General features: G+C 70.4%; 53 protein-coding genes and 3 tRNA genes (2 of these 56 running past the window's edge). 44 read left to right on the top strand and 12 right to left on the bottom strand.

What is annotated here, in order from left to right:
- From NNL39_RS03735 to NNL39_RS03715, 5 genes are all read left to right on the top strand, one after another.
- Positions 1-99, top strand: partial view of an ABC transporter permease subunit gene (locus tag NNL39_RS03735; RefSeq protein WP_255160359.1) — the end only. It extends 1,512 nt beyond the left edge of the window; the window shows 99 of its 1,611 coding nt (coding positions 1,513-1,611); the start codon falls outside the window, past its left edge; the stop codon is at positions 97-99.
- A 1-nt stretch (position 100) separates the two neighbouring features.
- Positions 101-1,006 carry a sugar ABC transporter permease gene (locus tag NNL39_RS03730; protein ID WP_255160358.1) on the top strand — a complete coding sequence of 302 codons (906 nt, stop codon included), beginning with the start codon at positions 101-103 and terminating at the stop codon, positions 1,004-1,006.
- Positions 1,003-2,853, top strand: coding sequence for a glycoside hydrolase family 13 protein (locus NNL39_RS03725; RefSeq protein WP_255160357.1), 1,851 nt, complete (start codon positions 1,003-1,005; stop codon positions 2,851-2,853). The genes NNL39_RS03730 and NNL39_RS03725 overlap by 4 nt, the downstream gene beginning before the upstream one ends.
- A gap of 46 nt (positions 2,854-2,899) precedes the next feature.
- A tRNA-Thr gene (locus tag NNL39_RS03720) sits at positions 2,900-2,971 on the top strand.
- Positions 2,972-3,016: 45 nt separating this feature from the next.
- Positions 3,017-3,090 (top strand) — tRNA-Met (locus tag NNL39_RS03715).
- Positions 3,091-3,119: 29 nt separating this feature from the next.
- On the opposite strand, the gene NNL39_RS03710 is transcribed toward NNL39_RS03715, so the two are convergent.
- Positions 3,120-3,719, bottom strand: coding sequence for a hypothetical protein (locus NNL39_RS03710; protein ID WP_255160356.1), 600 nt, complete (start codon positions 3,717-3,719; stop codon positions 3,120-3,122).
- A 399-nt stretch (positions 3,720-4,118) separates the two neighbouring features.
- On the opposite strand from NNL39_RS03710, the gene NNL39_RS03705 reads away from it, so the two are divergent.
- Genes NNL39_RS03705 through NNL39_RS03690 form a run of 4 tightly spaced genes read left to right on the top strand, consistent with a single transcriptional unit; the run spans position 4,119 to position 7,065 of the window.
- Entirely contained in the window at positions 4,119-5,054 is a 936-nt protein-coding gene (locus NNL39_RS03705; RefSeq protein WP_255160355.1) for an aminoglycoside phosphotransferase family protein, read from the top strand.
- Between the two features lie 39 nt (positions 5,055-5,093).
- A complete protein-coding gene (locus NNL39_RS03700; protein WP_255160354.1) occupies positions 5,094-5,543 on the top strand; it encodes a MaoC family dehydratase N-terminal domain-containing protein in 450 nt (149 codons plus the stop codon).
- A complete protein-coding gene (locus NNL39_RS03695; RefSeq protein WP_255160353.1) occupies positions 5,540-5,956 on the top strand; it encodes a MaoC/PaaZ C-terminal domain-containing protein in 417 nt (138 codons plus the stop codon). The genes NNL39_RS03700 and NNL39_RS03695 overlap by 4 nt, the downstream gene beginning before the upstream one ends.
- Positions 5,956-7,065, top strand: a complete 1,110-nt coding sequence (locus NNL39_RS03690; protein WP_255160352.1) for a UDP-N-acetylmuramate dehydrogenase — start codon at positions 5,956-5,958, stop codon at positions 7,063-7,065. The genes NNL39_RS03695 and NNL39_RS03690 overlap by 1 nt, the downstream gene beginning before the upstream one ends.
- 21 nt (positions 7,066-7,086) lie before the next feature.
- Here the strand turns inward: NNL39_RS03690 and NNL39_RS03685 are convergent, their stop codons facing one another.
- The 4 genes from NNL39_RS03685 to NNL39_RS03670 are packed head-to-tail and all read right to left on the bottom strand — an operon-like array spanning position 7,087 to position 10,640.
- A complete protein-coding gene (locus tag NNL39_RS03685; RefSeq protein WP_322972924.1) occupies positions 7,087-7,725 on the bottom strand; it encodes a response regulator transcription factor in 639 nt (212 codons plus the stop codon).
- On the bottom strand, positions 7,722-8,867 hold the full coding sequence (locus NNL39_RS03680; RefSeq protein WP_255160879.1) for a sensor histidine kinase: 1,146 nt from the start codon (positions 8,865-8,867) through the stop codon (positions 7,722-7,724). Before NNL39_RS03680 ends, NNL39_RS03685 begins: the two co-directional genes overlap by 4 nt.
- 22 nt (positions 8,868-8,889) lie before the next feature.
- A complete protein-coding gene (locus NNL39_RS03675; RefSeq protein ID WP_255160351.1) occupies positions 8,890-9,744 on the bottom strand; it encodes an ABC transporter permease in 855 nt (284 codons plus the stop codon).
- Positions 9,741-10,640, bottom strand: a complete 900-nt coding sequence (locus NNL39_RS03670; protein WP_255160350.1) for an ABC transporter ATP-binding protein — start codon at positions 10,638-10,640, stop codon at positions 9,741-9,743. Before NNL39_RS03670 ends, NNL39_RS03675 begins: the two co-directional genes overlap by 4 nt.
- 172 nt (positions 10,641-10,812) lie before the next feature.
- Between NNL39_RS03670 and NNL39_RS03665 the strand changes: the two genes are divergently transcribed.
- A complete protein-coding gene (locus NNL39_RS03665; RefSeq protein ID WP_255160349.1) occupies positions 10,813-11,154 on the top strand; it encodes a histone-like nucleoid-structuring protein Lsr2 in 342 nt (113 codons plus the stop codon).
- Here the strand turns inward: NNL39_RS03665 and NNL39_RS03660 are convergent.
- Positions 11,151-11,780: a LysE/ArgO family amino acid transporter gene (locus NNL39_RS03660; protein WP_255160348.1), complete on the bottom strand. Its 630-nt coding sequence runs from the start codon at positions 11,778-11,780 to the stop codon at positions 11,151-11,153. The two genes, NNL39_RS03665 and NNL39_RS03660, sit on opposite strands and share 4 nt — an antisense overlap.
- Before the next feature lie 2 nt (positions 11,781-11,782).
- Positions 11,783-12,991 (bottom strand): pyridoxal phosphate-dependent aminotransferase, encoded by a 1,209-nt coding sequence (locus NNL39_RS03655; protein ID WP_255160347.1) that lies wholly within the window; start codon positions 12,989-12,991, stop codon positions 11,783-11,785.
- A 163-nt stretch (positions 12,992-13,154) separates the two neighbouring features.
- Between NNL39_RS03655 and NNL39_RS03650 the strand changes: the two genes are divergently transcribed.
- The 5 genes from NNL39_RS03650 (at position 13,155) to rplA (ending at position 15,930) form a co-directional block, all read left to right on the top strand.
- Positions 13,155-13,227, top strand: a tRNA-Trp gene (locus NNL39_RS03650).
- A gap of 114 nt (positions 13,228-13,341) precedes the next feature.
- Positions 13,342-13,626: a preprotein translocase subunit SecE gene (gene secE, locus NNL39_RS03645; protein WP_255160346.1), complete on the top strand. Its 285-nt coding sequence runs from the start codon at positions 13,342-13,344 to the stop codon at positions 13,624-13,626.
- Between the two features lie 42 nt (positions 13,627-13,668).
- A complete protein-coding gene (gene nusG / locus NNL39_RS03640) occupies positions 13,669-14,613 on the top strand; it encodes a transcription termination/antitermination protein NusG (RefSeq protein ID WP_255160345.1) in 945 nt (314 codons plus the stop codon).
- 101 nt (positions 14,614-14,714) lie between these two features.
- Entirely contained in the window at positions 14,715-15,146 is a 432-nt protein-coding gene (rplK, locus tag NNL39_RS03635) for a 50S ribosomal protein L11 (RefSeq protein WP_153982273.1), read from the top strand.
- A gap of 94 nt (positions 15,147-15,240) precedes the next feature.
- Positions 15,241-15,930, top strand: a complete 690-nt coding sequence (gene rplA, locus NNL39_RS03630) for a 50S ribosomal protein L1 (RefSeq protein ID WP_255160344.1) — start codon at positions 15,241-15,243, stop codon at positions 15,928-15,930.
- Between the two features lie 310 nt (positions 15,931-16,240).
- Here the strand turns inward: rplA and NNL39_RS03625 are convergent, their stop codons facing one another.
- Positions 16,241-17,206 (bottom strand): NADP-dependent oxidoreductase, encoded by a 966-nt coding sequence (locus NNL39_RS03625; protein ID WP_407665147.1) that lies wholly within the window; start codon positions 17,204-17,206, stop codon positions 16,241-16,243.
- A gap of 146 nt (positions 17,207-17,352) precedes the next feature.
- On the opposite strand from NNL39_RS03625, the gene NNL39_RS03620 reads away from it, so the two are divergent.
- The 11 genes from NNL39_RS03620 (at position 17,353) to rplL (ending at position 27,641) form a co-directional block, all read left to right on the top strand.
- Positions 17,353-18,072 (top strand): Pr6Pr family membrane protein, encoded by a 720-nt coding sequence (locus NNL39_RS03620; RefSeq protein ID WP_255160343.1) that lies wholly within the window; start codon positions 17,353-17,355, stop codon positions 18,070-18,072.
- A gap of 10 nt (positions 18,073-18,082) precedes the next feature.
- A complete protein-coding gene (locus tag NNL39_RS03615) occupies positions 18,083-18,760 on the top strand; it encodes a DUF998 domain-containing protein (RefSeq protein ID WP_255160342.1) in 678 nt (225 codons plus the stop codon).
- A 100-nt stretch (positions 18,761-18,860) separates the two neighbouring features.
- The gene (locus NNL39_RS03610; protein WP_255160341.1) at positions 18,861-19,607 is read left to right on the top strand and encodes a sugar phosphate isomerase/epimerase family protein; all 747 of its coding nucleotides are present in this window, start codon (positions 18,861-18,863) and stop codon (positions 19,605-19,607) included.
- Positions 19,604-20,716 (top strand): Gfo/Idh/MocA family protein, encoded by a 1,113-nt coding sequence (locus tag NNL39_RS03605; RefSeq protein ID WP_255160340.1) that lies wholly within the window; start codon positions 19,604-19,606, stop codon positions 20,714-20,716. The genes NNL39_RS03610 and NNL39_RS03605 overlap by 4 nt, the downstream gene beginning before the upstream one ends.
- A 9-nt stretch (positions 20,717-20,725) precedes the next feature.
- The gene (locus NNL39_RS03600; RefSeq protein WP_255160339.1) at positions 20,726-21,808 is read left to right on the top strand and encodes a Gfo/Idh/MocA family protein; all 1,083 of its coding nucleotides are present in this window, start codon (positions 20,726-20,728) and stop codon (positions 21,806-21,808) included.
- A 35-nt stretch (positions 21,809-21,843) separates the two neighbouring features.
- Positions 21,844-22,854: a sugar phosphate isomerase/epimerase family protein gene (locus tag NNL39_RS03595; RefSeq protein ID WP_255160338.1), complete on the top strand. Its 1,011-nt coding sequence runs from the start codon at positions 21,844-21,846 to the stop codon at positions 22,852-22,854.
- Positions 22,855-23,343: 489 nt separating this feature from the next.
- Positions 23,344-24,084: a response regulator transcription factor gene (locus NNL39_RS03590; RefSeq protein ID WP_255160337.1), complete on the top strand. Its 741-nt coding sequence runs from the start codon at positions 23,344-23,346 to the stop codon at positions 24,082-24,084.
- On the top strand, positions 24,084-25,526 hold the full coding sequence (locus NNL39_RS03585) for a sensor histidine kinase (RefSeq protein ID WP_255160336.1): 1,443 nt from the start codon (positions 24,084-24,086) through the stop codon (positions 25,524-25,526). The genes NNL39_RS03590 and NNL39_RS03585 overlap by 1 nt, the downstream gene beginning before the upstream one ends.
- 9 nt (positions 25,527-25,535) lie before the next feature.
- On the top strand, positions 25,536-26,381 hold the full coding sequence (locus tag NNL39_RS03580; RefSeq protein ID WP_255160335.1) for an NAD-dependent epimerase/dehydratase family protein: 846 nt from the start codon (positions 25,536-25,538) through the stop codon (positions 26,379-26,381).
- Between the two features lie 309 nt (positions 26,382-26,690).
- Positions 26,691-27,206: a 50S ribosomal protein L10 gene (gene rplJ, locus NNL39_RS03575; RefSeq protein ID WP_255160334.1), complete on the top strand. Its 516-nt coding sequence runs from the start codon at positions 26,691-26,693 to the stop codon at positions 27,204-27,206.
- Positions 27,207-27,254: 48 nt separating this feature from the next.
- Positions 27,255-27,641 carry a 50S ribosomal protein L7/L12 gene (gene rplL / locus NNL39_RS03570; protein WP_255160333.1) on the top strand — a complete coding sequence of 129 codons (387 nt, stop codon included), beginning with the start codon at positions 27,255-27,257 and terminating at the stop codon, positions 27,639-27,641.
- Positions 27,642-27,735: 94 nt separating this feature from the next.
- Here rplL and NNL39_RS03565 read toward each other — a convergent pair whose 3' ends face one another.
- Positions 27,736-28,758: a LacI family DNA-binding transcriptional regulator gene (locus NNL39_RS03565; RefSeq protein WP_255160332.1), complete on the bottom strand. Its 1,023-nt coding sequence runs from the start codon at positions 28,756-28,758 to the stop codon at positions 27,736-27,738.
- 377 nt (positions 28,759-29,135) lie between these two features.
- Here NNL39_RS03565 and NNL39_RS03560 point away from each other — a divergent pair, with 377 nt between their 5' ends.
- The 4 genes from NNL39_RS03560 to NNL39_RS03545 all read left to right on the top strand — a co-directional run bounded on the left by NNL39_RS03560 (position 29,136) and on the right by NNL39_RS03545 (position 34,493).
- Positions 29,136-30,488: an ABC transporter substrate-binding protein gene (locus NNL39_RS03560; RefSeq protein WP_255160331.1), complete on the top strand. Its 1,353-nt coding sequence runs from the start codon at positions 29,136-29,138 to the stop codon at positions 30,486-30,488.
- A 114-nt stretch (positions 30,489-30,602) separates the two neighbouring features.
- A complete protein-coding gene (locus NNL39_RS03555; protein WP_255160330.1) occupies positions 30,603-31,595 on the top strand; it encodes a carbohydrate ABC transporter permease in 993 nt (330 codons plus the stop codon).
- Positions 31,592-32,539, top strand: coding sequence for a carbohydrate ABC transporter permease (locus NNL39_RS03550; protein WP_255160329.1), 948 nt, complete (start codon positions 31,592-31,594; stop codon positions 32,537-32,539). Before NNL39_RS03555 ends, NNL39_RS03550 begins: the two co-directional genes overlap by 4 nt.
- A gap of 52 nt (positions 32,540-32,591) precedes the next feature.
- Positions 32,592-34,493, top strand: coding sequence for an ABC transporter ATP-binding protein (locus NNL39_RS03545; protein ID WP_407665161.1), 1,902 nt, complete (start codon positions 32,592-32,594; stop codon positions 34,491-34,493).
- On the opposite strand, the gene NNL39_RS03540 is transcribed toward NNL39_RS03545, so the two are convergent.
- Both NNL39_RS03540 and NNL39_RS03535 read right to left on the bottom strand, forming a co-directional pair.
- On the bottom strand, positions 34,460-35,128 hold the full coding sequence (locus NNL39_RS03540; RefSeq protein WP_255160327.1) for a DUF305 domain-containing protein: 669 nt from the start codon (positions 35,126-35,128) through the stop codon (positions 34,460-34,462). The two genes, NNL39_RS03545 and NNL39_RS03540, sit on opposite strands and share 34 nt — an antisense overlap.
- Before the next feature lie 2 nt (positions 35,129-35,130).
- A complete protein-coding gene (locus tag NNL39_RS03535; RefSeq protein WP_255160326.1) occupies positions 35,131-35,799 on the bottom strand; it encodes a DUF3105 domain-containing protein in 669 nt (222 codons plus the stop codon).
- A gap of 192 nt (positions 35,800-35,991) precedes the next feature.
- On the opposite strand from NNL39_RS03535, the gene NNL39_RS03530 reads away from it, so the two are divergent.
- From NNL39_RS03530 to NNL39_RS03515, 4 genes are all read left to right on the top strand, one after another.
- Entirely contained in the window at positions 35,992-38,181 is a 2,190-nt protein-coding gene (locus NNL39_RS03530; protein ID WP_255160325.1) for an adenylate/guanylate cyclase domain-containing protein, read from the top strand.
- Positions 38,178-39,614 (top strand): mechanosensitive ion channel domain-containing protein, encoded by a 1,437-nt coding sequence (locus tag NNL39_RS03525; protein WP_255160324.1) that lies wholly within the window; start codon positions 38,178-38,180, stop codon positions 39,612-39,614. Before NNL39_RS03530 ends, NNL39_RS03525 begins: the two co-directional genes overlap by 4 nt.
- A gap of 72 nt (positions 39,615-39,686) precedes the next feature.
- The gene (locus NNL39_RS03520; RefSeq protein ID WP_255160323.1) at positions 39,687-41,081 is read left to right on the top strand and encodes a cystathionine beta-synthase; all 1,395 of its coding nucleotides are present in this window, start codon (positions 39,687-39,689) and stop codon (positions 41,079-41,081) included.
- Positions 41,078-42,262 (top strand): cystathionine gamma-synthase, encoded by a 1,185-nt coding sequence (locus tag NNL39_RS03515; RefSeq protein WP_255160322.1) that lies wholly within the window; start codon positions 41,078-41,080, stop codon positions 42,260-42,262. Before NNL39_RS03520 ends, NNL39_RS03515 begins: the two co-directional genes overlap by 4 nt.
- 16 nt (positions 42,263-42,278) lie before the next feature.
- Here NNL39_RS03515 and NNL39_RS03510 read toward each other — a convergent pair whose 3' ends face one another.
- Positions 42,279-43,391 (bottom strand): baeRF11 domain-containing protein, encoded by a 1,113-nt coding sequence (locus NNL39_RS03510; RefSeq protein WP_255160321.1) that lies wholly within the window; start codon positions 43,389-43,391, stop codon positions 42,279-42,281.
- A 148-nt stretch (positions 43,392-43,539) separates the two neighbouring features.
- Here NNL39_RS03510 and NNL39_RS03505 point away from each other — a divergent pair, with 148 nt between their 5' ends.
- From NNL39_RS03505 to NNL39_RS03460, 10 genes are all read left to right on the top strand, one after another.
- Positions 43,540-44,574: a LacI family DNA-binding transcriptional regulator gene (locus tag NNL39_RS03505; RefSeq protein ID WP_255160320.1), complete on the top strand. Its 1,035-nt coding sequence runs from the start codon at positions 43,540-43,542 to the stop codon at positions 44,572-44,574.
- 356 nt (positions 44,575-44,930) lie between these two features.
- On the top strand, positions 44,931-45,641 hold the full coding sequence (locus tag NNL39_RS03500) for an L-ribulose-5-phosphate 4-epimerase (protein WP_255160319.1): 711 nt from the start codon (positions 44,931-44,933) through the stop codon (positions 45,639-45,641).
- The gene (locus NNL39_RS03495) at positions 45,638-47,254 is read left to right on the top strand and encodes a xylulokinase (protein WP_255160318.1); all 1,617 of its coding nucleotides are present in this window, start codon (positions 45,638-45,640) and stop codon (positions 47,252-47,254) included. Before NNL39_RS03500 ends, NNL39_RS03495 begins: the two co-directional genes overlap by 4 nt.
- The gene (araA, locus tag NNL39_RS03490; protein ID WP_255160317.1) at positions 47,251-48,771 is read left to right on the top strand and encodes an L-arabinose isomerase; all 1,521 of its coding nucleotides are present in this window, start codon (positions 47,251-47,253) and stop codon (positions 48,769-48,771) included. Before NNL39_RS03495 ends, araA begins: the two co-directional genes overlap by 4 nt.
- Positions 48,772-48,923: 152 nt before the next feature.
- A complete protein-coding gene (gene chvE, locus NNL39_RS03485) occupies positions 48,924-49,997 on the top strand; it encodes a multiple monosaccharide ABC transporter substrate-binding protein (protein WP_255160877.1) in 1,074 nt (357 codons plus the stop codon).
- A 109-nt stretch (positions 49,998-50,106) separates the two neighbouring features.
- Positions 50,107-51,636 carry a multiple monosaccharide ABC transporter ATP-binding protein gene (gene mmsA, locus NNL39_RS03480; RefSeq protein ID WP_255160316.1) on the top strand — a complete coding sequence of 510 codons (1,530 nt, stop codon included), beginning with the start codon at positions 50,107-50,109 and terminating at the stop codon, positions 51,634-51,636.
- Complete coding sequence (gene mmsB / locus NNL39_RS03475) at positions 51,636-52,862, top strand: multiple monosaccharide ABC transporter permease (RefSeq protein ID WP_255160315.1); 1,227 nt, start codon at positions 51,636-51,638, stop codon at positions 52,860-52,862. Before mmsA ends, mmsB begins: the two co-directional genes overlap by 1 nt.
- Before the next feature lie 169 nt (positions 52,863-53,031).
- A complete protein-coding gene (locus NNL39_RS03470) occupies positions 53,032-54,261 on the top strand; it encodes a multidrug effflux MFS transporter (protein ID WP_255160314.1) in 1,230 nt (409 codons plus the stop codon).
- Between the two features lie 90 nt (positions 54,262-54,351).
- The gene (locus NNL39_RS03465; RefSeq protein WP_255160313.1) at positions 54,352-55,629 is read left to right on the top strand and encodes a saccharopine dehydrogenase family protein; all 1,278 of its coding nucleotides are present in this window, start codon (positions 54,352-54,354) and stop codon (positions 55,627-55,629) included.
- 9 nt (positions 55,630-55,638) lie between these two features.
- Positions 55,639-56,465 carry the 5' end (the start) of a helicase HerA-like domain-containing protein gene (locus NNL39_RS03460; RefSeq protein ID WP_255160312.1) on the top strand. It continues 928 nt past the right edge of the window, so only the first 827 of its 1,755 coding nucleotides appear in the window; the start codon lies at positions 55,639-55,641; its stop codon lies off the right edge, out of view.

Here is a 56,465-nt window from a genome sequence, read left to right as displayed (position 1 = left end):
GGCCTCGCGAGCGCCTTCGCCATCCTCATCTTCTTCATCGTCGCGACGGTCTCGATCATCAGCTTCCGTCAGACCAAGGTTCTCGAGGAGCTGAACTGACATGACGAGCGTCGACACCACCCCCACCCGCGTCATTCCGGAGCGCCGGCGCCGCGGACTCTGGTTCTGGTTCCGCGACACCGGCTGGCGCCACCTCATCGGCGTCGTCATGCTCGTGTTCGCGGCCTTCCCGCTGCTCTACGTGCTCTCGGCCTCGCTCAACCCGACGGGCACGCTCGTCGGGTCGAACACCCTGTTCCGCACGATCGACTTCGGCAACTACGTCGAGCTGTTCCAGCTGCCGCAGCAGCCGTACGCCGCGTGGTTCCTCAACACCATGGTCATCGGCCTGGTCGCCGCCGCGGGCACGGTGTTCCTCGGAGCGCTCGCGGCCTACGCGTTCTCGCGCATGCGCTTCCGCGGCCGGCGCGTCGGGCTGCTCACGCTGCTGCTCGTGCAGATGTTCCCGCAGATCCTCGGCGTCGTCGCGATCTTCCTGCTGCTCTCGGGCATCGGCGAGGTCTTCCCGCAGATCGGCATCGGCACCCAGGCGGGCCTCGTGCTCGTCTACCTCGGCGGCGCGCTCGGCGTGAACACCTATCTCATGTACGGCTTCTTCAACACGGTCCCCGTGTCGATCGACGAGGCCGCCAAGATCGATGGCGCGAGCCACGCGCGCATCTTCTTCACGATCATCCTGCGTCTCGTCGCGCCCATCCTCGCCGTCGTCGGCCTGCTGTCGTTCATCGCGACCTCGAGCGAGTTCGTCATCGCCTCGATCGTGCTCACCGACCCGCAGACCCAGACGCTGGCGGTGGGGCTCTACCAGTTCGTCGCGCAAGAGACGTCCTCGAACTGGACGCTCTTCTCGGCCGGCGCGGTGCTCGCCGCCATCCCGGTCATGGCACTGTTCCTGTACCTGCAGAAGTACATCATCGGCGGGCTCACGGCCGGCTCGGTCAAGTGACGCTCGGCCGACTCGCGGCCGAGCCGCACCACGACGGCTCGGCGCTCTACGTCTCGACCGCGCATCCCGAGCTCGGGCAGTCGGTGCAGGTCCGGCTCCGCATCCCCGTCGAGTACGGAGCGGTGTCGGCCGTGCGCACGCGGTCGAACCCCGACCACGAGCCGCGCTTCGCCGAGGCGCGGCGGCTCGGCCCGGCCGCCGCCGACTCCCCGACGGGCGTCGAGTGGTGGCAGGCCGAGGTGCTCGTGCAGAACCCCGTGCACGGCTACCGGTTCCTGATCGAGCGGGCTGATGGCCGCGTCGACTGGCTCAGCAACGGCGGGCTCAGCGACATCGAGACGCGCGACGACGACGACTTCCGGCTCATCACCTACCCGCCCGCCCCCGCCTGGGGTGCCGAGGCGGTCATGTACCAGGTGTTCCCCGACCGGTTCGCGCGATCGGCCGCCGCCGACGCGCGGCCGCTGCCCGAGTGGGCCGAACCGGCGGAGTGGGACGACGAGCCCATCTTCCGGGGTCCGTCGACGCCACGGCAGTTCTACGGCGGCGACCTCGACGGCATCGTCGAGCACCTCGATCACCTCGAGCGGCTCGGCGTCACGCTGCTCTACCTGACCCCCGTGTTCCCGGGCCGCTCGAACCATCGCTATGACGCGCACACCTTCGACGAGGTCGACCCGCTGCTCGGCGGCGACGCCGCGCTCGCGCGGCTCACGGCGGCGGCGCACGAGCGCGGAATCCGCGTCATGGGCGACCTCACGAGCAATCATTCGGGGGATGCCCACGAGTGGTTCCGCGCGAGCCACGGTCAGCCCGGCACTCCCGAGAGCGACTTCTACTACTGGCTCGACGACGAGCAGCGCGACTACGAGTCGTGGCTCGGTGTGGCGAGCCTGCCCAAGCTCAACTGGAACTCGCCCGAACTGCGCCGCCGGTTCATCGAGGGCCCCGAGTCGGTCGTCGCCCGTTGGCTGCGGCCGCCCTACGCGCTCGACGGGTGGCGCATCGACGTCGCCAACATGACCGGGCGCTTCGGCGAAGACGACCTCAACGAGGCGGTGCGGCGCACCATCCGGCAGACCATGATCGACGTCAACCCCGACACCCTGCTGCTCGCCGAGTACACGAACGACGCCGCGAAAGACCTCAGCGGAGACGGCTGGCACGGTGCCATGACCTACGCAAGCTTCACGCGCCCCGTCTGGGCATGGCTCAGCGAGCCCGGCCCCGTCGACTGGTTCTTCGGAATCCCGTACCCCGCTATGCCGCAGTACACGGCCGAGCAGGTCTATCACGCCCACCGCCGGTTCACGGCGGCGATGCCGTGGCGCACGCGCATCCACACCATGAACGCGCTCGATACGCATGACACCGCCCGGTTCGCGGGCCGCGCGCGACCCGGAACGGTGCCCGTCGCTGCGGGCCTCTCGATGACCCTGCCCGGCATTCCCGTCATCTTCGCCGGCGACGAGCTCGGCGCCACCGGGGAGAACGGCGAGCACTCGCGCACGACCATGCCGTGGCACCGCCTCGACGAGCACGCCGAGCGCATCGAGCTCTACGCGCAGCTCGTTCGACTGCGTCGCGAGCACCCAGCGCTCAGCCACGGCGGCCTGCGGTGGCTGCACGTCGACGCCGAGAGCCTCGTCTTCGTGCGCGAGTCGCAGCAGGAGTCGGTGCTCGTGCTCGCCGCGCGCGGCGACGTCGACGTGCGGCTCGCGGAGAGCGCGATCAGCGGACCCGCGCAGCGCCTGCTGGGGTCGGCGACGCTCGAGGGAGCGCGCATCCGATCGACCGGAACGGCCTTCACGGCCTGGTCGCTGCCGGGAGTAGCGCCGCCCGTCTAAGTGCTAATCTTCTCTGGTGCCAATCGCCGTTCGCGGCATCGGCAGCGCCCCGATAGCTCAGTGGTAGAGCACTTCCATGGTAAGGAAGGGGTCGTCAGTTCAATCCTGACTCGGGGCTCCGGTTCATCCGTACCGGCCTCGCGGTCGCACGGAGTACCTGCCCGGCGGGGTAGCTCAGGTGGTTAGAGCACACGGCTCATAATCGTGGTGTCGCGGGTTCGAGTCCCGCCCTCGCTACCGTTTCGTCCCGCCCTCGCTACCGTTCCTCAGTACCCGGTGCGCTCGTCGATCAGGCGCTGCAGGTCGTCCTTGACGCCCGCGATCGCCTCGCGCTGCTCCTCCTCGGTCAGCAGCACGGGCTCGCCTCGGGGGATCAGGCGCGCCTGCATGAGCTCGCCGATGGTGTCGTCGCGCGCCCGCAGGGCGAGGTCGCGCACGACGGTCTCGTCGTCGCGCGCCGCTTCGAGCAACTCGACGACGCCCCGCAGGGTACGGCTGCGGGCGGCGAGCCGCGCGGCCTCGTCGCGCTTGCGCCGCACCCGCGCGAGGTCGCGCTTCGAGCGGGCCCCGCGCGACTCGCGCGCAGTCGGCGCCGCCTGCGCGCTGTCGTCCGAGAGCCGCGCGGCGGTCTCGCGCAGCTCGGCCGCGAGGGCATCGATCGCGTGCCGGGCGAGGGCTGCCGACTCCGCTTCGTCCCACGCCGCCCCGTCGCGCAGAATGCGCAGAATGACGCCGTTCTTCACCGAGAGCCGCAGCGCCGAAAGGGCGACCAGATAGCCCTCCTCGATCTGGTGCGCGAGATCGCGCGGCCCGGCCGGCGGCAACGGCACCGCGGTGGCGGATGCTGAGGCGGGCCAGAAGCGCATGACGACCTTCGCGAGCTCGTGAGGGGGAGAACTCCAGGGTACGGGCCGTGCCTGCGCGCACGCCGGAGAGGGCGCGGCGGGCATCCCGAGAAAAAGGGGCGCGACACGCCGAAAACACAACATGTAGGGGAATGACACGCGTGTGATTCCCGTTATATAGTGAGACCCCTAGCCGCCGGGGGCGGAGAATTCAGCAGAAGGAGGTCCATCATGGACAACGACAACGAGACCATCGGCGGCTACGCCGTGCCCGTCGACCCGATGGACATGCTGCAGTGCGAGAGCTGCCAGTAGCCCGCTGACACCACGAACCACCGAGACCCCGGAACGCCGACGACGGCGGACCGGGGTTTCGCATAGGCCCGGAGAGGCCTGTTCCACCGGCCGGAGGAGGACACCGTGAGCATCACCGTCGATGCGCGCTCGTCCGATGCCCGCGCCCGCCTCGCGAGCGACGCCGAAGTGCTCGATCGTGTGCACCGCACGCTCGGCCCCGTCGACGTCGTCGCCGAGCACTGGGGCGCCCACAAGCTCTCGCGCGTGCTGCACGTCGTCACGCGCGGCGGCGAGCAGGCGGTCGTCAAATGGCATCGGGATGCGGCACCCCACCACCGCGAGACCGAAGCCCTGCAGCAGTACGCCGTGGCGCTCGGCGGCGATGCGCCGCGCATCGTGCTGAGCGACCCGTCGCTGCGCCTCGTCACCCTCTCGCGGCTGCTCGGAGAGCCCGCAGCCGGAACCGCTCACGAGCGCGACCCCGACATCCACATGCGCGCGGGCGATCTCGTCCGGCGGCTGCACGATGCCGAGCCGCCCCGCAAGCACGACCGGTTCGGTCGGCACATCGCCGCCGAGTTCGAGCGCTGGAGCAGGGCCGCTGATGCGCTGTGGGGCGACGGCCTCGACGGGCGTGACGAGCGGGCCGAGCGGCTCGCCGCCGAGCGGCACCTCGCCCGCCAGCACGTCGCCGCGGCGCTCGACCTCGGTGAGCTGGATCACGTGCCGGCGCACCGGCGACTGACACCCCAGCACTGGATCATCGACCCCGGCGGCCACGTGCGCTTCATCGACTTCGCGCACCTCGAGTTCGAACCGCGCATCGTCGACCTGCTGTGGCTCGAGTACGGCCCGTGGCGTGACGAGCCCTGGTTGCGGGCCGCGTTCCTGCACGGCTACGGTCGCACGCCGACCGAGCGCGACGAGCTCGCGCTGCGCGCCGTCGCGGCGACGCGCGGCCTCGAGCTGCTCGTGCGCGGCGAGGCCCGCGGGCACACCGCCGAGCGTGCGCTGGGCCGCGCGATGCTCGACCGCCTGCTCGGCGCGACGCTCTTCTAGACCGGACCGCGGCATCCGCCTCGCGCCTAGACTGGGCGCGTGCCCGTGAATCCTGAGCTGACCGAGCGCGACTTCGCGCCGACCGCGCCCTACCTCGTGGGGCGCGAGAAGGTGCGCGAGTTCGCCCGCGCCGTCTTCGCGACCGCGCCGATGCACCACGACCCCGAGGCGGCCCGCGCCGCCGGCTTCGCCGACGTCGTGGCGCCGCCGACCTTCCCGATCGTCATCGCCGAGGCGACGCTGCAGCAGCTGCTCGCCGAGCCCGACGCCGGCATCGACTTCAGCCGCGTCGTGCACGGCGACCAGCGCTTCAGCTACTCGCGCCCGATCGTCGCGGGTGACGAGCTCACCGCGACGCTGCGAGTGACGAGCATCAAGTCGCTCGGCGGCAACAGCATGGTCACGAGCGAGTCGGCGATGACCGACGCGAGCGGCGCCCACGTCGTCACGAGCATCTCGACGCTCGTCATCAGAGGAGACGAGTCATGAGCCTGCTCGACGGCCTCGAGGTCGGCCAGGTCGTGTCCGAGCGCTCCTTCCCGCTCACGCGCGACAGTCTCGTGCGCTACGCCGGGGCGAGCGGCGACTTCAACCCCATCCACTACCGCGACGACGTCGCCGCCGCCGTCGGGCTGCCGGGCGTGCTCGCCCACGGCATGCTGACGATGGGCTTCGCCGTGCAACCGGTCGTCGATTGGCTGGATGCCCGCGGCTGGGTCAGCGATTACCAGGTGCGCTTCACGCGCCCCGTCGTGGTCGACCCGCAGCTCGGCGCGGTCGTGACGGTCGCGGCCACGGTCGGGGCTGTGGATGACGCCGGGGCCCGCATCGACCTCACGGCGACGGTCGGCGAGCAGACGGTGCTCGGCAAGGCGCAGGTGCGCGTCACCCCGCTCTCCTGATGACCGTGCGGCTCGCCGAGCTCACCACGCTGCGCGTCGGCGGCCCTGCCGAGCGCCTCGTGGAGGCGACGACGAGCGACGAGCTCGTCGCGGCGGTGCTCGACGCCGAGGGCTCGGGCGAGCCCTGGCTCGTGCTGGGCGGGGGCTCGAACGTGCTCGTCGGCGACGACGGTGTCGAGGGAGTCGTCGTGCGCGTCGCGACGCGCGGCATCGAGCGACGGCCGGATGCTCCCGGCTCCGCTCGCCCGGTGCGCCTGCGGGTGCAGGCGGGTGAGCCCTGGGATTCCCTCGTGGCGCACACCGTCGAGAACGGGTGGGGCGGCATCGAGGCGCTCAGCGGCATCCCGGGGTCGACGGGGGCCGCTCCCATCCAGAACATCGGGGCCTACGGGCAGGAGATCGCCGAGAGCATCGTGAGCGTCGAGGTGCTCGACGTCGACAGCGGCGAGCGGCGCACGGTGCCGGCGCCCGCGCTCGCGCTCGGCTACCGCACGAGCGCGATCAAGCAGGGCTGGCGGGCGGTCGTGCTCAGTGTCGACCTCGCGCTCGAGCGGCGCGATGGCGCGCTCGGTCGCCCCGTCGCCTATGCGCAACTGGCCGACGCGCTCGGGGTCGACGTCGGGCAGCGCGCTCCGCTCGCGGGCGTGCGTTCCGCCGTGCTCGCCTTGCGCGCGAGCAAGGGCATGGTGCTCGACGACGCCGACCCGCACTCGGTGAGCGCCGGCTCGTTCTTCACGAACCCGATCGTGACCGAGTCGTTCGCCCTCGGCCTGCCGCCCGACGCGCCGCGCTGGCCGCAGCAGCCCGAGCCGACCGCGCTCGCCGTGCCGCTCGGCGCCGAGCCGGCTCCGCCGCCCGCGCCCGTCGAGGGTTCGGTCAAGCTCAGTGCGGCGTGGCTCATCGAGCACGCCGGCATCGCCCGCGGCTTCGCCCTGCCGGGCTCGGGCGCATCCGTCTCGAAGAAGCACACGCTCGCCCTCACGAACGCGAGCGGGCGCGCGACGGCGGCCGAAGTGGCCGAGCTCGCGCGCTACATCCAGACGCGGGTCATGAGCGAGTTCGGTGTCGTGCTGCACCCCGAGCCCGTCTTCGTGGGCATCGCGCTCTAGCGCGTGGCGGCAGTGCCGCGCTCAGAGCAGCCCGCGCTCCATGGCGAGGGTGACGGCGCGCGTGCGGTCGTTCACCCCGAGCTTCTCGAAGGCCCGCAGCAGGTGCGTCTTGACGGTCGCCTCCCCCACGAACAGCCGTGCCCCGATCTCGCGGTTCGAGAGGCCTTCGGCGACGAGGCGCAGCACCTCGGTCTCGCGCGGCGTCAGCACGGGCGGCGCGGGCTCGCGCACGCGCGCGACGAGCTGCGCAGCGATCGCGGGCGACAGCGCCACTTCGCCCGCGGCGACCGAGCGCACTCCCGCGATGAGCTCCTCCGCCGGCGCCGCCTTCACGAGATAGCCGCTCGCTCCCGCTTCGATGGCCGAGAGGATGCTCGCGTCCGACTCGTAGGTCGTCAGCACGAGCACGCGCACGTCGTCGGTGCGTTCGCGGATGCGGGCCGTCGCCGCGTCGCCCGTCAGGCCGGGCATCCGCACGTCCATGACCACCACGTCGGGCCGCAGCGCGAGCGCGAGCTGCACGGCCTGCTCGCCGTCGGCGGCCTCGCCGATCACCTCGATGCCGTGCTCGCCCGCGAGCAGGGCGACGATGCCGGCCCGTACGACGGCATGATCGTCGGCGACGAGCACGCGGATCACCGGGTCGGGCCCGGCGCTCATCCGGTCACCGCCGGGTTCGGGATGCTCGCCGGCAGCTCGGCGACGATCACGGTGCCCGCCCCGTGCGCGCTCGTGACCCCCAGGGTGCCGCCGACGAGCGCGAGCCGCTCGGTCATGCCGCTCAGGCCGAAGCCGGCCGCCGCCACTCCGGGGTCGAAGCCGATGCCGTCGTCGGAGACCCTCAGCCGCACCCCGCCGTCGCCTGCGGGCTCGACGGCGATCGTGATGCGCGTCGCCCGCGCGTGCTTGCGCGCGTTGCCCAGGGCCTCCTGCGCGCAGCGCAGCACCACGACGTCCGCGTCGCGCGAGAGCGCGAGGCCGGGCGCGACGGCGCACGACACCTGCACGCCGGTCTCGCGCTCGAAGCGCTCGGCGAGGCGGTGCAAGGCGCTGTCGAGCCCGAGACCGTCGGGGTCGAGCGCGGCGCCCGCCACGACGAGTGCGCGCGTCTCGCCGAGCGCCGCCCGGGCGCCCTCTTCGATCATGGCGAGCGTCGCGTCGGGGGCTGCCGCCTCGCGCCGCGCGCGCTGCGCGAGCATGACGAGCCCGGTCAGGTCTTGCGCAATGGTGTCGTGCAGTTCGCGCGCGAGCCGCTCGCGCTCGGCCACCGCGCCGGCCTCGCGGTTGAGGGCGGCGATCTGCTGCTGCGCGCCCTGCAGCTCGGCCAAGAGACGGCCGCGCTCCTCGCCGAGCTCGCTCATGCGGCTGATCCAGAACCCCATCGCCAGGCTGAAGCCCAGCGAGAGCACCACCGTGAACAGGGTCTGCACGAGGTTGTCGACCCCGACGCCGAGCGTGATGAGAAAGCCGACGCCGATGGCGAGCGCGATCGCGATGTTGACGACGACCGCTCGCCGGATGGTCGCGCTGTAGACCCAGGCGATCGGGTAGGCGATGACCTGGATGATCGCGAGCGTCGGGTAGGCCGCGACGACGATGCCCGAGCTGAGCACGACGAGCACCACGAACGCCGTCGCGCGGGGCGACTCGGGCCCGCGCCGCCCGAGCGCGATCCACGCCACGACGAGCAGCGCGAGGCCGGCGAGGCCCGTCGCGATGCGCCAGGGCGAGTCGGTCAGGGCGAGCAGCACGACCGCGAGCAGGCCGGCCGTGCCGAGCACGGCCGCATCCCACCATCGCATGAACGCCACCGTACCTGTCGGCTCAGCTGTCCTTGCGGATCCAGCGGAACGTCAGTCGCGTCACGATGAGTCCGACGACGAGCCAGATGCCCAGCGCGAGCGCGATGCCGGGCAGATCCCACGACTCGTTCGTCTCGAGCACCACGAGCTCGTCGGGCAGGAAGACGCTGCGCATGCCCTGCGCCATCCACTTGAGGGGGAACACCGCGGCGACGTTCTGCAGCCACTCGGGAAGGTCGCTGAAGCGCAGGTAGACGCCGGAGATGAACTGCAGCACGAGGGTGATCGGGATCACGACAGCCGTCGCGCTCTTGCCCGAGCGCGGCACGGCGCTCAGAGCGATGCCGAGGATCGCCGAGGTGATGACGCCGAGTGCGAAGACCCAGGCGAAGGTCCACCATTTGCTCGCATCGTCGGGCAGCGGCACCTGGAAGACCGTGAATCCGAGCGCGAGCAGCACGATCGCCTGCAGCAGGCCCGTCACGAACGACTGGCCGAGCTTGCCGATGAAGTAGCTCACGACGGGCAGGGGCGAGCCCGCGAGGCGCTTGAGCGTGCCATCGCTCTTCTCCATCGCGATGTCGATCGCGAGGTTCTGCAGGCCGCTCAGCAGCACGCCCGCGGCGAGCATGGCGGGCAGGAAGAACCACGCGGCCGTGATGTCGTCGCCGTCGGCCGTCTGGCCGAAGCTCGTTTCGCTGAACGACACCGAGAAGATCGTGAGCATCACGACGGGGAAGAGGAAGGTGAAGAACACCGTGTCGCCCTGCCGGAAGTAGGCGCGCACCTCGTAGCCGATGCGCAGGGCCCCGAGGCGCACCGCGCGCGCGGCGCTGTTCTCGGTGAGTCCCGGGCGGGGGGTCGTCGTCGTGCTCATCGTGCCGTCTCCGTCTCGTTCAGGGCGTCGGCGGCGATCCCCGCCGCGTGCTCGTGGCCGACGAGGTCGAGATAGACGTCTTCGAGGCTCGGCCGAATCACCTCGAGCCCCTCGGGCTCGCCGCCCAAGCGCGCCACCAGCGCGGTCACGACGGCGGCGGGGGAGTCGGTGCGCTGCTCACGGCGCTCGCCGCCCTCGACCCAGCGCACGAGCGGCACGCGCGACTCGCGACCGCCGATCTCGTCGATGGGGGCGAGGTCGACCATGCGGCCTCCCGCGATGATGCCCGCGCGGTCGCCGAGCTGGGCGGCCTCGTCGAGGTAGTGGGTGGTGAGCAGGATGCTCGTGCCCTCGCGCTGCAAGGTGCGGATGAGCTGCCAGAAGCTGCGACGCGCCTCGGGGTCGAAGCCCGTCGTCGGCTCGTCGAGGAAGAGCAGCTCGGGCGCTCCGATGATGCCCACCGCGACGTCGACGCGGCGGCGCTGCCCGCCCGAGAGCTTGCGGATCAGCACGCCCGCCTTGCTCTCGAGCCCCACGGCGGCGATGACCTCGTCGACATCGCGCGGGTTCGGGTAGAGCGCCGCGAAGTGCCGCAGCTGCTCGCCCACCGTCACATTGCCGCTCTCGCCGCTCGACTGCAGCACGATGCCGATGCGGGCCTTCCAGTCGAGGCCGCCGCGGCCGGGGTCGACCCCGAGCACGCGCACGTCGCCGCTCGTGCGGTCGCGATACCCCTCGAGAATCTCGATGGTCGTCGACTTGCCGGCGCCGTTGGGGCCGAGCAGGGCGAAGGTCTCGCCGCGATGGATGTCGAACGAGATGCCGTCGACCGCGGTCAGCTCGCCATAGGTCTTGCGCAGCTCGTGCACCTCGATGGCGGTGTCGGTGGAGTTCATGCCCCCAGCATCCCCCGTGGGCGCGCCGCAGGGAACGCCCGCTCGGCGGATTCCCGGGTCAACCGAACGGTGGACGCCGAAATGCATTTGCGGGAATTCGATAAACGGCATCGAATTCCGATAATGTTGCCGCGCGCATTTCTGCGTGCTTTATCGATCGAGGGGGACCACCGTGAAGCGCATCACCACCGAGCTCGTCGACGATCTCGACAGCACCGTCATCGGCCCGGGCGAGGGCGGCACCATCACGTTCGCGCTCGACGGCGCGAGCTACGAGATCGACCTCGGTCGCGCCAACCAGCAGGCGCTGCGGGATGCGCTGGCCCCGTTCATCGCGAAGGCCCGTTCGACCGGCCGCCGCGCGTCGGCCGCACCGCGCTCGCGCGGCGCATCCTCGGGCTCGGGCGACACCGCCGCCGTGCGCGCCTGGGCGCAGCGCAACGGATACGCGGTCGGCGACCGCGGCCGCATCCCCGCCGAGGTGCGCGCCGCCTACACGGCCGCCCAGAACTAGCGCGGCCAGACCAGCGACACCGCGATCGCGACCATCACGATCGCGATGCCGGCGTCGAGCCAGCGCCACGCGCGCGGGCTCGACAACCATCGGCCGAGATAGCGCGCGCCGAACCCGAGCGCGGTGAACCACAGCACGCTGCCGAGCATCGCCCCGGCCCCGAACAGCCACCGCTGCTCGTTCCACGTGCTCGCGATCGACCCCAGCAGGAACACGGTGTCGAGGTACACGTGCGGGTTGAGCCAGGTGAGCGCGAGCGCCGTGAGCACCACCCCGCGCAGACGGGGGCGGGATGCGGGCGCCTGCTCGTCACCCGCGGGCTGCGCTCCCACCGTGAGCGCGCCGCTCGGGCGCCACGCGCGGCGCGCGGCGAGCATCCCGTACCCGACGAGAAAGACCGCGCCGGCCCAGCGGACGACATCGACGAGCCACGGCACCACGGTGAGCACGGCGCCGAGCCCCGCAATGCCGGCGGCGATCAGCACGGCGTCGGAGACCGCGCACACGATCACGACGGCGAGCACGTGCTCGCGGCGGATTCCCTGCCGCAGCACGAAGACGTTCTGGGCGCCGATGGCGATGATGAGCGAGAGGCCGAGCCCGAGCCCGGCGAGCGCTGCGGCCATCGCTACCGGGTGCCGAAGAGCGCCTGCAGGCGCTGGATGCCCTCGAGCAGGTCGGCGTCGCCGAGCGCGTAGCTGAAGCGCAGGTAGCCGCTGGGTCCGAACGCCTCGCCAGGCACCGCCGCGACCTCGGCGTGCTCGAGCACGAGGTCGGCGAGCTCGAGCGAGGTCGTGGGAGTCGAGCCCTTCCACTCGCGGTTCAGCAGCGCCGTGACGTCGGGGTAGACGTAGAACGCGCCGGTCGGGGTCGGCGTGACCATGCCGGGGATGCGGTTGAGCTCGGCGACGGCAACGCGACGCCGCCGGTCGAAGGCCTCGCGCATCGTCACGACGGCATCCTGCGGACCGGTGAGCGCAGCGATCGCGGCGCGCTGCGAGATGTTGGCGACGTTGCTCGACAGGTGCGACTGCAGGTTCGAGGCCGCGGCGATGACGTCGGCGGGGCCGACCATCCAGCCCACGCGCCACCCGGTCATGGCGTAGGTCTTCGCGACGCCGTTGACGAGGATGCTCTGCTCGGCGAGCTCGGGCACGGCCTCGACGATCGAGACCGCGCGCACGCCGTCGTAGGTGAGGGCCTGGTAGATCTCGTCGCTGATGACCCAGATGCCGTGCTGCAGCGCCCACTCGCCGATGGCGCGGGTCTGCTCGGGGCTGTAGACCGAGCCGGTGGGGTTCGAGGGGCTCACGAAGAGCAGCACCTTGGTGCGCGGCGTGCGCGCCGCCTCCAGCTGCTCGACCGTCACGAGGTAGTCCTGATCGGCGCCCGCGAAGACCTCGACCGGAACGCCGCCCGCGAGGCGCACGACCTCGGGATAGGTGGTCCAGTACGGGGCCGGCAGCAGCACCTCGTCGCCCTCGTCGACGATCGTCGCGAAGGCCTGGAACACCGCCTGCTTGCCGCCGTTGGTGATGATGACGCGGCCCGCGCTCGTCTCGAGCCCCGAGTCGCGCTTCGTCTTCTCGGCCACCGCCTCACGCAGCTCGGGCAGGCCCGCCGCGGGGGTGTAGCGGTGGTTCTTCGGGTCGCGGGCGGCGACGACCGCGGCCTCGACGATGTGCTCGGGGGTGGGGAAGTCGGGCTCGCCCGCGGCGTAGCTGATGACGGGTCGCCCGGCGGCCTTGAGGGCCTTGGCCTTGGCGTCGACCTTGAGGGTCGCGGATTCGCTGATGGCGGCGATGCGGCGGGCGATGCGGGAGGAGTCGGCGGTCACGGCCCCGATTCTACGGGGGCACAGCATCCCTCGCGCCGGATGCTCGTGCCGCTCGTCGGCGCGGGGCCCGGGTTGGCGCTCCCCGCGTCGTCGCCTACACTGGGTCGAGGTAGTTGATCTCTGCCATGCTTTCGCGTGCCCGAAGATCAGCCATCCACCGCAGAGGGCGGTGGCTCAATTGGTAGAGCAGCGGTCTCCAAAACCGCAGGTTGCAGGTTCGAGTCCTGTCCGCCCTGCAGAGTCGTCGGCCCGGGGGTTCCGAACGGAGCCCCCGGGAACGACGATGACATGTGCCTGACGGCACGCCCCACCACAGTCATGACGACGATGAGTCGTGAGGAGAGCATCACGTGAGCAATGTGATCGATGAGCCCGGCGAGGACATCGTCGCGAACGCCAAGAAGGAGCGCGCCGAGAAGCGTGGTCCGTTCGGGCGCTTCGCGCTGTTCATCCGCCAGGTGCTCAACGAGCTCAGCAAGGTGGTCACCCCCACGCGGCGCGAGCTCATCACCTACACGATCGTCGTGCTCGTCTTCGTGATCATCATGATGGCGATCGTCTCGGGCCTCGACATCGTGTTCCTGTGGCTCGTGCGGTTCGTCTTCGGTGACGGATCGGCCGCGGTCGGCCTGTAGCCGCCGCACCATCCCACCGACGTACTGAGAGAAAGAGAAACCGTGACCGAGAAGCTCCCCAGCGACCTCGACTACTCGACCGCCGCTGAGCAGTCGTCGGAGGAGGATGAGGCGCAAGAGGGCAACACCCTCGCCGCCGACCTGCACTCGGTCGACGCCGTCGAGCACTCGGCGATGCACCTCGTCGACGAGAGCGACGAGCCCGACCTCGACGGCCTGCTCGACGCGCTCGAGGCCGCCGCCGACCCCGAGGCCGACGCGGTCGTCGACGACGCGCTCGACATCGACTCCGCCGACGAGGCCGAGGCCGCCGCCGAGGCGACGCACGACGAGGCCGACGAGCCCGAGACCGACGCGGAGCCCGCCGAGGTCGACCCGTACGACGAGTTCAAGCTCGAGCTGCGCATGAAGCCGGGCAAGTGGTACGTCGTGCACTCGTACGCGGGCTTCGAGAAGCGCGTCAAGCAGAACATCGAGAACCGCAAGATCTCGATGAACATGGAGGAGAGCATCTACGAGGTGCAGGTTCCCATGGAGGACGTCGTCGAGATCAAGAACGGCCAGCGCAAGCTCGTCACGCGCGTGCGCATCCCCAGCTACGTGCTCGTGCGCATGGATCTCAACGAGGACAGCTGGTCGGTCGTGCGGCACACCCCCGGTGTGACGGGCTTCGTGGGCAACGCCCACAACCCGACGCCGCTGCGGTTCGATGAGGCGTTCCAGATGCTCAAGTCGACCGTGCAGATCGCCGAGGCCCCGGCCAAGGCGGGCGGCACCAAGGGTGGCGGGCTCGCGGCTCGTGTCATCCCGGCCGAGATCGACTTCGAGGTCGGCGAGACGATCACCATCAAGGAGGGCTCGTTCGCCGGGCTCCCCGGCACGATCAACGAGATCAAGCCCGAGAGCGGCAAGCTCACGGTGCTCGTCTCGCTGTTCGAGCGCGAGACTCCGGTCGAGCTGTCGTTCGACCAGGTCACCAAGCTCTGAGCTGACACGAACACCCACCACCGACCACCGCGGCGCGCACAGGGCGCGCAGGCGGGAGCGCAGCATCCACTCGGATGCTGCTCGACACGAAGGAAGAGAACATGGCACCGAAGAAGAAGGTCACGGGTCTGATCAAGCTGCAGATCCAGGCCGGCGCCGCCAACCCCGCCCCGCCCATCGGCCCGGCGCTCGGTCAGCACGGCGTCAACATCATGGAGTTCTGCAAGGCCTACAACGCCGCGACCGAGTCGCAGCGCGGCAACGTCATCCCGGTCGAGATCACCGTGTACGAGGACCGTTCGTTCACGTTCATCCTCAAGACGCCGCCGGCCGCCGAGCTCATCAAGAAGGCCGCGGGCGTGCAGAAGGGGTCGTCGACCCCGCACACCGTCAAGGTGGCCAAGCTCACCAAGGAGCAGGTGCGCCAGATCGCCGAGCAGAAGCAGGTCGACCTCAACGCCAACGACATCGAGGCGGCCGAGAAGATCATCGCCGGCACTGCTCGCAGCATGGGCATCACCGTCGAGCAGTAGCTCGACTCGCCACTTTCACACCAGCAGGACCTTCACCTCAGCGGGAGAGCCAGCCAGGCTCGTCAACCGCGAACTCACCTCTAGGAGACACAACATGGCACAGAAGTCGAAGGCCTACCGGGCCGCGGCCGAGAAGATCGAAGACGGCAAGTTCTACTCGACGGCCGAGGCCGTCGCCGTCGCTCGACAGACCGGCTCGAAGAACACCAACTCCACCGTCGAGGTCGCGCTCAAGCTCGGCGTCGACCCCCGCAAGGCCGACCAGATGGTGCGCGGCACCGTCAACCTGCCGCACGGCACGGGCAAGACCGCTCGCGTCATCGTGTTCGCGACCGGCCCTGCGGCCGAGGCCGCGATCGCGGCCGGCGCCGACGAGGTCGGCGGCGTCGAGCTCATCGAGAAGGTCGCCGGCGGCTACACCGCCTTCGACTCGGCGGTCTCGACCCCCGAGCTCATGGGCCAGGTCGGTCGACTCGGCAAGGTGCTCGGCCCCCGCGGCCTCATGCCCAACCCGAAGACGGGCACCGTCACCCCCGATGTGGCCAAGGCCGTCACCGACATCAAGGGCGGCAAGATCGAGTTCCGCGTCGACAAGCACGCCAACGTGCACTTCATCATCGGCAAGACCGCGTTCACCGAAGAGCAGCTGCACGAGAACCTGAAGGCGGCGCTCGACGAGGTCATGCGCCTCAAGCCGTCGAGCTCGAAGGGGCGCTACCTGCAGAAGGGCTCGCTCTCGACGACCTTCGGTCCGGGAATCCCGCTCGACGTCAACGCCGTTTAGCGTTTTCTGTCGCGCCGCCGCTCCTGCGGCGCGACGCACGAACGGCCCCGCTTCGGCGGGGCCGTTCGTGGTTTCGGCTCGGCCCGAGCTGCGTCTCGCCGCGCGCCTGTTCACAACTCAGGCTCAGCACGCGGACGTGCGCGATTCGCGCGGCAGATCCGGCGGTACCGCCTCAGGTGCGAACACGGGCGGGCAGAACAAGGGGATGCTCGAGAGCGGTGTGCCCGTGCGCGAGGCCCGACGGGCTTCCTCGTCGACGAGGCGGTCGACGACGCCGCCGTGCACGAGCGCCCGCTGGCCGGGGCGGGCGTCAGGGCCGGGATACCTCGATCGCGATCTTGCCGCGCGTGCGGCCCGACTCGACCAGGCGGTGCGCCTCGGCGAGCTCGTCGAGCGGCAGGACGCGGTCGACGTGCACGCGGAGATCGCCGGCCTCGATCATGCGGGTGATGACGGCGAGGGTCGCGCCGTTCGGCGAGACCTTGTAGTCGGTCGCGCGCACGCCCGCGGCGGCGGCGTCGTCGAGCATGCCCGGCCAACTGCCGGTGGGCGCGTTGACGAGCAGCCCGCCCGGCCGCAGCGCGGCGAGCGAGCGCGTGCCGGTGTCGTCGTGCACGTTGCCGATGAGGTCGATCACGACATCGTGGTCGTGCACCTCGTGCTCGAACCGCGTGGTCGTGTAGTCGACGACGCGGGCGGCCCCGAGCTCGCGCACGAACGACACGTTGGCCGTCGAGCATGTGGCGGTGACGCTCGCGCCGAAGTACGCCGCCAACTGCACCACGAAGTGCCCGACGCCGCCGGCGCCGGCGTGGATGAGCATCCGCTGCCCCTCATGGGCGCGCGCGACGTCGACGACCATGCCCCACGCGGTCAGTGCCGCGAGCGGCACCGCCGCGGCCTCGGTCATCGAGAGCGTCGTGGGTTTCGGCGTGAGGAAGAGCTCGGGCACCGCCGCGTACTCGGCGTTTCCGCCATCGAGCCGCGGCACGATCGTCATGCCGTAGACCTCGCGGCCGGGCGCGAGCGCGTGCGACTGGTAGGCCGACTCGACGACCGTGCCGGCGATGTCGTAGCCGAGCACGGCGGGGTACTGCCGGATGGCGCCCGCCGCCCCGCGGCCCGCCCGCGTCTTGACGTCGATCGGGTTGACGCTCGTGGCGTGCACGCGCACGAGCACCTCCGCCCCCGCTCGCACCGGCACGGGCAGCTCGGCCGCCTCGAGCACCTCGGTGCCGCCGATCGCGGTCATGACCATCGCGCGCATCATCGTCATCGCTTCTCGCCCTCCCCCTGCTACGCCCAGTGAACACGATGTGCGTCTCGCCCGTGTTAACTCCCTGTCACAACCCGGAGACGAGTGGCGCGTTCGGCACGTAGCATGAGCGCAGACCCCGCTCCCGCTGGTGAAAGGCCCGTCGCGTGACCGCTCTCTTCCTCGTGCTGCGCATCGTCGCGGCGCTGGCCATCGGGGCCGCCGTCGTCGGCCAGATCGTGACCTCGCTGCTGTTCTGGCAGCGGGAGGGGCTCACCGACATCCCCTTCCGCCTCACCAACTTCTTCAGCTTCTTCACGATCGAATCGAACATCCTCGCCACGGTGGTGCTCGTCATGGCCATCGGCCTGACGCTGCTGAAGGCGAGCCCCCGCTGGTTCAGCGTGCTGCGCGCCGTCGCGACGACCTTCATGGTGACGACGGGCATCGTCTACAACCTGCTCCTGCGCAACATCGAGCTGCCGCAGGGCGCCACACTCGACTGGTCGAACGAGATCCTGCACCTGTGGGGGCCGCTGTACCTGCTGCTCGATTGGCTGTTCGCGCCCGGCCGCCACGTCCTCGCCTGGAAGCACATCGGCACCATCGTGTCCTTCCCGATCGTCTGGGCGATCTACACGCTCGTGCGCGGCCCGCTCACGTACGACGTGGTCACCGATGGCCCGTGGTACCCGTACCCCTTCCTGAACCCGGAGACCTCGGCGAACGGCTACCTCTCCGTGGCCTTCTACGTCATCCTCATCGCGGCCGTGATCGGCCTCGTCGGCGCGGGCGTCATCCGCATCTCGCGCCTGCGCCGCGGCCCCGGCGCCGCGCACGCGATCCACGACGAGCCGGCGGCCGCGCGCGCCGCCGCGACCGCCTGACCGCCTCGCCGTGGTCGACAGCCCTCAGCGGCATCGGGATGCCGCGCTCGCCGTCATCGGCGCCCTGCTCGTGGCGGCCGCCCTCGTGCTCATCTGGCTGGCCCGCGTGTCGGTGCCCCGCGAGCTCTACGTGAGCGAGCTCGGAGCGCTCGGCGAGCCGACGGCCGAGCAGTTCCGCCTCGCCCTGCTGCTGCTCGTGGCGGGCGGGATGCTCGTGGCCTGGTCGATGCGCGACCTGCGCAGCCGCCCGCCGCTGCTGCGGCGCGGCACGCCGGCGCTCACGCTCGCCCTCGCCTGCTCGTCGTTCCTCGTCGCCGCGCAGGTGCCGTGCACGCAGGCGTGCCCGCTGCCGGTGGGCGACACGTTCACGGTGCAGGATCTCGTACACACCCTCGCGGCCGTCGTCGCGTTCGGGGCGGCGTGCTGGGCGATGCTGCAGGTGGCCTTCGCCCCCGGCCACCGAGCGCTCAGCGGGCTGACGCTGCTCATGGCGGTCGCGGTCGGCGTGGTCGCGGCGACGGGCGGCCTGCTCTCGCTCGCCCGCTGGAACGCGGTGTTCGGCAGCCGTCTCGAGCTCGTAGCGACGACGATCGGCATCGGATGGCTCGTGGTCTTCGGCATCGTGCGGGCCGCCCGGCTGGTGACCCGGCCGTCGATCGTGAGCCTCGCGAGCCCCGACGCCGCTTAGGTCATACCTTTGTTGTCGGTTGCCCGCCGTCGACCGTAGAGTGGAGCACGGTCGCGCCCGTCGGCGCATCGGCCCGCCACCATCGTCGAGGAGTTCCGCCGTGCCCCGTCCCCCCGTCTCCGTGCAGCTCTACACGGTGCGCGATGCGCTCGCCGCCGACCCCGGCGCCACCCTGCAGCGGCTCGCGGACCTCGGGTTCCGCTGCGTCGAGCCCTTCGGTCTCACGGATGCCGCCGAGACGCTGCGGCCGGCGCTCGCCGCGGCGGGGCTCACCGCGCCCACCTCGCACGCGACCCTGCTCGGCGGCGTGCACGAGGCCGCCATCGCCGCCGCGGCGCGCGTCGGCGTCACGACCCTCATCGACCCCTACGTGCCCGAGGAGCGCTGGACGACGCGCGACGACGTCGCCGCGCTCGCAGCCGAGCTCACCGCCGTCGCCCGGATCGCCGCCGACCACGGCCTGCAGGTGGGCTACCACAACCACTGGTGGGAGCTCGAGCGCCGCATCGACGGCACCCCGGCCCTCGAGGTGTTCGCCAACGCGCTCGGCGACGAGGTCGTGCTCGAGCTCGACACCTACTGGAGCGCGGTCGGCGGCGTCGACCCCGTCGCGCTGCTCGGTCGACTCGGTGAGCGCGTCGTCGCGCTGCACATCAAGGACGGCCCCGTGAACCGCGAGATCGAGCAGCAGCTGCCCGCGGGCTCGGGCGCGATGCCCGTCGCCGAGATCCTCGCCGCGGCGCCGACCGCCCGCCCCGTCATCGAGTTCGACGCCTACGCGGGCGACCTGTTCGAGGGCATCGCCGCGAGCCTCGCGGCAGTGCGCGCACGGGGGGTCGAGGCGTGACCGGCCCCGTGGGCGTCGGCGTCATCGGCGCGGGCGTCATCAGCCAGCAGTACCTCGAGAACCTCACGCGCGCGGCCGACGTGCGCGTGCTCATGGTCGCCGACCTCGACACCGATCGCGCCGCGGCCCGGGCCGCCGAGTACGGGGTGCCCTCGAGCGGCTCGGTCGCCGAACTGCTCGCGCGCGACGACATCGAGATCGTCGTCAACCTCACGATCCCCGCCGCGCACGTGCCGGTCGCGCTCGACGCCCTTGCGACGGGCAAGCACGTCTGGAGCGAGAAGCCCTTCGCGCTCGACCTCGCGAGCGGCCAGGCGCTGCTCGACGAAGCCCACCGCGCGGGCCTGCGCGTCGCGTGCGCGCCCGACACCGTGCTCGGTGCGGGCATCCAGACCGGGCGCCGGCTCATCGAGTCCGGGGCGATCGGCACGCCGCTCACGGCGCTCACGCTCTTCCAGGTCTCGGGCCCCGAGGCGTGGCACCCGAGCCCCGACTTCCTCTACGCCCGCGGCGGCGGGCCGCTGTTCGACATGGGCCCGTACTACCTCTCGACGCTCGTGCAGCTCATGGGCCCGGCGGCGCAGGTCGTCGCGCGGGGCTCGCAAGCGCGCGCATCCCGCATCATCGCCTCGGGGCCCCGCGCTGGCGAGTCGTTCCCCGTCGAGGTGCCGACGCACGTGGCCGCCCTCATCGACTTCGAGAACGGCACGACGGCGCAGAGCACGTTCTCGTTCCAGTCGAGCCGTCCGCGCGTCGGCATCGTCGAGATCGCCGGCACCGAGGGCACGCTGAGCCTGCCCGACCCGAACATGTTCGAGGGCGAGCTGCGCATCTGGCGGGATGGCATGTTCGAGGAGGCGGACGCCGAGGTCGTGCCCGCGAGCGGGTCGACCTTCTCGCGCGGCGCCGGCGTCGTCGAGCTCGCCCGCGCCATCCGCGCCGGCCGGCCCGAGCGCGCCTCGGGCGAGTTCGCCTTCCACGTGCTCGACCTCATGGTGTCGATCCAGCACTCGGCCGAGACCGACGGCGCCGCCGTCGGCATCGCGAGCACCGTGACGATCCCCCCGGCGCTGCCGGAGGACTGGGACCCGACCGCCGCGACCCTCTAGGAGCCCCGCATGAGCCCCGCATCCCTCGGCGTCGCCCTCATCGGCGGCGGCTTCATGGCCGACGTGCACAGCCGCGCCGCGCGCGCGGCGGGGGCCCGCATCGTGGGCGTCACGAGCTCGACGCCCGAACGATCGCGCGCGGCGGCCGAGCGCATCGGCGCCGAGTCCGCGTTCGATGACGTGGATGCCCTGCTCGCCGACGACCGCGTGCAGGTCGTGCACGTCGTCACCCCGAACGCCACCCACCACGAGCTGACCGTGCGCGTGCTCGCCGCGAGCAAGCACGTCGTGACGGAGAAGCCGCTCGCGACGACCGTCGCCGACGCCGTCGACCTCGAGCAGCGGGCCGCGGCCGCGGGGGTCGCCGCGACCGTGCCGTTCGTCTACCGGTTCCACCCCATGGTGCGCGAGGCGCGGACGCGCGTCGCCGCCGGGCAGGTCGGGCGGCTGTTCAGCGTGCAGGGGGCGTACCTGCAGGACTGGCTGCTCGCGGCGGGCGACGACAACTGGCGCGTGTCGTCCGAGGCGGGGGGCGCCTCACGGGCCTTCGCCGACATCGGCTCGCACCTGTGCGATCTGCTCGAGTTCGTCACGGGCGAGCGGCTCGCGCGCCTGCAGGCCATCACGAGCACCGTCTACCCCGAGCGCGCGTCCACGGGCCCGGTCGCGACGGAGGACCTCGCGGGCGTGCTCGCGCAGACCGGCGGTGGCGCCGTCGTGAGCCTCCTCGTCTCGCAAGTGGCGCCGGGCCGCAAGAACGGGCTCGTGCTCGAGGTGCACGGCGCGACCGAGTCGCTGCGCTTCGCGCAGGAGCGTCCGGAGGAGCTGTGGATCGGTCGCCGCGCGGGCAGCGAGCTGCACCTGCGCAGCACCGACGAGCTGCACCCCGACGCCGCGCGTCTCTCGGTGCTGCCCCCGGGCCACCCGCTCGGCTACCAGGACGCCTTCACGGCGTTCGCCGCCGACACCTACGCCGCCGTGCGCGGTGCCGCGCCCGAGGGCCTGCCGGTCTTCGCCGACGGCGTGCGCGCGGCGCGCATCACGGATGCCGTGCTCGCCTCGGCGCGCACCGGCGACTGGATCGACCTCTAGACCCCCTGCCCGAAGCCCCGAAGAAGGAGCCACTCGTGTCCACGCATCCCGTCACCCTGTTCACCGGCCAGTGGGCCGACCTCACGCTCGAGGAGGTCGCGACGCTCGCCGAGCAGTGGGGCTACGACGGCCTCGAGATCGCGGCCTCGGGTGAGCACCTCGACGTGCAGCGCGCGGTCGAGGACGACGACTACCTGCAGGGCCGCCTCGACATCCTCGCGCGCCACAACCTGCGGGTCTACGCCATCTCGCACCACCTCGCGGGGCAGGCGGTGTGCGACGACCCGATCGACTTCCGGCACCAGGCGATCCTGTCGAGCCGCGTGTGGGGCGACGGCGAGCCCGAGGGGGTGCGGCAGCGGGCGGCCACCGAGCTGCAGTACGCGGCGCGCGCGGCCCGTCGTCTCGGCGTCGATACCGTCGTGGGCTTCACGGGCTCGAGCATCTGGCCGTACGTCGCGATGTTCCCGCCCGTGCCGGCGAGCGTCATCGAGGGCGGCTTCGAGGACTTCGCCCGCCGCTGGAACCCCATTCTCGACGTCTTCGACAGCGAGGGCGTGCGCTTCGCGCACGAGGTGCACCCCGGCGAGATCGCCTACGACTACTGGACGAGCGTGCGCACGCTCGAGGCGATCGACCACCGCGAGGCCTTCGGCTTCAACTGGGATCCGAGCCACATGATGTGGCAGAACATCGACCCCGTCGGCTTCATCGTCGACTTCGCCGACCGCATCTACCACGTCGACTGCAAGGACACGCGGCTGCGCCCGCACAACGGCCGGGCGGGCGTCATGGGATCGCACCTGCCGTGGGGCGACCCGAAGCGCGGCTGGGACTTCGTCTCGACCGGGCACGGCGACGTGCCGTGGGAGGACTCGTTCCGCGCGCTCAAGGCGATCGGCTACACGGGGCCCATCTCCATCGAGTGGGAGGACGCCGGCATGAGCCGACTGCACGGCGCCGCGGAGGCCGTGCAGTTCGTGCGCTCGCTGCTGTGGGAACTGCCCGAGCAGTCGTTCGACGCCGCCTTCTCGAACCAGGACTGAGGCGCGGCCCCGCGCGATCGGGGTACAAAAGTGAACGAACTGGTCCCCCCTTCTGGGGACCGGCTTGCCCCCCAACGGGGGACTGTGAAGCGTGTTCGTTAAGCGCACACTGGGATGCGAGGGATCACCTGAGTCCCTTGCAGGGAGGACTCGCCGCACCCGAGGCGGTGAGACCCCCTGCACCCCCGATCACGATCGCGAGGACCCGATGATCACCCTTCCGCTCATCATGATCGTGTCGCTCGTCGCCTTCTTCGGCCTCATCGTCGGCATCGCCGGCTCGGGTCGTCGCAGCCGAGGCGCCCACCGAGCCTGACACCACCGATCCTGAGCGCATCGCGCTCACTGAAGAGAGCCCCGGCCCGCATCCCCTCGCCGCCGGGGCTCTCGTCTGCCCGCCGGCACTCGTCACCCGGCACCCGGCACCCGGCACTCGCCACCCTAGGATCCTCCAAGCAGGCTCATAGAATCCTGCGCCTTACTGGAGGCATGGCTGACGACGAGCTTCCCGAGTCCCCCCGCCTCACCCGCCCCGACGGCTCGCCCGTGCGGGCCCTCGTGGTCGACGACGAGCCCTCGCTCGCCGACCTCGTGTCGATGGCCCTGAAGTACGAGGGGTGGGATGTGCGCACCGCGCTCACCGGCCAGCAGGCCCTGCAGCACGGCCGCGAGTTCAAGCCCGACATCGTCGTGCTCGACATCATGCTGCCCGACCTCGATGGTCTGGAGGTGCTGCGACGCCTGCGCGCCGACGGCGCGGATGTTCCCGTGCTCTTCCTCACCGCGAAAGACTCGGTCGACGACCGCGTGGTCGGCCTCACCGCGGGCGGCGACGACTACGTCACCAAGCCGTTCAGCCTCGAAGAGCTCGTCGCCCGACTGCGCGGGCTCATCCGGCGCAGCACGCTCGTCGTGAGCGAGCGCGCCGACCCCGAGATCCGCGTGGGCGACCTCGTGCTCAACGAGGAGAGCTACGAGGTGCGGCGCGGCGACACCGAGATCGAGCTCACGGCGACCGAGTTCGAGCTGCTGCGCTACCTCATGCGCAACCCCAAGCGCGTGCTGAGCAAGGCGCAGATTCTCGACCGCGTCTGGAGCTACGACTTCGGCGGGCGCTCGAGCATCGTCGAGATCTACATCTCGTACCTGCGCAAGAAGATCGACACGCTCGGCCCCGCCATGATCCACACCGTGCGCGGCGTCGGCTACATGATCAAGCCGGTCACCTGATGCACGGAGGATGGTCGCTACGCAAGCGGCTCGTGGCGGGCATCCTCGTGCTGCTCATGATGGCGACCCTCGCGATCGGCGTGCTGAGCGTGTACTTCCTGCGGGCCAACCTCGTCGCGCAACTCGACGACGAGCTGCGCATCATCGCGCAGCGCATCGAGAGCGTCGCCGCCCCCGGGCGCGGACCCGCGCAGAGCTTCGAGGGCCCCGGCCTGCCGACGGGCTCGCTCATCGGCGTCGTGCAGTCCGACGGCTCGGCCGTCGCCGCCTACCTCGATGACAACGCGACCGTGCGCGAGCTCAGCAGCGTGCAGCTGCGCGTGCTCGCGGCGCGGGCGCTCGGCGAGCCCGTGACCCTTCGGCTGCCGGGCGGGCTCGGCGAGTTCCGCGTGCTCGCGACGACCGCCGACCGCGACACCGTGCTCATCGTCGGCCTCTCGACGCGCGAGGTCACGGCCACCATCGCTCGCCTCGCCGCGGTCATCGCCGCCGTGCTCGCCGGCATCCTCGTCGTCGCGGCCGTGCTCGGTCGCGAGGTCGTGCGCCTCGGGCTGCGCCCGCTCACGCGCGTGCGCGAGGCCGCGACCGCGGTCACGACCCTGCCGCTCGACCGCGGCACCGTCGCCCTCGCCGACCGGCTGCCCGTGCTCGACACCGATCCGACCACCGAGGTCGGCCAGCTCGGCGCAGCCTTCACGCGCATGCTCGAGCACGTGCAGAACGCCTTCGACGCCCGCCAGGCGAGCGAGCAGAAGGTGCGCCAGTTCGTCGCCGATGCCAGCCACGAACTGCGCACGCCCCTCGCCGCCATCCGCGGGTACAGCGAGCTCACGCGCCGCAGCGGCCACCAGCTGCCCGACGACATCCGCCACGCGCTCTCGCGCATCGAGTCGGAGTCGGTGCGCATGTCGGCGCTCGTCGACGACCTGCTGCTGCTCGCGCGCCTCGACGAGGGCCGCGAGCTGCGCCGAGACCCCGTCGACCTCTCGGCCGTCATGACCGACGCCGTCGCCGATGCGCAGGCCACCTCGCGCGCCCACGACTGGGTCGTGCGCGTGCCGCGCGCGCCCGTCATCGTCGAGGGCGACCAGCACCGGCTGCACCAGGTCATCGCCAACCTGCTCGCCAATGCGCGCGTGCACACCCCCGAGGGCACGCGCGTCACGGCGGCGCTCGGCACCCTCGAGGGCCGCGCCATCGTCACCGTCACCGACACGGGTCCCGGCATTCCCGCCGAAGTGCAGCCCGTGCTGTTCGAGCGCTTCGCGCGCGCCGACACCTCGCGCTCGCGCGCCACCGGCTCGACGGGTCTCGGGCTCGCGATCGTCGCCGCGGTCGTGCAGGCGCACGGCGGCGAGGTCGCCGCCTCGTCGCGCCCGGGCGAGACCGTCTTCCGGGTCAGCCTGCCGCTCGTGAGAACGCCGGTGGTCGCGAGCGCCTAGGCTCGCACCATGCGCATCGCCGTCACCGGTTCGGCCGGCAAGCTCGGGCAGGCCGTCGTCTCGCACCTGGTCGAGACCGGGCACTCCGTGACCGGGCTCGACGCCGTCGGCGCCCCCGGTGAGGGCTTCGTGCGCGTCGATCTCGCCGACAGTGGGCAGGTGCTGGATGCCCTCGCCGGGGTCGAGGAGCGCTACGACGGCCTCGACGCCGTCGTGCACCTGGCGGCGAGCCCGGCCCCGGGCATCCGGCCCGACACGGTGCTGCTGCAGGACAACCTGGCGATGACGATCGCGGTCTTCCAGGCCGCCCGCCGGGCTGGCATCACGCGCATCGTGCACGCCTCGAGCGAGACCCTGCTCGGCCTGCCGCTCACGGAGGCGCCGCCGGCCGCACCGATCGACGAGGCTCAGCCGACGCGCCCCAACTTCATGTACGCGATCGGCAAGCACCTCGAGGAGGAGCTCGGCCGCAAGCTCTGCCGCCTCGACGCCGACCTGTCGATCACGGGGCTGCGCTTCAGCAACGTCATGGCGCCCGACGACTACGCCGAGTTCGACAGCTGGCAGGACGACCCCGCGGTGCGGCGGTGGAACCTGTGGGGCTACATCGACCGCCGCGACGGTGCGCACGCCGTCGAGCGCGCGCTGGCCGTGCGCGGGCCGGGCTACGAGACCTACATCATCGCCGCCGCCGACACCGTCATGCGGCGCGACTCCGCCGAGCTCATGGCCGCCGAGTTCCCGCGGGTGCCGCTCACCCGCCCCCTCGCCGGGCGCGAGACGCTGCTGTCGATCGACGCCGCGCGCCGCGACCTCGGCTACGCGCCGCGGCACTCCTGGCTCGACGGGCGGTAGCGCGCGGCCGCGGTTTTGCGGCGGGCGGTCGGCGTGACGTATGCTGGCCTCTTGCCATAGACCGCCGGTTGTCACCGTGGCTGCACGCAGACCCTGTTTGCGTGCGGAATACGAGGACCGAAGGCTCGCACGCTCCTGACGGAGCGGACGAGGGCCCGCGCAGGTGTACTGAACTGAAACCGCTCGCTCCTCGATCTCGAGGGTGAGCGAAGAGGCTCGTGCGCATGCGCATGGGCCTTTCGTCATGTGTGCCGGGTTTCCGCCCCGCGGCGGTCGTGGCAAGACCAACGACAAACATTGAGGAGCACCATGGCGAACAAGGAAGCAACGGTCGCCGAGCTGAAGGAACTGTTCTCCAGCTCGACCGCCGTCCTGCTCACCGAGTACCGCGGTCTCACGGTGGCGCAGCTCAAGACGCTGCGTGGCAACATCCGTGCTGACGCGTCGTACGCCGTGGTGAAGAACACGCTGACCAAGATCGCGGCCAACGAGGCAGGCATCGACTCGCTCGATGACATGCTCGCCGGCCCGTCTGCTCTCGCCTTCGTGCACGGTGACCCCGTGACCGTGGCGAAGGCGCTGCGTGACTTCGCCAAGGCGAACCCCAACCTCGTGGTGAAGGGCGGCTACTTCGACGGTCGCCCGCTCGACGCCTCCGAGGTCATGAAGCTCGCCGAGCTCGAGAGCCGTGAGGTGGTGCTGGCCAAGCTGGCCGGCGCCGTCAAGGCTTCGCTGTTCGGTGCCGCGTACATGTTCAACGCGCCGCTGGCGCAGGCCGCTCGCGCCGTTGACGCGCTGCGGCAGAAGCAGGAGTCCGGCAGCTGATTCTCAGCCGACCGGTTCACGACACGACACAACCCAGAAGGAGAAATCATGGCCAAGCTCACGACTGACGAGCTCATCGAGGCGTTCAAGGAGCTTTCGCTCATCGAGCTCAGCGAGTTCGTCAAGAAGTTCGAAGAGGTCTTCGAGGTCACCGCCGCCGCGCCCGTCGCGGTCGCCGCTGCCCCCGCCGCTGGTGGCGCCGCCGCCGAAGAGGTCGAGGAGAAGTCGTCGTTCGACGTCGTTCTCGAGGCCGCTGGCGACAAGAAGATCCAGGTCATCAAGGAGGTCCGCGCGCTCACGAGCCTCGGCCTCGGCGAGGCGAAGGCCGTCGTCGACGGCGCCCCCGGCGTCGTGCTCGAGGGCGTCAACAAGGAGACGGCCGACAAGGCCAAGGCCCAGCTCGAAGAGGCCGGCGCCACCGTCACCCTCAAGTAGTCACCCGCACTGCACCGAGAGCCCCGCCCGTCGTTCGACGGTGCGGGGCTCTCGTGCGTTCGGGCCGCTCGCGCCAGAGGGGCCAGCGCTGCGATCAGGAGGCGGGAACGCGCTGCGCCGCGGTGCTCGTGCGCACCGTGAGCGCGGTCGGCAGCAGCAGGTGCTCGTCGGGCGGCGCGGCCTCGGCGTGCTCGAGCTGGCTCAGCAGCAGTTCCACCGCGCGCGCACCCTGAGCGCCGGGCTGCTGCGCGAGCGTCGTCAGGCCGAACATCTCGGCCAGCGGGTGGCCGTCGACGCCGATGATCGAGAGCTCGCCCGGGATGCTGATGCCGAGCTGGCGCGCCGCGACCGTGATGCCGATGGCGATCTCGTCGCAGCCCGCGAAGATCGCGGTCGGCCGCGTGCGCGGGTCCCCGAGCACGGCGAGCCCGACGGCGTAGCCGCCCTCGATCGAGAAGTCGGCGTCGCGAAAGTCGTCGTCGACCGTGATGCCCGCATCCCGCAGCGCCTGGGCGAAGCCCGTGTAGCGCTGGGAGTGGACGCGGAAGTCCATCTGCTCGTTCTGATCGCCGCCGACGTGCATGATGCGGCGGTGCCCGAGGCTGATGAGGTGCTCGGTCGCGAGCCGTGCCGTCTCGACGTCGTCGATCGAGAGCGAGGGGATGCCATCGATGCGCCCGCCGATGCCGACGAGCGGCTTGCCGAGGGCCTGCAGCATCTGCACTTCGTGCGGGCTCAGGTCGATCGCGACCGAGATGACGGCGTCGACGCGCTTGCGCACGAGGAAGTAGTCGAACACCCGGCGGCGCAGGTCGCGGTCGGTGCTGAGCCGGTAGAGCGTGAGGTCGTAGCCGGCGCGGATGAGCGACGACTCGATGCCCTCGAGCACCTCGGCGAAGTACCAGCGGTTGATGTACGGGATGACGACGCCGACGTTGCGCGTGCGCCCCGTGACGAGGCTCGCGGCGGTGGAGGAGACGACGTAGCCAAGCTCGGCAGCGGCATCCTCGACCCGCCGGCGGGTGTCGTCGGAGACGTAGCCGCGACCGCTCAGCGCACGCGAGGCCGTCGATTTCGAGACGCCGGCAATGCGGGCGACATCGGCGAGGATGCTCATGGCCTCGTGCCCTCCATTGGACGGTGGCGTGTGGATGCGGAGCGCTCGCCGCGCTGCCGTGGGCAGTCGTCGGGGCGCACCGTGGCGTCAGTGTAGCCCGAATCGACCGAGTGTGGAACCGATGCCACGTGGGAGCGGTCTCACGGCGAGTCGTTCTCGGGTTCGCACCTGAGCGGCCCCGGGGAGTTCCGCAACAGATCGATAACGGCACGACGATTGCGGGTTGCGGCGCGCGCACGCGTGACGTACGGTGACACCTGGAACCGGTTCCCGATGGAGTGTCCAACGGCCCTTCTGACGCCGACTTCCACCTCTTGCACCACCACAACTACGCGCGTCGATCGGCGCGCTGACCGACCTCAATGAGGAGGAAACACATGAGTTCCACTCTCCGACGCAGGTTCATTGCGCCTGCTGCGGCCATCGGAGCCCTGAGCCTCGTGCTCGCCGGCTGCGCTGCCGCCGAGACCGACCCGGGCGCTGGCGGCGACGCCGACTGCGCGGCCTACGAGGCCTACGGCACCTTCGAGGGCGAGAGCGTCGAGCTCTACGCGACCATCATCGACACCGAGGCTGACGCCCTGGTCGAGAGCATGGCCGACTTCGAGGCCTGCACGGGCATCACGGTCGAGTACAACGGCACGCAGGAGGCGGAGACGCAGATCAACGTGCGTGCCGCCGCCGGTGACGCCCCCGACCTGATGATCATCCCGCAGCCCGGTCTGCTGCAGCGCCTCATCGCCGACGGCTACGTCGTCGCCGCGCCGGAGGCCGTCGAGGCCAACGTCGACGAGTTCTGGAGCGAGTCGTGGAAGGGCTACGGCACGGTCGATGGCGAGTTCTACGCCGCGCCGCTGCTCGCGAGCGTCAAGGGCTACATCTGGTACTCGCCGGCCGACTTCGAGGAGAACGGCTACGAGATCCCGACGACCTACCAGGGCCTGCTCGACCTCTCGGAGCAGATGACCGAGCGCAACGACGGACCCTACCGTCCGTGGTGCGTCGGCTTCGGCTCGGGCGACGCGACCGGCTGGGTCGGCACCGACTGGGTCGAGGACCTCGTCCTCCGCACCGCGGGCCCCGAGGCCTACGACCAGTGGGTCGCCGGTGAGCTGAAGTTCGACTCGCCCGAGATCACCGAGGCGTTCGACCTCGTCGGCGAGGTGCTGCTGAACGACCAGTTCGTCAACGGCGGCTTCGGCGGCGTGCAGTCGATCGTGACCACCACCTTCCAGGATGGCGGCCTCTCGATCCTCGACGGCACCTGCTCGCTGCACCACCAGGCGTCGTTCTACGAGGCGCAGTGGGGCGAGGGCGTGACGGTTGCTCCTGACGGCGACGTCTGGGCCTTCATCACCCCGCCGATCGCCGAGGGCGACCCCAACGCCGTCACCGGTGGTGGCGAGTTCGTGGCCGCGTTCAACGACAACGAGGCGACCGCTGCTCTCCAGGCGTACCTCTCCAGCGACACCTTCGCCAACGAGCGCGTCTCGCGCGGCGGTGTCATCTCGGCGAACAAGGGTCTCGACCCGTCGCTCGCCGGTTCCGACCTCGCCCGCCAGTCGGTCGAGATCCTGCAGGGCGACGACACGATCTTCCGTTTCGACGCCTCTGACCTGATGCCCGCCGCCGTCGGAACCAGCTCGTTCTGGACCGGCATGGTCGACTGGGTCAACGGCACGCCGACGTCGGATGTCCTCAAGGCCATCGACGCGACGTTCCCGCAGTAATCAGCATCAGCTGACCGCATGACGACCGGCCCATCGGACTCCAGAGTCCGGTGGGCCGGTCTGTCGGGTAACGTGGCCCACATCCACGCCAAACCAATGGAGGTTTGATAGGGCATGAGTGATTTCTGGTCTGATCTCATCGCGAAGTTCGGGGTCATGGTCTTGGGCCTGGCGGTCTTCGCCGCGGTCGTCGGCCTCATCCTGTTCCTCGCCGATCGCGCACCCAAGCGCGGCCGCGACTACTGGCAGCTCGCCGCCTTCGTCGGGCCCTCGATCGTGCTCCTCGCGGTCGGCCTGGTCTACCCCGCGATCCGCACCACGGTCCTCGCCTTCTTCAGCCGGCAGACGGCCAACGGTTCTGAGTTCGTCGGGTTCGGCAACTTCGTCTGGATGTTCACGCAGCCCGAGATCGTCGTCGTGCTCGTCAACACGCTCATCTGGGTGGCGCTCGTGCCGACCCTCTCGACGATCTTCGGTCTCGCCTACGCGGTCTTCATCGACAAGTCGCATGGTGAGAAGGTGCTCAAGTCGCTGGTCTTCATGCCGATGGCCATCTCGTTCGTCGGTGCCGGCATCATCTGGCGCTTCATGTACGAGTACCGCGAGGTCGGCTTCAGCGAGCAGATCGGTCTGCTCAACCAGATCCTCGTCTGGCTCGGGCAAGACCCGCAGCCCTTCCTCGTGAACTCACCGTGGAACACCTTCTTCCTCATCGTCGTGATGGTCTGGATCCAGACCGGTTTCGCCATGGTGCTGCTCTCGGCGGCCATCAAGGGCGTGCCCGTCGAGATCATCGAGGCGGCCCGCCTCGACGGGGCGAACGCGTGGCAGTCGTTCTGGAACGTCACGGTGCCGGGCATCCGCGGCACGCTCGTGGTGGTCATCACGACCATCTCGATCGCCACCCTCAAGGTGTTCGACATCGTGCGCGCCATGACCGGCGGCAACTTCGACACCTCGGTCGTCGCCAACGAGATGTACACGCAGGCCTTCAACCGCGGCGAGACCGGGTACGGCTCGGCGCTCGCCGTCGTGCTGTTCTTCATGGTCCTGCCGATCGTCGTCTACAACGTGCGCGTGATGCGCAAGCAGAAGGAGATCCGATGAGCACCGACGTCACCGCCGCTGCCGACGCTCCCGAGCAGCCGACGACCCGCGCGATCGCGACGGCCGCGGGCGGCGGCAAGGCCCGCCGCGTCAAGGAGCGCCTCACCTCGCCCTGGGCGACCTTCGCCGCCATCCTCATCGCCACCGTGTGGACGATCCCGACGTTCGGCCTGCTCGTCTCGTCGTTCCGCACGCCGGAGGAGATCCGCTCGAACGGCTGGTGGAACATCTTCGTCAGCCCGAGCTTCACGCTCGAGAACTACGTCGACGTGCTCACCGTGCAGGGGGCGTCGTCGGCCAACCTCGGCTCGTACTTCGTGAACTCGCTCGTCATCGCGATCCCCTCGGCGCTGTTCCCGATCATCATCGCGACGATGGCGGCCTACGCCTTCGCATGGATCAAGTTCCGCGGCTCGGGTGCGATCTTCGTGCTCATCTTCGCGCTGCAGATCGTGCCGCTGCAGATGGCGCTCATCCCGCTGCTGCAGATCTTCAGCGAGGTGCTCGGCATCAGCGGCACCTTCCCGGCGGTCTGGATCGCGCACACGATCTTCGGCCTGCCGCTGTGCATCTTCCTGCTGCACAACTTCATCAGCGAGATTCCCGGCGAGGTGATCGAGGCGGCGCGAGTCGACGGTGCGAACCACACGCAGATCTTCTTCCGCATCGTCATCCCGCTGTCGCTGCCCGCGCTCGCCTCGATCGGCATCTTCCAGTTCCTCTGGGTCTGGAACGACCTGCTCGTGGCGCTCGTGTTCTCGGGCGGTACCGCCGATGTCGCGCCGCTCACGCAGCGCCTGGCCGAGCTCGTGGGCAACTTCGGGCGCAACCAGGAGCGCCTGCCGGCCGCGGCGTTCATCTCGCTCGTCGTGCCGCTCATCGTGTTCTTCAGCCTGCAGCGCTACTTCGTGCGCGGCCTGCTGGCGGGCTCGACGAAGGGCTGATCCGACTCACACCGGGAACCCCGGTGGTCGCGCCTAGGCTCGCAGCATGAGCATGGGTGGCGGTCGCCGGGGTTCTCGCGTGTCGAGCGGCGACGCCGACGCTCAGCGGGCGGCGAATGCCGAAGCGCCGCGCATCCCGAATCTGCTGCCCCGCATCGCCGAGCTGTTCCGGCCGCACCGCCGGCCGCTCGCTATCACGATCGCGCTGGTTCTCGTCTCCGCGGCGCTCAGCGTCGTGCCGCCGTTGCTGACGCAGCAGGCCTTCGACCGCGGGCTGTTCCCGCCCGAGGGCAGCCCGAACGTCCCCGTGCTGCTGCAGCTCGTGAGCGCGATGCTCGTGCTGTGGCTCGTCTCGGCCGGAATCGGCATCGGGCAGACCTACCTCACGGCCACGGTCGGCAACAGCGTCATGGCCCAGCTGCGCGTGCGGCTCTTCGCGCACCTGCAGGCGATGGAGCTCGGCTTCTTCACGCGCACCAAGACCGGCGTCATCCAGTCGCGTCTGCAGAACGACGTCGGCGGTGTCGCGGGCGTGCTCAGCAACACGGTCTCGAGCGTCATCGGCAACACCGTCACGGTCATCGCCGCGTTCGTCGCGATGCTCATCCTCAGCTGGCAGCTGACGATCGTCGCCGTCGTGCTGCTGCCGCTGCTGGTCGTGGCGCAGCGCCGGGTGGGCCAGGTGCGCGCGCGCATCGCGACGAAGACGCAGGAGTCGCTGAGCGACATGACGGCGATCACGCAAGAGGCGCTGAGCGTCTCGGGCATCCTGCTCGCGAAGAGCTTCTACCGCCAGCAGAGCGAGGTCGAGCGCTACCGCGCCGAGAACGACACCCAGCGCGGCCTGCAGGTGCAGCTCTCGATGAGCGGGCAGTGGTTCTTCGCCACGGTCAACGTCTTCCTCTCCGTCATCCCCGCCGTCATCTACCTCGTCGCCGCCTGGCTCATCCAGCAGGATGTCGCGGTCACCGCGGGCACGATCGTCGCCTTCACGACCGTGCAGGCCCGCTTGACCTACCCGCTCATGGGACTCATGCGGGTGGCTCTCGACCTGCAGACGAGCGGCGCCCTCTTCGCGCGCATCTTCGAGTACCTCGACCTGCAGCCGCGCATCACCGAGGCGCCCGATGCCCGCGAGCTCGAGCCGCAGGCCCTCGGGCGCATCCGCTTCGACGACGTCGTGTTCCGCTACCCCGACGCGCCCGATGACAGCGAGCCGACGCTCGACGGCGTCTCGTTCACGGTCGAGCCGGGGCAGTTCGTCGCCTTCGTCGGGCCCTCGGGGGCCGGCAAGACGACGATCTCGTACCTCGTGCCGCGCCTGCACGACGTCACGAGCGGAGCGGTCGAGGTGGGAGGCGTCGACGTGCGGCAGCTGCGCCAGCAGAGCCTCATCGAGAGCATCGGCATCGTGAGTCAAGAGACCTACCTGTTTCACGCGACCATCGCCGAGAATCTGCGGTACGCCAAGCCCGAGGCGACGGATGCGGAGCTCGAGTCGGCGTGCCGTGCGGCGAGCATCCATGCCACGATCGAGAGCTTCCCCGACCGCTACGACACCGTCGTGGGCGAGCGCGGCTACCGGCTGTCGGGCGGCGAGAAGCAGCGCATCGCGATCGCGCGCGTGCTGCTGAAAGACCCGCCCGTGCTCATCCTCGACGAGGCCACGAGCGCGCTCGACTCGGTGTCAGAGCGCATCGTGCAGGGGGCGCTCGACACGGCGAGCCGCGGCCGCACGACGATCGCGATCGCGCACCGGCTCTCGACCGTGAGCGCGGCCGATGTCATCCATGTCGTCGACCACGGGCGCATCGTCGAGAGCGGTCGGCACCACGAACTCGTCGCGCGCGACGGCGTCTACGCGCGCCTCGTCGAGCAGCAGTCGGCCGACTACGGCCGCGCGCCGCAGCCGGGCGAGGATCAGGACCGCGCGGCCAGCAGCTCGGCCATGTAGTCGAGCTCTTTCGACTGCAGCTGCACCATGCCCTCGGCGAGGCCCGTCACGAGCGGGTGCGTGCTGCGGGCGATGACCGCCTCGGCCATGTCGACGCCGCCCTGGTGGTGGGCGATCATGAGCTCGAGGAAGAGGCGTTCGGCCTCGACGCCGGTCGCGTTCTGCAGGGCCTGCATCTGCTCGAAGCTCGCGACTCCCGGCATGGGCTCGCCGGGCGTGTGGTCGCCGTGCCCGTCGTGGCCCGCCGAGCCGTCGAGCACCGGACGCGACAGCCATTCCATCTCGGGCTCGCTCGAGGTCTGGGGCAGGCCCCAGGTCGCGAGCCAGGCGAACATCTGCCCCTGCTGCTGCGTCTGCGCCGTGGCGATGTCGAGCGCGAGCAGCCGGATCTCGGGGTCGTCGGAGCGGTCGCGCACGAGCAAGGCCATCTCGACCGCTTGACCGTGGTGCACCTGCATGTCGCGCGCGAAGCCGGCCTCGGCACTCGACTCGCCCGGCTGGGGCGCGGTCGGCGCCGCCGTCACGCGACCGACGAGGGCGCCGACGACGAGCGCGACGAGCACGAGCAGCGCTCCCGTGACGATCAGCCGGGTGCGGCTGAGCGGAGGGGCGGCTGCCGTGGCGGCGTCGCTCACGGTCAGGAGATCTTGCCCGGGCCGTCGAGGGCCTGGCTGCAGAGGGCGCCCGGCTCGGGGGCGTCGGGCGACTGACGGTACTTCACGATGAAGTCGCCCAGTCGCGGGTCGTCGACGCCGTCGAGAGCGACCTGCACGCCCCACGCGCTCGCCACAACGGGGGCCTCGAGACCCGGGAACGGCGAGAGGATCATGTACGAGCGCGGCATCGCGGAGCGCAGGGCGTCCAGATCGCCGCCAGACACCTGCTCGGGGTCGTACGTCACCCAGACCGCGCCGTGCTCGAGGGAGTGCACGGCATACTCCTCGGGCACTTCCTCCTCGTAGATGCCGCAGTTGAGCCAGGTGGGGTTGTGCGGCCCGCCCGCGGGAGGAGTCATGTCGTACTCGACGGCCGACTGCACGTGCAGCGCCTCGAGGTTCTCGAAGGTCTCGAGCCCCTCGATCTCGATCGCGGCGGGGTCGACGGGCGGGGTCGCCGAGGTGACGACGACGCCCACGAGGATCGCGATGACGGCGACGCCGCCCACGATCGCGCCCGCGATGCCGAGGCGCTGGTTGCGCTTCTCTTTCGCCTGCTTGGCCTTGAGCGCGGCGACCTTCTCGGCACGGCGCTTCTCGCGCTGCTGCTTGATGGTGAGGTCGTCGGCGGAGGTCGAGTCGTCGGCCACGGGAGGGCTCCTGTCAGATGCGGGGCAGGGAGGGCGAGCGGGTCGGCGCGCGACCCTCCTCCATCCTCCCAGAAATCGGGCAAGGGGATGCTGTGAGCGGGGCTCGCAGACCCCTCCCGCTTTTCCTCCTTGGCGGCTACTGTGAACCCACCAGGTCACTCGCGCCTCCGGGCATCGACTGTCGAGGAAGCCATGTCACACGCCGAGGACGAGCGGGACCGCCCGAGCGGTCATCGTGCTGGTCGCCGCCGGGGCGGGCTGAGCATCCAATCGACGGTGCTCGTCATGCTGCTCGCCGTGAGCGTGACCTCCAACGTGCTCGTGGGCGTGATCGGGTACGTCAACGCGACCGACTCGCTGCGGGATGCCGCGTTCGACCGGCTGATCGAGGTGCGCGACTCGCGAGCGCGCGAGATCGAGCGGCTGTTCACCACGATCGAGAGCACCGTCGTCGTGCACTCGCGCGGGCAGAGTGTCGTCGATGCCACGACGGCGTTCAGCGAGGCGTTCACCGAGCTCGAGTCGGCCCCGCTCGACGATGCGCAGTCGCAGTCGCTGCTGCGCTACTACGACGAGGTGTTCGGCCCGGCGCTGAGCGAGGCGACGGGCTCGAGCGCCGACGCGGCGGGCTTCGTGCCGACGAGCACGGCCGCGCGGTATCTGCAGGTGCACTACACGGCACCGCACGCGGACTTCGCCTCGGCCATCGCCGTCGACGACGCGGGCGACGGCAGCGCCTGGTCGGCTGTGCACGCGCAGTACCACGACTACTTCCGCTCGATGACCGAGCTGCTCGAGTACGAAGACGTGCTGCTCATCGACGCGCGGGGCGTCGTCGTCTACAGCGCCTACAAGGGCGTCGACCTCGGCACGAACGTGCTCACGGGGCCCTACCGGTTCTCGACCCTCGCGGACGCCTACGGCGAGGCGCTCGGCAGCAACCTGCTCGGCGAGGTGAGCCTCACCGACTTCGAGGCGTACCCGCCCTCGCTCAACCTTCCCGCGGGCTGGGCCGCCACGCCCATCGGCCGCGACGGGGAGATCATCGGGGCGATGGCCGTCGAACTGCCGGTCGAGCGGCTCAGCAGCGTCATGACGGCAGGGTCCGACGTCGAGCAAGGCGGCCTCGGCGATACGGGCGAGGCCTACCTGGTTGGGCCCGACGGCCTCATGCGCTCGCCCTCGCGCCTGCTCATGACCGACCCCGAGGCCTACACGCAGGCGGCGCTCGCCGCGGGCACCTCGAGCGAGGTGGTCGAGCTCGCCGTCGCGCGCGGGACGACGCTCGGACTGCAGCCCGTGAGCACGCCCGCGGCCGAGGCCGCGCAGGCAGGCCAATCGGGCACCATCATCGCGAGCAGCTACCTCGGTCGCGAGACTCTCGCGGCCTACGGTCCCGTCGAGGTGCCGGGGGTCGATTGGGTCGTCGTCGCCGAGATCGACAGCGCCGAGGCCTTCGCCCCCGTCACCGAGTTCACCCGCAACCTCGTCGTCTCGTCGGCGGTGCTCGCGCTCGTCGTCTCGGTGCTGTCGCTGCTGCTCGCGCGCATCTTCGTGAGCCCGCTGCGCCGCCTGGCGCACGCGGCGCAGCGCATTGCGGCGGGGGAGTCGGGGGTCACGGTCGACGCCGGCTCGAACGACGAGCTGCGCGCGGTCTCGGCGGCCTTCAACGACATGAGCCGCAGCCTGCAGGTGAAGGCCGACCTGCTCGACGAGCAGCGGGCCGAGAGCGAGCGGCTGCTGCGGGCGCTCATGCCCGAGCCGGTCATCCAGCGCTACCGAGATGGCGACCAGACGATCGCCGAGGACCACGTCGATGTCTCGGTCATGTACGCCGACATCGTGGGCTTCGAAGAGTTCAGCCGGCACCGCGGCTCAGAGGCGACGCTCGAGACGCTCAACGAGCTCGTGCGGCAGTTCGACGAGGCGGGCGGCCCGTATGGCGTCGAACATGTGCGCACGACGACCAAGGGGTACCTCGCCAGTTGCGGGCTCACCGTGCCGCGCATCGACAACGCCCGTCGCATCGTCGACTACGCGATCGAGCTCACCCGCATCGTCGACCGGTTCAGCGCCCAATGGGGCGTTCCTCTCTCGCTGCGCGCGGGCCTCGATCTCGGCGAGGCGAGCAGCGGGCTCGTCGGTCGCGCGCACATGGTCTACGACCTCTGGGGCGACGCCGTGACCCTCGCCTTCCGTGTGCAGTCGGAGCGCAGCGAGTCGGGGATCTTCCTCACTGACCGAGTCGCCGACGCGCTCCCCGGCACGGTGCACCTGCTCGAGGCAGGAGTCATCGCGACCGCGCAGGGCGAGGAGCGCGTCTGGCGCATCGACATCGCCCGGATGGACGGAACGCGCGGGGGATCCGGGAGCGCGGCGTGACCGAGATCTGGAACGAGAGCTGGTTCTGGCCCTCGATCGCCGTGATCGTCGGTCTGCCGATCGTGCTGCTCGTGCTGGGCGAACTGCAGGAGGCGCTCGCGCAGCGCGGCAGCCCCGCGGTGCGCATCGTTCGCCTGCTGCGCAACTACGTGGCGCCGGTCGCGGCGCTGCTCGTGCTCGTCGCGCAGGCAGAGGGCGCCGAGGTCGAGGCGTCGTGGAGCCGCATCGTCGCGACCGTGCTCGGGTTCCTCGTCATCATCGTGCTCATCAACGGCCTCAACGTGGCGCTCTTCGTCACGGCGCGCAAAGGCTCGTGGCGCGAACGGCTGCCGTCGATCTTCGTCGACGTCGCGCGGTTCCTGCTCATCACGGTGTCGATCGCCGTGCTCTTCTCCTGGGTGTGGCAAGCCGACGTCGGCGGGCTCTTCACGGCGCTCGGCATCGGCTCGATCGTCATCGGCCTGGCCTTGCAGAACGCGGTCGGCTCGGTGCTCTCGGGGCTGCTGCTGCTCTTCGAGCAGCCCTTCGAGCTCGGCGACCACCTCGAGGTGGGCGGCGTGCGCGGGCGCGTCGTCGAGGTCAACTGGCGCTCGGTGCACATCCGCACCATCGGCGGTGTCGTCATCGTGCCCAACTCCGAGCTCGCCGGCACCTCGTTCGCCAACCTCTCGCGCAAGGACGGACCGTATTCGGCGTGCGCCATGGTGCAGTTCGCCATCGAGGATCCGCCCGAGGCCGTCATCAGGGTCATGACGCGCGTCGCGGCGGACCTGCCGATGATCGTCGAGGGTGAGGCGCCCAGCGCCGACTCCTTCGCGGCGGGCGCCTACGAGATCACGATCCCCGTCGCGACGCCGAGCGAGGAGTACGGGGCGCTCAGCGAGTTTCGTCGTCGGCTCTGGTACGCCGCGCGCCGCGCCGGGCTGCACCTCGACCGCGACTACTACGTCGAGTACGACACGATCGAGCAGCGGCGCGCGATGCTCGCGCGCTTCTGCTCCGCGCTTTACTGCGCGCCCGACGAGCTGCAGCAGCACGCCGAGCGCGTGCGCATCGAGCGCTACGTTGCGGGCGAGAAGCTGCAGCACATCGGCGAGGTGCCCGACGGCATCCGCCTCATCGACTCCGGCTCGACGCTCATGGTCGTCGAGGCACCGGGCGGGGTGCGGGTGCCCGTCACCGACCTGACCCGCGGCGAGATCGTCGGGCTCACGTCGCTCACCCGCCAGGGCATCAACGCCGCGGTGTACGCCTCGACCGAGGTCACCGTGCTCGCCGTGCCGGTCGAGCTGCTCGACCGTCTCGTCGACGAGCGCCCGGAGCTCGCGCGCGACTTCGGACGCGAGATCGACAACCGCCGCACCCTCGTGAGCGCGGCGTTCGCGAAGGCCGGTCTGCCGATGCCGGCGGGGCAGCGCACGATCGCCTACTGAGCCCCGCGCATCCCGCGCCCGCCTCGCGACGCCCGCCCGTCACACTCGGCGGCTCGCTGATAGATTCGCCCCATGAAGTACGCCGATTCGGTCGTCGATCTGATCGGCGACACCCCCCTTGTGCGCCTCAACCGCGTCACCGAGGGCATCACCGCCACCGTTCTTGCCAAGGTCGAGTACCTCAACCCGGGCGGCTCGTCGAAAGACCGCATCGCGACGCGCATCATCGATGCCGCCGAGCGCGAGGGCCTGCTGAAGCCCGGCGGCACGATCGTCGAGCCCACGAGCGGCAACACGGGCGTGGGCCTCGCGCTCGTCGCGCAGCAGCGCGGCTACAAGTGCGTCTTCGTGCTGCCTGACAAGGTGGGCGAAGACAAGCGCAACGTGCTCACCGCCTATGGCGCCGAGATCGTCGTGACCCCCACGGCGGTCGCGCCGGAGGATCCGGAGTCGTACTACAGCGTCTCCGACCGCCTCGCCCGCGAGATCCCCGGCGCCTTCAAGCCCAACCAGTACGCCAACCCCAACGGCCCGCTCAGCCACTACGAGTCGACCGGTCCCGAGATCTGGCGCGACACCGAGGGCCGCATCACGCACTTCGTCGCGGGCGTCGGCACGGGCGGCACCATCACCGGCACGGGCCGCTACCTGCGCGACATCAGTGCCGACCGCGCGAGCGGCCGCGTGCAGATCGTCGGCGTCGACCCGGTCGGCAGCGTCTACTCCGGCGGCTCCGGCCAGCCGTACCTCGTCGAGGGTGTGGGAGAAGACTTCTGGCCCGCCGCCTACGACCCCGCCGTGACCGACCGCATCGTCGCGGTGAGCGACCAGCAGTCGTTCGACATGACCCTGCGCCTCGCGCGCGAGGAGGGCCTGCTCGTCGGCGGCTCGTGCGGCATGGCCGCCGTCGGTGCGCTCGAGGTCGCGCGCGAGCTCGGCCCCGACGACGTCGTCGTCGTGCTGCTGCCCGATGGCGGGCGCGGCTACCTCGGCAAGATCTTCAACGACGGCTGGATGCGCCGCCACGGCTTCACGCGCCCCACGGGCTCGCCGACCGTGGCGCACCTGCTCGGCGCCCCGGCCCGCCCGCTCGCGCACCTGCGGCGCGAGCACACCGTGGCCGACGCCGTCGCCGCGCTCGAGCAGCACGGAGGGGCCCTGCCCGTCGTCGCCGCCGAGCCGCCCGTCGTGCTCGGCGAGGTGCTCGGGGCGGTCGACGCCGCGACCCTGCTGCGCGCGCTCGCGACGGGCGCCGTGACCCCGGCCGATCCGGTCACCTCGGCGATGGGGCCGGGCATGCCGCTCGTCGGCGCCCACGAGAGCCTCGAGGCCGCGGGGGAGCGCTTCGGCGAGCGGGGAGCCGGCGGACGGCATCCCGAGACCCTGCTCGTGCTCGACGGCGGCAACCCGATCGGGCTGCTGCACCGCACCGACCTGATTGCCGCACTCGCGGGAGGAGCAGCATGACCGAGCACGACCCTGCGCCGACCGACCCCCACATCCTGCAGGGCTTCGCGACGCGCGCCATTCACGCCGGCCAGGCCTTCGACCCGACGACGGGCGCCGTCACGCCCCCCGTCTACCTGACCTCGACGTTCGTGCAGCGCGCCATCGGCGACCTGCGCGGCGGCTACGAGTACGCGCGCGGCGGCAACCCCACGCGCGATGCGCTGCAGGACCAGCTGGCGTCGCTCGAGTCGGGGGCCCGCGCCTTCAGCTTCGCCTCGGGCCTCGCGGCAGAAGACGCGTTGCTGCGCGCCGTGTTGAGCCCCGGCGATCACGTGCTCATGGGCAACGACGTCTACGGCGGCACGCACCGCCTCGTGCGCCGCATCTTCGGGCGCTGGCAGGTCGGCCTCACGACGATCGAGCTCAGCGATCTCGACGCGACGCGTGAGGCGCTCGAGACGCTGAGGCCGCGAGTGCTGTGGCTCGAGACCCCGAGCAACCCGCTCATGAAGATCACCGACATCACCGCGCTCGCCGAGCTCGCGCACGCGGTCGGCGCGCTCGTGGTCGTCGACAACACCTTCGCGACCCCGTACCTGCAGCAGCCGCTCGTGCTCGGCGCCGACGTCGTCGTGCACTCGACGACGAAGTACCTCGGCGGGCACTCCGACGTGCTCGGCGGGGCCGTCGTCACGAACGACCTCGAGCTCGCCGAGCAGGTGCAGTTCCACCAGTTCGCCGCGGGCGCCGTCTCGGGCCCCATGGATGCGTGGCTCACGACGCGCGGCATCAAGACCCTCGCGGTGCGCATGGACCGCCACTCGGCCAACGCCCAGGCGATCGCCGAGGCCGTCGTCGGCCACGCCGCCGTCACGCGCGTCTACTACCCGGGCCTGCCGGAGCACCCCGGGCACGAGCTCGCCGCGCGCCAGATGCGCGGCTTCGGCGGCATGCTCTCGCTCGAGCTCGCGGGCGGCGCTGCCGCCGCGCGCGCCTTCGCCGAGGGTCTGCGCGTCTTCAGCCTCGCGGAGTCGCTCGGCGGCGTCGAGTCGCTCGTCAACTACCCGAGCGAGATGACGCACGCCTCGGTGCGCGGCACCGAGCTCGAGGTGAGCGACGCGATCATCCGGCTCTCGGTCGGCATCGAAGACGTCGACGACCTGCTCGCCGACGTGCGCCAGTCGCTCGCCGCGCTCTAGCCGAGCGCGTGCTGCCCTAGACGGGGAAGCGCATGATGCCGGCGGCGACCGCTCCGCCCGGCATCTCGCTCTCGCGAACGGCGACGACGCGCGCCCCCGTGAGCAGCGCCCTGCGCGCGATCTCATCGACGACGCCGTAGTCGACGGCGTCCTCGTCCTGCGAGAGGGTCAGCGCTCCGGAGTGCTCGTCGATGAAGCCTGAGACCGTGCGGTCGATGTCGACCATGAGCGTGCTCAGGGCTCCGTACGTCGCCGCGCGCGCGAGGTCGCTGAGGTCGGCAGACCCGGAGCCCGTCGCGATGGCCTCGGTCAGGCGTGCGGCGAGCGCGGCGACCTCGTCGGCGTACAGGGCATCGAGGATCGGCCGGGCGGCGGCGGCCAGCTCGTCGGCGCTCATCGTCTCGGCGTTGCCTCGGATGATGTCGGGGGCGAGCGCGTCGTATCGCGAGGTGGCGCGCAGGATGCTCGCGAGCGGCTCGGCGGCGGCGATGATGAGCGGCACATGCTGGGCCGCGAGCACCGGGCGGATGGCGTCGTCGATCTGCCGTGCGTAGTGACCGAGCAGCACCTTGTCGCCCTCCGCGCCGATCAAGCGCGCGGAGCCGTTGTTGCCCCGGGTCGCGAAGATGCGCGAGGAGTCGGACGGGAGGTCGGCGAGCTCGATCTCATCGGCCGAGCCGTCGATCGTCACCTCGACGAGGCGCACGGCGTTTTGCGAGGCCGCGAGCACGAACGCCGCGTGCGGGAAGCTCACGGCGCGCAGCAGCGGCTTGAGGTGGAACCGGTCGGAGACCTGCACCTCGGCCGTCAGCAGGTTCGGGACGCGGTAGGTGACCACGCGCTCCGGGGTGGCGAAGACCACGAGGCTCTGCGACTGGTAGGTCCAGAAGAAGCTGTCGTCGATGAGGTTCAGGATGCCCTCGCGAACTCCCTCGATGTCCGCAGCATCCGCCCCCACCGCCTCGAGTTGCGCGACGGCCGCGTCGAGGTGATTGCCGAGCTCGATGCGGGCTCGCTCAGCGTCTGCCGAGAGCGTGCCGGTCGGCAGCACGATGGTGATGCAGTGCACGGACCGAACGGCGGCGATCGCCCGCAGCTCGGATTCGGTGGGGATGTCGGTGTGGAGCATCGCAGTACCTCTCGCTGGTGGGCGGGACCGAGCGACCCTGCTCGGTGCCGGGAGTCTAGTCGGCAGGGGTTGCGGCAGGGTGGGGGGCCGCCGTGCATAATGGAAAGCGCCGATGTGAACGTACACATCGCGACCCGAACGGACGACGATGACGACGGAGACGGATCGCCCGGCTGAGCCGGAGCGGGTACGCGCGCCGAACATCCGTGACGTCGCCCGCGTCGCCGGAGTGTCGTATCAGACGGTCTCGCGCGTGCTCAACGACAGCCCGAGCATCCGGCCCGAGACGCTGCAGCGCGTGCGCGACGCGATCGACGAGCTCGGCTACCGTCCGAATCAGGCCGCGCGCGCGCTCGTCACGAGCCGCTCGCGCACGATCGGCGTGCTGACGGCGCAGACGGTGCACTACGGACCGCAGACGAGCATCCAGGCCATCGAGACCGCGGCGCGCGAGGCCGGCTACCGGCTCTCGATCACGAACATCAGCTCGACCGAGTACGCCTCGATCAAGAGCGGCCTCGACTACCTCATGAGCCAGTCGATCGAGGCGCTCATCGTCATCGCCCCGCAGGTGCGGGTGTTTGAGGCGATCAACGACCTGCAGGTGGGCGTGCCCTTCGTGACCCTCGAGGCCACGGGCCTCAACACCTCGCACTCGCTCTGGGTCGACCAGGTCATGGGCGCCCGCATGGCCACGAAGCACCTGATCGACCTCGGGCACACCGAGATCATGCACATCTCGGGGCCGCAGGACTGGATCGAGGCGGAAGCCCGCATGCAGGGATTCTTGCGCGAGCTCGGCGACGCCGACCTGCGCACACGCGCCCCGATCCTCGGCGACTGGACCGCCTCGTTCGGCTACTACGCGGGGCTCGAGCTGCTGCGCTACCGCGACTTCACCGCGGTCTTCGTCGGCAACGACCAGATGGCGCTGGGGTTCATGCACGCGTGTCGGGAGTCCGGCCTCAGCATCCCCGGAGACATCTCGATCGTCGGATTCGACGACATCCCCGAGTCGGCGCACTACGCCCCGCCCCTCACCACCGTGCGGCAGAACTTCGCCGAGATCGGCCGCCGGGCCGTCGCCCTGCTCCTGGGCGAGCTGCGCGGCGAGACGGGCATGGACCACGACCCGGTCAAGCCCGAGCTCATCGTGCGAGAGTCGACCGCCCGCCGGTCCTGACCGCTGCCCGGGCCCGCCGGCGCTGACTGCTGCCGCGGTCCCGCCGGCGCTGACTGCTGCCGCGGTCCCGCCGGCGCTGACTGCTGCCGCGGTCCCGCCGGTCTTGACCGCTGCAGGGTCCTGACCGCTGATCCGTCGCCCGTCGCCCGTGCGCCCGGTGCTGTTGTTATCGACTTGTGACCGTTTCGCCTCGTCGTCCAGTTGACAGATGTGACCGTTTCGCCGTTAGATGTCCATCACGCGATGTGAACGGTCACAAAACCGCCGCATTGACGTCCCGCCGGTCGAGCACCGGCATCCACCCCCGAACTACCCCGGCGCCGGGCCTTCCGTCGCCGCCGTGACGATGGAGTCCCGTGAGCACGCTGAGCCCCGAGGTGCAGGTCGCCATCGCTCGCGTGCGCGACGACGTCGCGGCGCTGCACGCTGAGCTCGTGCGCTACGGACTCGTCGTATGGACGGGCGGCAACATCTCGGGCCGCGTGCCGGGCGCCGACCTGTTCGTCATCAAGCCCAGCGGCGTCGGCTACCACGATCTCGACCCCTCGAGCTTGATTCTCTGCACGCTCGACGGCGATGTCGTGCCCGACACCCCCGGCAGCGACCGCAGCCCGTCGAGCGACACCGCGGCGCACGCCTACGTCTACCGGAACATGCCCGAGGTGGGTGGCGTCGTGCACACGCACTCGACCTACGCCACGGCCTGGGCCGCGCGCGCCGAGGCGATCCCGTGCGTCATCACGGCGATGGCCGACGAGTTCGGCGGCGAGATCCCCGTCGGTCCCTTCGCGATCATCGGCGACGACTCGATCGGTCGCGGCATCGTCGAGACCCTCGCGGGCCACCGCTCGCGCGCGGTCCTCATGCGCAACCACGGCCCGTTCACGATCGGGCGCGATGCCCGCGACGCCGTCAAGGCCGCCGTCATGCTCGAGGACGTCGCCCGCACGGTGCACATCGCGCGCCAGGGCGGTGCGCTCGTTCCGATCGCACCCGAGGCGATCGACGCGCTCTTCGAGCGCTACCAGAACGTGTACGGCCAGCAGCCCGCGGCAGGTGCGCAATGAGCGCGGCCGCCGTCATCGCCGAGGGGCGCGCCGTGCTCGGCATCGAGCTCGGCTCGACCCGCATCAAGGCGTGCCTGGTCGGCGAGCACCCGGCCGAGGTGCTCGCGACCGGATCGTACGAGTGGCAGAACCAGCTCGTCGATGGTGTGTGGACGTACTCGCTCGAGGACGTGCACGAGGGGCTGCAGCGGGCCTACAGCGCGCTCGTCGCCGACGTGCGAGAGCGCCACGGCGCCGAGCTCACGACCGTGGCGGCGATCGGCGTCTCCGCCATGATGCACGGGTACCTGGCATTCGACGACACCGACGAGCTGCTCGTTCCCTTCCGCACCTGGCGCAACACGAGCACGGGTCGAGCCGCAACCGAGCTCTCCGAGCTCTTCGGCGTGACCATCCCGCTTCGCTGGTCGATCGCGCACCTGCACCAGGCTGTGCTGAACGGCGAGCCGCACGTCGCCCGCGTGCGCTTCACCACGACCCTCGCAGGCTATGTGCACTGGCGACTCACGGGGGAGCGCGTGCTCGGCATCGGTGACGCCTCCGGAATGTTCCCGATCGGCGCCGAGGGCGCCGACTACGACGCCACAATGCTCGCCCAGTACGACGCCCTCATCGCCGACGCGGCGCTCGCGGGTCCGCTGCGCGATCTGCTGCCCTCGATCCTCCCCGCGGGGGCCACCGCTGGCACGCTCACCGCCGAGGGTGCAGCGCTGCTCGACCCGACGGGGGCTCTCCGGCCCGGTGCCGTGTTCTGCCCGCCGGAAGGCGACGCGGGAACCGGCATGGTCGCGACGAACGCGGTGGCCCCCGGCACCGGCAACGTCAGCGCCGGCACGAGCATCTTCGCCATGGTCGTGCTCGACCGGCCGCTCGAGCACGTGCACCCAGAACTCGACGTCGTCGCGACGCCGGTCGGCCACCCGGTCGCGATGGTGCACTGCAACAACGGCACGAGCGAGCTCGCGGCATGGGTCGGCGTCTTCCGCCGCTTCGCCGAGCTGGCGGGCGCGCCGCTCGATGCCGACGAGGCGTATCGCCTGCTGCTCGCCGAGGCCCTCGACGGCGCGGCTGACGCCGGCGGCGTACTGGCCTACAACCAGATTTCGGGTGAGCCCATCGCCCAGCTCGCCGAAGGCCGCCCGCTCGTGGTTCGCACGCCTGAGAGCGATCTCACGCTCGCCAACACCATGCGCGCGCAGGTCTACGGCGTCTTCGCGACGCTGAGCCTCGGCATGCGCGCACTGCGCGACGAGCCGGGCGTCCGCATCGACCGCATGCAGGCGCACGGGGGACTCTTCCGCACCGCGGGTGTCGCTCAGCGGTTCCTCGCCGCGGCGCTCGACGCTCCCGTGGGCGTCGCCGAGAGCGCGTCCGAGGGCGGGGCCTGGGGCATCGCCGTGCTCGCATCGTTCACCGCGTCGGGCGGCGGCGACCTCGCCGCCTTCCTCGACCGCGACGTCTTCGGCGGCACCGACATGACCGTCGTGACACCCGACCCTGCCGATGTCGTCGGCTTCACGTCCTACCTCGAGGCCTACGAGTCCGGCCTCGCGATCGAGCGCCGCGCCGTCGACGCCCTGCCCCTCACCGCACTCCAAGGAGCCGTCTCGTGACCCGCAGCATCGTTCCCGATCTCTCGACCTACGAGGTCTGGTTCCTCACCGGGAGCCAGAACCTCTACGGCGACGAGACGCTGCGCCAGGTCGCCGAGCAGTCGCAGCAGGTCGTCGCCGGCCTCCAGGCCGCGTCGAGCATCCCGGTCACGATCGTCTGGAAGCCGACCCTGGTCGACAGCGCCAGCATCAAGCGCGTCATGCAGGAGGCGAACGCCGCCGACAACGTCATCGGCGTCATCGCGTGGATGCACACCTTCAGCCCGGCCAAGATGTGGATCGCCGGCCTCGACGCGCTGCAGAAGCCCCTGCTGCACCTGCACACGCAGGCCAACGTCGAGCTGCCGTTCGCGAGCATCGACTTCGACTTCATGAACCTCAACCAGGCCGCGCACGGCGACCGCGAGTTCGGCTACATCGTCTCGCGCCTCGGCGTGGCGCGCACGACCGTCGTCGGCCACATCTCGAACCCCGCCGTCACCGACCGTGTGGCCGTCTGGGCCCGTGCCGCCGCCGGCTGGCACGCCATGCACGAGCTGAAGCTCGCCCGCTTCGGCGACAACATGCGCTACGTCGCCGTGACCGAGGGCGACAAGACCGAGGCCGAGCTGCGGTTCGGCGTGCAGGTCAACACGTGGGGCGTCACCGAGCTCGCCGACGCCGTGCACGCCGTCGGCGATGCCGAGATCGACGCGCTCGTGGCCGAGTACCTCGACCTCTACGACGTCGCGGCCGAGCTGCACCCCGGTGCCGCACGGCACGACTCGCTGCGCTACGGTGCCGCGATCGAGCTCGGGCTGCGCGGGTTCCTCGAAGACGGCGGATTCTCTGCCTTCACCACCTCGTTCGAGGACCTCGCCGACCTGCAGCAGCTGCCGGGCCTCGCCGTGCAGCGTCTCATGGCCGACGGCTACGGCTTCGGCGCCGAGGGCGACTGGAAGACCGCGGTGCTCGTGCGCGCGGCCGCCGTGATGGGAGCAGGGCTGCCCGGTGGCGCATCCCTCATGGAGGACTACACCTACCACCTCGAGCCCGGCAACGAGCTCATCCTCGGCGCGCACATGCTTGAGGTGAGCCCCTCGCTCACGGCCGGGAGAGCTCGCCTTGAGGTGCACCCGCTCGGCATCGGCGGCAAGGACGACCCCGTGCGGCTGGTCTTCACGGCCGACGCGGGCCCGGCGGTCGTCGTCGCGCTGAGCGACATGCGCGATCGGTTCCGCCTCGTGGCGAACGTCGTCGAGAACGTCGCCCTCCCGGCACCGATGCCCCACCTTCCTGTCGGCCACGCGGTGTGGAAGCCCGCGCCCGATTTCAGCACTTCCGCCGCAGCCTGGCTGACGGCGGGGGCCGCCCATCACACGGTCATGTCCACGCAAGTGGGTGTCGACGTCTTCCGGGACTTCGCGCAGATGGCCGCCGTCGAGCTGCTCGTCATCGACGAGAGCACCACGCTCGAGGGGTTCGCGCGCGATGTGCGCACGAACGCCGCCTACTACCGATTGGCGCAGTCGCTGTGAGCGCGGCGTCCATCACCTAGACCTCCCGGGGCCCGCCCCGGGAACGGCTCTCGACTCGCGGATGAGGCGAGAACCACAGCACCACCACATCCCCTATGAAAGGACACACAGTGAAGAAGAACGTTCTTCTCTCCGCCGTGGCCATCGGCGCGATGACCTTCGGTCTCGCCGCCTGCTCGGCCCCGGCTGCCGAGGGCGAAGGCGAAGGCGGAGGCCTCATCGGCGTCGCCATGCCCACCCGCTCGTCGGAGCGCTGGATCGCGGACGGCGACGCCCTCGTGGCCGAGCTCGAGGCGGCCGGCTACACGGTCGACCTGCAGTTCGCCGAGGACGACATTCCCACCCAGGTCTCGCAGGTCGAGAACATGATCACCAAGGGCGCTGAGGCCCTGATCATCGCCGCGATCGACGGCACCACCCTCACCGAGGTGCTGCAGACCGCTGCCGACGGCGACATCCCCGTCATCGCCTACGACCGCCTGATCCGCGACTCGGAGAACGTCAACTACTACGCGACGTTCGACAACTTCCTCGTGGGCCAGCAGCAGGCGTGGACGGTGCTCAACGGTCTCGGCCTCACCGACCTCGAGGGCAACGCGCTCCCCGACGCGCCGGCCGGTCCGTTCAACATCGAGCTGTTCGCCGGCTCGCTCGACGACAACAACGCGTTCTTCTTCTTCAACGGCGCCATGGATGTCCTCCAGCCGCTGATCGATGACGGAACGCTCGTCGTCAAGTCGGGTCAGACCGACATCGAGCAGGCCGCCACGCTGCGCTGGGACGGCGAAGTCGCCCAGAGCCGCATGGAGGACCTCCTCACGGCGAACTACTCGGACGGCACGAAGGTCAACGCCGTCCTGTCGCCCTACGACGGCCTGAGCCGTGGCATCATCTCGGCCCTGACCGACGCCGGCTACGCGGTGGGTGTCGACTTCCCGATCATCTCGGGCCAGGACGCCGAGGTCGACTCGGTCAAGGCGATCCTCTCGGGTGAGCAGTTCGCGACGATCTTCAAGGACACGCGCGAGCTCGCGAAGGTGGCCGCTGGTATGGCCGCCGCGCTGCTCGAGGGCGGCGAGCCCGAGATCAACGACACCGAGACGTACGACAACGGCGTGAAGATCGTGCCGTCGTTCCTGCTCGGCCCGGTGCCGGTCGTCGCGGACAACGTGGAGTCGGCGCTCGTCGACACCGGCTACTGGACCGCTGAGGAGCTCGGCCTCTAACGAGACCGGTTCATCCAGCACCAGCAGTTGCATCTGGTCGGTGGTGGGGAGTCGCACTAGGCTCCCCACCACCGGCTCTCCCCCCAACGACGTAAGGAAGAGGCAGCACGTGACCCAGAACATCCTCGAGATGCGGTCGATCACGAAGACCTTCCCGGGTGTCAAGGCCCTCTCCGACGTCACCCTCGAGGTGGCGCGCGGTGAAGTGCACGCCATCTGCGGCGAGAACGGCGCCGGAAAATCCACCCTCATGAAGGTGCTCTCGGGGGTCTACCCGCACGGCACCTACGAGGGCGACATCGTCTTCGAGAACGAGACGGTCGAGTTCAAAGACATCCGTGACAGCGAGGCCAAGGGCATCGTCATCATCCACCAGGAGCTCGCGCTGAGCCCCTACCTCTCGATCGCCGAGAACATCTTCCTCAACAACGAGGTCAAGGGTCCGCTCGGCCTCATCGACTGGAACCGCACGAACCAGGAGGCCAAGAAGCTGCTGGCCCGTGTCGGCCTCGATGAGGACCCGGTCACGCGCATCCTCGACATCGGCGTCGGCAAGCAGCAGCTCGTCGAGATCGCGAAGGCGCTCTCGAAAGAGGTCAAGCTCCTCATCCTCGACGAGCCCACCGCCGCGCTCAACGACAGCGACAGCGACCACCTGCTCGACCTGATCCTGCACCTCAAGGGGCAGGGCATCACGTCGATCATCATCAGCCACAAGCTCAACGAGATTAAGAAGATCGCCGACTCGGTCACGGTGATCCGCGACGGCAAGACGATCGAGACCATCCAGCACAAGGACGTGTCGGAAGACCGCATCATCAAGGGCATGGTCGGCCGCGATCTCGAGCACCGCTACCCCGACCACACCCCGCACATCGGCGAGGAGGTGCTGCGGGTCGAGGGCTGGACGGCCCACCACCCGCAGGACTCGTCGCGCGTCATGGTCGACAACGTCGACCTCTCGGTGCACGCGGGAGAGATCGTCGGCATCGCCGGCCTCATGGGCGCCGGGCGCACCGAGTTCGCGATGAGCCTGTTCGGCCACAGCTACGGCAGCCGCATCTCGGGCAAGGTCTACAAGCGCGGCAAGGAGATCAAGACGCGCACGGTCGACGAGGCGATCCAGAACGGCATCGCGTACGCGACCGAAGACCGCAAGATGTACGGCCTCAACCTCATCGAAGACATCAAGCGCAACATCTCGATGGCATCGCTGCGCAAGCTCGTGAGCTTCGGCCTCGTGAACGACAACGAGGAGTACAAGGTCGCGAACGAGTACCGCCAGAGCATGAACATCAAGAGCCCGACGGTGCTGCAGCGCACCGGGCAGCTGTCGGGCGGCAACCAGCAGAAGGTGGTGCTCTCGAAGTGGATCTACTCGGATCCCGAGGTGCTCATCCTCGATGAGCCCACGCGCGGCATCGATGTCGGTGCCAAGTACGAGATCTACACGATCATCAACCGACTCGCGAGCGAGGGGAAGGCGATCATCGTCATCTCCTCCGAGCTGCCCGAACTGCTGGGCATCTGCGATCGCATCTACGCCCTCTCCGAGGGCCGGATCACGGGCCAGATGCCCGTGGCCGACGCCACCCCCGAAGCCCTCCTCAAGCTCATGACCCTGGAGAAGCAGCGCTAATGTCTGACACCGCTACCAAGAGCCCGGCATCGTCGTCGGGCATCAAGCTCCCCTCGACGCTCTCGCACATCGTGAGCGACCTCGGCAAGAACGGCATCTTCCTCGCGCTCATCGCCGTGGTCGTGCTGTTCTCGATCACGACCAACGGCATCCTGCTGCGTCCGCAGAACATCTCGAACCTGATCGTGCAGAACGGGTACATCCTGATCCTCGCGATCGGCATGGTGCTCGTGATCGTCGCCGGCCACATCGACCTCTCGGTCGGCTCGATCGCGGCCTTCATCGGGGCGTTCTCGGGCGTGCTGATTCGGGATGCCGGATTCCCGTGGTGGCTCGCCATCATCGGCGCCCTCGTCATCGGGGCGGTGGTGGGAGCCTGGCAGGGCTTCTGGATCGCCTATGTGGGCATACCCGCGTTCATCGTCACCTTGGCGGGCATGCTCATCTTCCGCGGGCTCGCGCTCATCACGCTCGGCAACTCGAACATCGGGTCGTTCCCGGAGGAGTACCGAGCGCTGGGCAACGGATTCATCTCGTTCGCGGGGCCCGATGCGACGATCGACTTCTTCACGCTCGCGGTGGGCGCCCTCGCGATCATCGCGCTCGTCGTGCAGCAGGTGCGCACGCGCAACGGTCGCAAGAAGTACGGCCAGGCCGTCGACCCGACCGTGTGGTTCATCGCGAAGATGGCCTTCGTCGCGATCGGCGTCGGCGCCTTCACCTACGCGCTCGCCTCGTTCAAGGGCATCCCCGTCACGCTCATCGTGCTCGCCGTGCTCGTCATGATCTACGGCATCGTCGCGAACCGCACGGTGTTCGGCCGTCACATCTACGCGATCGGCGGCAACCGCCACGCGGCCGAGCTCTCGGGCGTCAAGACGAAGTCGGTGGACTTCTGGCTGTTCGTCAACATGGGCATCCTGGCGGCGCTCGCGGGCCTCGTGTTCACGGCGCGCCTCAACCTGGCCGGCCCGAAGGCGGGCGACGGCTTCGAGCTCGAGGCCATCTCGGCGGCCTTCATCGGCGGCGCGGCCGTGCAGGGCGGTATCGGCACGATCTCCGGCGCCATCATCGGTGGCCTCATCATCGGTGTGCTCAACAACGGCATGTCGATCATGGGCATCGGCATCGAGTGGCAGCAGGCCGTCAAGGGCCTCGTGCTGCTGCTCGCCGTGGCCTTCGACGTCTACAACAAGCGTCGGGCCGGAGGCGGCACCGGTCGCTGATCGGCACTCGCTCGTCGACGCGCCCCGTGGCCCTGTGCCGCGGGGCGCGTCGCTGTCTCCGGATGCTCTCCGGAGGCTCGAATCGATTCGACTCCGGCCCTCCCGCGTCCTAGACTGATGCGGGCGAATCCGCCCCTCACCCCTGCTCGAGCCCCTGGGAGGCTGCTGCGTGTCGACGGTCGTTCACCCCGGAGACTCGCTCACCCGCCGCCAGCGCGCCGTCTACGTGATCGTGCTCGGTGCCCTCACGGCGCTCGGCCCCTTCACGATCGACCTCTACCTGCCGGCCTTCCCGCAGGTCGAGGCCGACCTCGGGGTCTCGACCGCGGCCATCCAGCTGACCCTCACGGCGACGACGATCGGCTTCGCGTTCGGCCAGCTGCTCGTCGGCCCCTGGAGCGACGCGGTCGGCCGGCGCCTGCCGCTCATCCTCGCGACGAGCCTGCACGTGCTCGCGAGCCTCGGCGTCGCGCTCGCCCCTGACATCACCTGGCTCATGGCCTTCCGCGTGCTGCAGGGCTTCGGTGCCGCGGCGGGCGGCGTCGTCGCGATGGCGACCGTGCGCGACCTGTTCGGCGGCTACCCGCTCGTGCGCATGCTCTCGCGGCTCTCGCTCGTCAACGGCCTCGCGCCCATCCTCGCGCCCGTCATCGGCTCGCAGCTGCTGCTCATCATGCCCTGGCGCGGACTCTTCGTCGTGCTGGCCGCCTACGGTGTCATTATCGTCATCGCCGCGAGCCTGCTGATCGTCGAGACCCTGCCGCCCGCTCGGCGCGTCGACAAGGGCCACGCGACCATTCGCGACCGGTACCGGGTGCTGTTCGGCGACCGCGTGTTCGTCGGCGTGGCGATCATCGGCGGCATGTCGTTCTCGGGCCTCTTCGCCTACCTCTCGGCCTCGCCGTTCCTCTTCCAGGAGGTGTACGGCCTCGACCCGCAGGGGTACGGACTGCTGTTCGCGATGAACTCGATCGGCGTGGTCGCGGGGGTGCAGATCAGCTCGCGACTCGCGAAGCGCATCCCGCCGCAGTGGATCCTCAGCGTCTCGACCCTCGTGCTGCTGGGTAGCTCGGTGGCGATCATCGTGCTCGACCTCGCCGACGCGGGCTTCTGGGGCACGGTCGTGCCGCTGTGGTTCTTCATCACGGCGTGCGGGTTCGGCTTCCCCATGGTGCAGGCGCTCGCGCTCGCCAATCACGGCAAGGAGGCCGGCACCGCGGCCTCGCTGCTCGGGGCCATGAACTTCGGGCTCGCGGGCCTGCTCTCGCCGATCGTCGGACTGTTCGGCATCGCGAACGCCGTGCCCATGGGCGCGGTCATGGCGGCGACCTCGGTGGTGTCGATCGCGAGCCTCTGGCTCATCGTGCGGCCGCGCACGGTGCCCGCGCTCGAGCGCTGACACCCGGGCGGCGGTCGAGCGGGGTGCGCGCATCCCGTCGCGGAAGAGGGGTCTGGCGCAATTGTTGTCCATATGGATAACATGGGGCGCATGAGGATCCTCCTGGTCGGCGCCGGAGGCGTCGGAGACGCCATCGCCAAGATCGCCGCACGCCGCTCGTTCTTCGACACGATGATCGTGAGCGACTACGACATCACCCGCGCCGAGCGCACGATCGCCTGGATCGAGGCCAAGCACGGCCCCCAGGGCGACCGCTTCGTCGCGGCGCAGATCGACGCCTCGCAGTCGGAGAGCGTCGCCGCCGTCGCGCGCGAGCACGCGGCGACGCACGTCATGAACGCCGTCGAGCCCAAGTTCGTGCCCACCATCTTCGCGGGCGCCCTGGCCGCAGGTGCCGACTACCTCGACATGGCCATGAGCCTCTCGCACCCGCACCCCGAGCAGCCGCACGCCCTCACGGGCGTCAAGCTCGGCGACGAGCAGTTCGCCGCCGCGGGCGACTGGGAGGCTGCCGGTCGGCTCGCGCTCGTGGGCATGGGCGTCGAGCCCGGACTCAGCGACGTGTTCGCGCGCTACGCCGCCGACCACCTCTTCCGCGAGATCGACGAGCTCGGCACGCGCGACGGTGCCAACCTCGTGGTGCGCGACGACGAGGGCAATGAGATCTTCGCCCCGTCGTTCAGCATCTGGACGACGATCGAGGAGTGCCTCAACCCGCCCGTCATCTGGGAGAAGGACACGGGCTGGTTCACGACGCCGCCGTTCAGCGAGCCCGAGGTCTTCGACTTCCCGGAGGGCATCGGCCCCGTCGAGTGCGTCAACGTCGAGCACGAAGAAGTGCTGCTCATGCCGCGCTGGGTCGACGCGAAGCGCGTCACGTTCAAGTACGGGCTGGGCGACGAGTTCATCGGCATTCTCAAGACCCTCAACCAGCTGGGCCTCGACAAGACCGAGCCCATCCGGGTGCGCTCGGCGAACGGCCCCGTCATGGTGAGCCCCCGCGACGTCGTGGCCGCGGGCCTTCCCGACCCGGCCACCCTCGGGCCCCGGATGACCGGCAAGACCTGCGCGGGCCTCTGGGTCACGGGCACCGGAGTCGACGGCGCGCCCCGCGACGTCTACCTGTACCACGTCAGTGACAACGAGTGGACGATGGCCGAGTACGAGAGCCAGTGCGTCGTGTGGCAGACCGCCCTCAACCCCGTCATCGCCCTCGAGCTGCTCGCCTCGGGTGCGTGGAGCGGCGCGGGCGTGCTCGGCCCCGAGGCCTTCGACGCCCAGCCCTTCCTCGACCTCATGGCGCGCCCCGAGAACGAGGGCGGCTACGGCCAGCCGTGGGGCCTGCAGGAGCGCACGCCCGTCGCTTAGGCTGGCGCCATGACTGACGCGAGCGAGGCCGTCACGGCCGCCCAGCAGGCCCTCGAGCAGGCGCAGGCGGCACTGGCCGCAGCCGAAGAGGCCGCCGCGCGCGCCGCCGCGCAGGCGAGCGAGGCGGCGGCACCCGCGGCGAGCATCCCGAGCGAGGGCCCCCTCGATGCCGAGCAGGTCGCCGCCGTGCGTGTGGGGTACCAGCCCGAGGGGGCCGTGCTCGAGATGGGCGCGCTCGTCAACGGCGAGGCGCTGCCCGACGTGCCGATCCGCATTCCCATCGCCATGACCAACCGGCACGGCCTCGTCGCCGGCGCGACGGGCACGGGCAAGACGAAGACCCTGCAGGTGCTCGCCGAGCAGCTGAGCGCCGCGGGGGTGCCCGTCTTCGCCGCCGACATCAAGGGCGACCTCAGCGGCATCGCCGTGGCCGGGCAGAGCAGCGAGAAGCTGCTCGCCCGCACGAGCGGCCTCGGTCAGCAGTGGCAGGGCGTGGCGCACCCCACCGAGTTCTACTGCCTCGGCGGAATCGGTCACGGCATCCCCGTGCGCGCGACGGTCTCGAGCTTCGGGCCCCTCATGCTCAGCAAGGTGCTCGGCCTCAACGACACGCAGGAGTCGAGCCTCGGCCTCGTCTTCCTCTACGCCGACCAGAACGGGCTGCCGCTCGTGGGGCTCGACGACCTGCGCGCGGTCATCCAGTTCTTGACGAGCCCCGAGGGCAAGGCCGACCTCGCCGAGCTTGGCGGTCTCAGCAAGGCGACTGCCGGGGTCATCCTGCGCGAGCTCATCACCTTCGCCGCGGAGGGCGCCGACGTCTTCTTCGGCGAGCCCGA

The organism is Microcella humidisoli, assembly GCF_024362325.1.
Classification (GTDB): domain Bacteria; phylum Actinomycetota; class Actinomycetes; order Actinomycetales; family Microbacteriaceae; genus Microcella; species Microcella humidisoli.
Note: the sequence above shows the minus strand (reverse complement) of the source record. Positions and strands in the feature narration are given on the sequence as shown.

What these genes read in the sequence shown, in the direction of transcription:
- rplA (WP_255160344.1), top strand. Translation starts at nt 15,241, where the DNA reads ATGGCACAGAAGTCGAAGGCCTACCGGGCCGCGGCCGAGAAGATCGAA.
- rplJ (WP_255160334.1), top strand. Translation starts at nt 26,691, where the DNA reads ATGGCGAACAAGGAAGCAACGGTCGCCGAGCTGAAGGAACTGTTCTCC.
- NNL39_RS03505 (WP_255160320.1), top strand. Translation starts at nt 43,540, where the DNA reads ATGACGACGGAGACGGATCGCCCGGCTGAGCCGGAGCGGGTACGCGCG.
- NNL39_RS03545 (WP_407665161.1), top strand. Translation starts at nt 32,592, where the DNA reads ATGGGTGGCGGTCGCCGGGGTTCTCGCGTGTCGAGCGGCGACGCCGAC.
- NNL39_RS03695 (WP_255160353.1), top strand. Translation starts at nt 5,540, where the DNA reads ATGAGCCTGCTCGACGGCCTCGAGGTCGGCCAGGTCGTGTCCGAGCGC.
- NNL39_RS03675 (WP_255160351.1), bottom strand. Translation starts at nt 9,744, where the DNA reads ATGAGCACGACGACGACCCCCCGCCCGGGACTCACCGAGAACAGCGCC.
- NNL39_RS03585 (WP_255160336.1), top strand. Translation starts at nt 24,084, where the DNA reads ATGCACGGAGGATGGTCGCTACGCAAGCGGCTCGTGGCGGGCATCCTC.
- NNL39_RS03565 (WP_255160332.1), bottom strand. Translation starts at nt 28,758, where the DNA reads ATGAGCATCCTCGCCGATGTCGCCCGCATTGCCGGCGTCTCGAAATCG.
- NNL39_RS03510 (WP_255160321.1), bottom strand. Translation starts at nt 43,391, where the DNA reads ATGCTCCACACCGACATCCCCACCGAATCCGAGCTGCGGGCGATCGCC.
- NNL39_RS03680 (WP_255160879.1), bottom strand. Translation starts at nt 8,867, where the DNA reads ATGCGATGGTGGGATGCGGCCGTGCTCGGCACGGCCGGCCTGCTCGCG.
- rplK (WP_153982273.1), top strand. Translation starts at nt 14,715, where the DNA reads ATGGCACCGAAGAAGAAGGTCACGGGTCTGATCAAGCTGCAGATCCAG.
- NNL39_RS03685 (WP_322972924.1), bottom strand. Translation starts at nt 7,725, where the DNA reads ATGAGCGCCGGGCCCGACCCGGTGATCCGCGTGCTCGTCGCCGACGAT.
- NNL39_RS03560 (WP_255160331.1), top strand. Translation starts at nt 29,136, where the DNA reads ATGAGTTCCACTCTCCGACGCAGGTTCATTGCGCCTGCTGCGGCCATC.
- NNL39_RS03520 (WP_255160323.1), top strand. Translation starts at nt 39,687, where the DNA reads ATGAAGTACGCCGATTCGGTCGTCGATCTGATCGGCGACACCCCCCTT.
- NNL39_RS03710 (WP_255160356.1), bottom strand. Translation starts at nt 3,719, where the DNA reads ATGCGCTTCTGGCCCGCCTCAGCATCCGCCACCGCGGTGCCGTTGCCG.
- NNL39_RS03495 (WP_255160318.1), top strand. Translation starts at nt 45,638, where the DNA reads ATGAGCGCGGCCGCCGTCATCGCCGAGGGGCGCGCCGTGCTCGGCATC.
- chvE (WP_255160877.1), top strand. Translation starts at nt 48,924, where the DNA reads ATGACCTTCGGTCTCGCCGCCTGCTCGGCCCCGGCTGCCGAGGGCGAA.
- NNL39_RS03550 (WP_255160329.1), top strand. Translation starts at nt 31,592, where the DNA reads ATGAGCACCGACGTCACCGCCGCTGCCGACGCTCCCGAGCAGCCGACG.
- NNL39_RS03660 (WP_255160348.1), bottom strand. Translation starts at nt 11,780, where the DNA reads ATGGCCGCAGCGCTCGCCGGGCTCGGGCTCGGCCTCTCGCTCATCATC.
- NNL39_RS03555 (WP_255160330.1), top strand. Translation starts at nt 30,603, where the DNA reads ATGAGTGATTTCTGGTCTGATCTCATCGCGAAGTTCGGGGTCATGGTC.
- NNL39_RS03625 (WP_407665147.1), bottom strand. Translation starts at nt 17,206, where the DNA reads ATGACGATGATGCGCGCGATGGTCATGACCGCGATCGGCGGCACCGAG.
- NNL39_RS03590 (WP_255160337.1), top strand. Translation starts at nt 23,344, where the DNA reads ATGGCTGACGACGAGCTTCCCGAGTCCCCCCGCCTCACCCGCCCCGAC.
- NNL39_RS03530 (WP_255160325.1), top strand. Translation starts at nt 35,992, where the DNA reads ATGTCACACGCCGAGGACGAGCGGGACCGCCCGAGCGGTCATCGTGCT.
- NNL39_RS03465 (WP_255160313.1), top strand. Translation starts at nt 54,352, where the DNA reads ATGAGGATCCTCCTGGTCGGCGCCGGAGGCGTCGGAGACGCCATCGCC.
- NNL39_RS03600 (WP_255160339.1), top strand. Translation starts at nt 20,726, where the DNA reads ATGAGCCCCGCATCCCTCGGCGTCGCCCTCATCGGCGGCGGCTTCATG.
- NNL39_RS03730 (WP_255160358.1), top strand. Translation starts at nt 101, where the DNA reads ATGACGAGCGTCGACACCACCCCCACCCGCGTCATTCCGGAGCGCCGG.
- rplL (WP_255160333.1), top strand. Translation starts at nt 27,255, where the DNA reads ATGGCCAAGCTCACGACTGACGAGCTCATCGAGGCGTTCAAGGAGCTT.
- NNL39_RS03515 (WP_255160322.1), top strand. Translation starts at nt 41,078, where the DNA reads ATGACCGAGCACGACCCTGCGCCGACCGACCCCCACATCCTGCAGGGC.
- NNL39_RS03580 (WP_255160335.1), top strand. Translation starts at nt 25,536, where the DNA reads ATGCGCATCGCCGTCACCGGTTCGGCCGGCAAGCTCGGGCAGGCCGTC.
- mmsB (WP_255160315.1), top strand. Translation starts at nt 51,636, where the DNA reads ATGTCTGACACCGCTACCAAGAGCCCGGCATCGTCGTCGGGCATCAAG.
- NNL39_RS03690 (WP_255160352.1), top strand. Translation starts at nt 5,956, where the DNA reads ATGACCGTGCGGCTCGCCGAGCTCACCACGCTGCGCGTCGGCGGCCCT.
- NNL39_RS03670 (WP_255160350.1), bottom strand. Translation starts at nt 10,640, where the DNA reads ATGAACTCCACCGACACCGCCATCGAGGTGCACGAGCTGCGCAAGACC.